General features: G+C 63.3%; 49 protein-coding genes, 2 tRNA genes and 1 pseudogene (2 of these 52 running past the window's edge). 20 read left to right on the top strand and 32 right to left on the bottom strand.

Annotated elements, in window-relative coordinates:
- Positions 1 to 28: the final stretch of a DUF1127 domain-containing protein gene (locus EN874_RS03535; RefSeq protein WP_168247385.1), read on the top strand. 173 nt of this gene lie to the left of the window's left edge; the window shows 28 of its 201 coding nt (coding positions 174–201); its start codon lies off the left edge, out of view; its stop codon occupies positions 26 to 28.
- 179 nt (positions 29 to 207) lie between these two features.
- Here EN874_RS03535 and EN874_RS03530 read toward each other — a convergent pair whose 3' ends face one another.
- From EN874_RS03530 to EN874_RS03495, 8 genes are all read right to left on the bottom strand, one after another.
- Positions 208 to 555: a VOC family protein gene (locus EN874_RS03530; RefSeq protein ID WP_127424074.1), complete on the bottom strand. Its 348-nt coding sequence runs from the start codon at positions 553 to 555 to the stop codon at positions 208 to 210.
- A gap of 58 nt (positions 556 to 613) precedes the next feature.
- The gene (locus tag EN874_RS03525; protein WP_127424073.1) at positions 614 to 1,432 is read right to left on the bottom strand and encodes an MBL fold metallo-hydrolase; all 819 of its coding nucleotides are present in this window, start codon (positions 1,430 to 1,432) and stop codon (positions 614 to 616) included.
- Between the two features lie 3 nt (positions 1,433 to 1,435).
- Positions 1,436 to 2,224 carry a TatD family hydrolase gene (locus tag EN874_RS03520; protein ID WP_127424072.1) on the bottom strand — a complete coding sequence of 263 codons (789 nt, stop codon included), beginning with the start codon at positions 2,222 to 2,224 and terminating at the stop codon, positions 1,436 to 1,438.
- On the bottom strand, positions 2,224 to 3,774 hold the full coding sequence (gene metG / locus EN874_RS03515; RefSeq protein ID WP_127424071.1) for a methionine--tRNA ligase: 1,551 nt from the start codon (positions 3,772 to 3,774) through the stop codon (positions 2,224 to 2,226). The genes EN874_RS03520 and metG overlap by 1 nt, the downstream gene beginning before the upstream one ends.
- 130 nt (positions 3,775 to 3,904) lie before the next feature.
- Positions 3,905 to 4,960 (bottom strand): DNA polymerase III subunit delta', encoded by a 1,056-nt coding sequence (locus tag EN874_RS03510; RefSeq protein ID WP_127424070.1) that lies wholly within the window; start codon positions 4,958 to 4,960, stop codon positions 3,905 to 3,907.
- A complete protein-coding gene (gene tmk, locus EN874_RS03505; protein ID WP_127424069.1) occupies positions 4,957 to 5,631 on the bottom strand; it encodes a dTMP kinase in 675 nt (224 codons plus the stop codon). The genes EN874_RS03510 and tmk overlap by 4 nt, the downstream gene beginning before the upstream one ends.
- Positions 5,632 to 5,703: 72 nt before the next feature.
- On the bottom strand, positions 5,704 to 6,882 hold the full coding sequence (locus tag EN874_RS03500) for a D-alanyl-D-alanine carboxypeptidase family protein (protein ID WP_127424068.1): 1,179 nt from the start codon (positions 6,880 to 6,882) through the stop codon (positions 5,704 to 5,706).
- An 82-nt stretch (positions 6,883 to 6,964) separates the two neighbouring features.
- The gene (locus EN874_RS03495; RefSeq protein WP_127424067.1) at positions 6,965 to 8,230 is read right to left on the bottom strand and encodes a septal ring lytic transglycosylase RlpA family protein; all 1,266 of its coding nucleotides are present in this window, start codon (positions 8,228 to 8,230) and stop codon (positions 6,965 to 6,967) included.
- A 788-nt stretch (positions 8,231 to 9,018) separates the two neighbouring features.
- Here EN874_RS03495 and EN874_RS03490 point away from each other — a divergent pair.
- A tRNA-Ser gene (locus EN874_RS03490) sits at positions 9,019 to 9,108 on the top strand.
- Positions 9,109 to 9,559: 451 nt separating this feature from the next.
- Here EN874_RS03490 and EN874_RS03485 read toward each other — a convergent pair.
- Positions 9,560 to 9,964: pseudogene (locus EN874_RS03485) on the bottom strand (ATP-dependent DNA ligase); the annotation flags it as partial.
- 127 nt (positions 9,965 to 10,091) lie between these two features.
- Here EN874_RS03485 and EN874_RS03480 point away from each other — a divergent pair.
- The 5 genes from EN874_RS03480 (at position 10,092) to rimO (ending at position 14,107) form a co-directional block, all read left to right on the top strand.
- Positions 10,092 to 10,301: a hypothetical protein gene (locus tag EN874_RS03480; protein WP_127424066.1), complete on the top strand. Its 210-nt coding sequence runs from the start codon at positions 10,092 to 10,094 to the stop codon at positions 10,299 to 10,301.
- Positions 10,302 to 10,313: 12 nt separating this feature from the next.
- Positions 10,314 to 10,541, top strand: coding sequence for a hypothetical protein (locus EN874_RS03475; RefSeq protein ID WP_127424065.1), 228 nt, complete (start codon positions 10,314 to 10,316; stop codon positions 10,539 to 10,541).
- An 857-nt stretch (positions 10,542 to 11,398) separates the two neighbouring features.
- The gene (locus tag EN874_RS03470) at positions 11,399 to 11,806 is read left to right on the top strand and encodes a DUF930 domain-containing protein (RefSeq protein WP_168247351.1); all 408 of its coding nucleotides are present in this window, start codon (positions 11,399 to 11,401) and stop codon (positions 11,804 to 11,806) included.
- Between the two features lie 191 nt (positions 11,807 to 11,997).
- Positions 11,998 to 12,654, top strand: a complete 657-nt coding sequence (locus EN874_RS03465; protein WP_127424064.1) for a TerC family protein — start codon at positions 11,998 to 12,000, stop codon at positions 12,652 to 12,654.
- 139 nt (positions 12,655 to 12,793) lie between these two features.
- Complete coding sequence (gene rimO / locus EN874_RS03460; protein WP_127424063.1) at positions 12,794 to 14,107, top strand: 30S ribosomal protein S12 methylthiotransferase RimO; 1,314 nt, start codon at positions 12,794 to 12,796, stop codon at positions 14,105 to 14,107.
- Positions 14,108 to 14,293: 186 nt separating this feature from the next.
- Here the strand turns inward: rimO and EN874_RS03455 are convergent, their stop codons facing one another.
- The 9 genes from EN874_RS03455 to EN874_RS03415 form a co-directional block, all read right to left on the bottom strand.
- A complete protein-coding gene (locus EN874_RS03455; RefSeq protein WP_127424062.1) occupies positions 14,294 to 14,731 on the bottom strand; it encodes a hypothetical protein in 438 nt (145 codons plus the stop codon).
- A gap of 289 nt (positions 14,732 to 15,020) precedes the next feature.
- Entirely contained in the window at positions 15,021 to 16,088 is a 1,068-nt protein-coding gene (locus EN874_RS03450; protein WP_127424061.1) for a BMP family ABC transporter substrate-binding protein, read from the bottom strand.
- A gap of 51 nt (positions 16,089 to 16,139) precedes the next feature.
- Positions 16,140 to 17,060, bottom strand: coding sequence for an ABC transporter permease (locus EN874_RS03445; protein WP_127424060.1), 921 nt, complete (start codon positions 17,058 to 17,060; stop codon positions 16,140 to 16,142).
- A complete protein-coding gene (locus tag EN874_RS03440; protein WP_127424059.1) occupies positions 17,060 to 18,172 on the bottom strand; it encodes an ABC transporter permease in 1,113 nt (370 codons plus the stop codon). Before EN874_RS03440 ends, EN874_RS03445 begins: the two co-directional genes overlap by 1 nt.
- Complete coding sequence (locus EN874_RS03435) at positions 18,169 to 19,746, bottom strand: ABC transporter ATP-binding protein (RefSeq protein ID WP_168247350.1); 1,578 nt, start codon at positions 19,744 to 19,746, stop codon at positions 18,169 to 18,171. Before EN874_RS03435 ends, EN874_RS03440 begins: the two co-directional genes overlap by 4 nt.
- A gap of 214 nt (positions 19,747 to 19,960) precedes the next feature.
- Entirely contained in the window at positions 19,961 to 20,938 is a 978-nt protein-coding gene (locus EN874_RS03430; RefSeq protein WP_127424057.1) for a quinone oxidoreductase, read from the bottom strand.
- Between the two features lie 102 nt (positions 20,939 to 21,040).
- Entirely contained in the window at positions 21,041 to 21,859 is an 819-nt protein-coding gene (gene pcsA, locus EN874_RS03425; RefSeq protein WP_127424056.1) for a phosphatidylcholine synthase, read from the bottom strand.
- Positions 21,856 to 22,470: a DUF1326 domain-containing protein gene (locus EN874_RS03420; protein WP_126089249.1), complete on the bottom strand. Its 615-nt coding sequence runs from the start codon at positions 22,468 to 22,470 to the stop codon at positions 21,856 to 21,858. The genes pcsA and EN874_RS03420 overlap by 4 nt, the downstream gene beginning before the upstream one ends.
- Positions 22,471 to 22,482: 12 nt before the next feature.
- Positions 22,483 to 23,373, bottom strand: coding sequence for a DUF2182 domain-containing protein (locus EN874_RS03415; RefSeq protein ID WP_127424055.1), 891 nt, complete (start codon positions 23,371 to 23,373; stop codon positions 22,483 to 22,485).
- Between the two features lie 98 nt (positions 23,374 to 23,471).
- Here EN874_RS03415 and EN874_RS03410 point away from each other — a divergent pair, with 98 nt between their 5' ends.
- The gene (locus EN874_RS03410; RefSeq protein WP_127424054.1) at positions 23,472 to 24,683 is read left to right on the top strand and encodes a UbiH/UbiF family hydroxylase; all 1,212 of its coding nucleotides are present in this window, start codon (positions 23,472 to 23,474) and stop codon (positions 24,681 to 24,683) included.
- A gap of 332 nt (positions 24,684 to 25,015) precedes the next feature.
- On the top strand, positions 25,016 to 25,339 hold the full coding sequence (gene hspQ, locus EN874_RS03405; protein WP_168247349.1) for a heat shock protein HspQ: 324 nt from the start codon (positions 25,016 to 25,018) through the stop codon (positions 25,337 to 25,339).
- A gap of 75 nt (positions 25,340 to 25,414) precedes the next feature.
- Here the strand turns inward: hspQ and EN874_RS03400 are convergent, their stop codons facing one another.
- Positions 25,415 to 26,044: an invasion associated locus B family protein gene (locus EN874_RS03400; protein ID WP_124997412.1), complete on the bottom strand. Its 630-nt coding sequence runs from the start codon at positions 26,042 to 26,044 to the stop codon at positions 25,415 to 25,417.
- 287 nt (positions 26,045 to 26,331) lie between these two features.
- Here EN874_RS03400 and EN874_RS03395 point away from each other — a divergent pair, with 287 nt between their 5' ends.
- Together EN874_RS03395 and EN874_RS03390 are read left to right on the top strand one after the other, a co-directional pair.
- Positions 26,332 to 28,152: an extracellular solute-binding protein gene (locus EN874_RS03395; RefSeq protein ID WP_127424053.1), complete on the top strand. Its 1,821-nt coding sequence runs from the start codon at positions 26,332 to 26,334 to the stop codon at positions 28,150 to 28,152.
- 39 nt (positions 28,153 to 28,191) lie between these two features.
- Positions 28,192 to 28,872 carry a DsbA family protein gene (locus tag EN874_RS03390; RefSeq protein ID WP_127424052.1) on the top strand — a complete coding sequence of 227 codons (681 nt, stop codon included), beginning with the start codon at positions 28,192 to 28,194 and terminating at the stop codon, positions 28,870 to 28,872.
- 2 nt (positions 28,873 to 28,874) lie between these two features.
- Here the strand turns inward: EN874_RS03390 and EN874_RS03385 are convergent, their stop codons facing one another.
- Complete coding sequence (locus EN874_RS03385; RefSeq protein WP_245513428.1) at positions 28,875 to 29,222, bottom strand: hypothetical protein; 348 nt, start codon at positions 29,220 to 29,222, stop codon at positions 28,875 to 28,877.
- A 765-nt stretch (positions 29,223 to 29,987) separates the two neighbouring features.
- On the opposite strand from EN874_RS03385, the gene EN874_RS03380 reads away from it, so the two are divergent.
- Positions 29,988 to 31,880 carry an ABC transporter ATP-binding protein/permease gene (locus EN874_RS03380; protein ID WP_168247348.1) on the top strand — a complete coding sequence of 631 codons (1,893 nt, stop codon included), beginning with the start codon at positions 29,988 to 29,990 and terminating at the stop codon, positions 31,878 to 31,880.
- A gap of 279 nt (positions 31,881 to 32,159) precedes the next feature.
- Complete coding sequence (gene mgtE / locus EN874_RS03375; RefSeq protein WP_127424050.1) at positions 32,160 to 33,524, top strand: magnesium transporter; 1,365 nt, start codon at positions 32,160 to 32,162, stop codon at positions 33,522 to 33,524.
- A 61-nt stretch (positions 33,525 to 33,585) separates the two neighbouring features.
- Here mgtE and gor read toward each other — a convergent pair whose 3' ends face one another.
- The 3 genes from gor to rpiA all read right to left on the bottom strand — a co-directional run bounded on the left by gor (position 33,586) and on the right by rpiA (position 36,412).
- Positions 33,586 to 34,974: a glutathione-disulfide reductase gene (gene gor / locus EN874_RS03370; RefSeq protein WP_127424049.1), complete on the bottom strand. Its 1,389-nt coding sequence runs from the start codon at positions 34,972 to 34,974 to the stop codon at positions 33,586 to 33,588.
- A 120-nt stretch (positions 34,975 to 35,094) separates the two neighbouring features.
- Positions 35,095 to 35,694: a DUF2059 domain-containing protein gene (locus EN874_RS03365; RefSeq protein WP_127424048.1), complete on the bottom strand. Its 600-nt coding sequence runs from the start codon at positions 35,692 to 35,694 to the stop codon at positions 35,095 to 35,097.
- Entirely contained in the window at positions 35,681 to 36,412 is a 732-nt protein-coding gene (gene rpiA, locus EN874_RS03360; protein ID WP_127424047.1) for a ribose-5-phosphate isomerase RpiA, read from the bottom strand. The genes EN874_RS03365 and rpiA overlap by 14 nt, the downstream gene beginning before the upstream one ends.
- A gap of 152 nt (positions 36,413 to 36,564) precedes the next feature.
- Here rpiA and EN874_RS03355 point away from each other — a divergent pair, with 152 nt between their 5' ends.
- Both EN874_RS03355 and EN874_RS03350 read left to right on the top strand, forming a co-directional pair.
- Entirely contained in the window at positions 36,565 to 37,245 is a 681-nt protein-coding gene (locus EN874_RS03355; RefSeq protein WP_126089240.1) for a phosphoglycolate phosphatase, read from the top strand.
- 126 nt (positions 37,246 to 37,371) lie between these two features.
- A tRNA-Val gene (locus tag EN874_RS03350) sits at positions 37,372 to 37,446 on the top strand.
- Positions 37,447 to 37,532: 86 nt separating this feature from the next.
- Here EN874_RS03350 and EN874_RS33570 read toward each other — a convergent pair.
- The 3 genes from EN874_RS33570 to EN874_RS03340 form a co-directional block, all read right to left on the bottom strand.
- Complete coding sequence (locus EN874_RS33570; RefSeq protein ID WP_168247347.1) at positions 37,533 to 37,703, bottom strand: hypothetical protein; 171 nt, start codon at positions 37,701 to 37,703, stop codon at positions 37,533 to 37,535.
- 140 nt (positions 37,704 to 37,843) lie between these two features.
- A complete protein-coding gene (locus EN874_RS03345; protein WP_127424046.1) occupies positions 37,844 to 39,295 on the bottom strand; it encodes an MBL fold metallo-hydrolase in 1,452 nt (483 codons plus the stop codon).
- Positions 39,296 to 39,353: 58 nt separating this feature from the next.
- Complete coding sequence (locus EN874_RS03340) at positions 39,354 to 43,013, bottom strand: S8 family serine peptidase (protein WP_127424045.1); 3,660 nt, start codon at positions 43,011 to 43,013, stop codon at positions 39,354 to 39,356.
- Positions 43,014 to 43,614: 601 nt separating this feature from the next.
- Between EN874_RS03340 and EN874_RS03335 the strand changes: the two genes are divergently transcribed.
- Positions 43,615 to 44,301 (top strand): Crp/Fnr family transcriptional regulator, encoded by a 687-nt coding sequence (locus EN874_RS03335; protein ID WP_127424044.1) that lies wholly within the window; start codon positions 43,615 to 43,617, stop codon positions 44,299 to 44,301.
- A gap of 16 nt (positions 44,302 to 44,317) precedes the next feature.
- Here EN874_RS03335 and EN874_RS03330 read toward each other — a convergent pair whose 3' ends face one another.
- Positions 44,318 to 48,658, bottom strand: a complete 4,341-nt coding sequence (locus tag EN874_RS03330) for a cytochrome P450 (protein ID WP_127424043.1) — start codon at positions 48,656 to 48,658, stop codon at positions 44,318 to 44,320.
- 120 nt (positions 48,659 to 48,778) lie between these two features.
- Positions 48,779 to 50,560: an adenylate/guanylate cyclase domain-containing protein gene (locus EN874_RS03325; protein ID WP_127424042.1), complete on the bottom strand. Its 1,782-nt coding sequence runs from the start codon at positions 50,558 to 50,560 to the stop codon at positions 48,779 to 48,781.
- A gap of 410 nt (positions 50,561 to 50,970) precedes the next feature.
- Between EN874_RS03325 and EN874_RS03320 the strand changes: the two genes are divergently transcribed.
- Together EN874_RS03320 and EN874_RS03315 are read left to right on the top strand one after the other, a co-directional pair.
- Positions 50,971 to 51,231 carry a PepSY domain-containing protein gene (locus tag EN874_RS03320; protein ID WP_126089234.1) on the top strand — a complete coding sequence of 87 codons (261 nt, stop codon included), beginning with the start codon at positions 50,971 to 50,973 and terminating at the stop codon, positions 51,229 to 51,231.
- 90 nt (positions 51,232 to 51,321) lie between these two features.
- Positions 51,322 to 51,807 (top strand): hypothetical protein, encoded by a 486-nt coding sequence (locus EN874_RS03315; RefSeq protein ID WP_127424041.1) that lies wholly within the window; start codon positions 51,322 to 51,324, stop codon positions 51,805 to 51,807.
- Between the two features lie 82 nt (positions 51,808 to 51,889).
- Here the strand turns inward: EN874_RS03315 and EN874_RS03310 are convergent, their stop codons facing one another.
- Positions 51,890 to 53,749 (bottom strand): murein L,D-transpeptidase, encoded by a 1,860-nt coding sequence (locus EN874_RS03310; protein ID WP_127424040.1) that lies wholly within the window; start codon positions 53,747 to 53,749, stop codon positions 51,890 to 51,892.
- Between the two features lie 302 nt (positions 53,750 to 54,051).
- Between EN874_RS03310 and EN874_RS03305 the strand changes: the two genes are divergently transcribed.
- A complete protein-coding gene (locus tag EN874_RS03305; RefSeq protein WP_127424039.1) occupies positions 54,052 to 54,453 on the top strand; it encodes a rhodanese-like domain-containing protein in 402 nt (133 codons plus the stop codon).
- Between the two features lie 56 nt (positions 54,454 to 54,509).
- Here the strand turns inward: EN874_RS03305 and EN874_RS03300 are convergent, their stop codons facing one another.
- Entirely contained in the window at positions 54,510 to 55,418 is a 909-nt protein-coding gene (locus EN874_RS03300; protein WP_127424038.1) for an alpha/beta hydrolase, read from the bottom strand.
- Positions 55,419 to 55,465: 47 nt separating this feature from the next.
- Here EN874_RS03300 and EN874_RS03295 point away from each other — a divergent pair, with 47 nt between their 5' ends.
- Positions 55,466 to 55,918, top strand: a complete 453-nt coding sequence (locus EN874_RS03295) for a MarR family transcriptional regulator (RefSeq protein WP_127424037.1) — start codon at positions 55,466 to 55,468, stop codon at positions 55,916 to 55,918.
- A 54-nt stretch (positions 55,919 to 55,972) separates the two neighbouring features.
- On the opposite strand, the gene EN874_RS03290 is transcribed toward EN874_RS03295, so the two are convergent.
- Entirely contained in the window at positions 55,973 to 56,584 is a 612-nt protein-coding gene (locus tag EN874_RS03290; protein WP_127424036.1) for a pyridoxamine 5'-phosphate oxidase family protein, read from the bottom strand.
- 95 nt (positions 56,585 to 56,679) lie between these two features.
- Positions 56,680 to 56,789 carry the 3' portion of a DUF971 domain-containing protein gene (locus tag EN874_RS03285; protein WP_059188601.1) on the bottom strand. It continues 244 nt past the right edge of the window, so the window shows 110 of its 354 coding nt (coding positions 245–354); its start codon lies beyond the right edge, outside the window; its stop codon occupies positions 56,680 to 56,682.

Raw genomic sequence — 56,789 nt, 5'->3', positions numbered from 1 at the left:
CGCCAAGCTGCCTTTCTGGCAACGCTGAGCGGCCGCTATCCGTGGTTCGAGCGAAGAGGTGCCCAACTTGCGGCTCGAGCTCTCCGTCCGGGGCGATATTCCAGCTTTGCAGAAGTCGCATAAGATAGATTATGGAACTGCAAGAGCGAGGCGAAGTACCGGAAATCAGGGTTTCTGGCCGGCAACGGCGATGCGAAGCATGGCTGATCAGTTGTTCCGGGCGCGCTCACGAACGAAGATCTGGCGCTTTTCAGGATCAATCACGATGATGCGGCGCACGCCCGGCCCAGAACCGATATCTCGCCAGACGGGGACCTTGGCCGCAAGTAGCCTCGCTCGAATGTCTTCGAGATCGGCGACGTCAACGCCGAGCATTGTGCCCGGTGAGACGGCATCATCGCCGGGATAGATCTCGAGAACCATTCCTTCGTTGATGGCAGCCAGGTGCTTCGGTCCGGAGCCATGCTGTTCCTGGACGAACTCGAATCCAAGCAGACGGTAGACGTCAGCCGTACGTTCGATGTCGCGGGCAAAGAACATCACGAAGCTGATCATCTAGGCGTGGCGGCAATGATCGCCATCAGTTTACCGCAGATGTTGGGAATTTGCCCCATCATTCTGATTCAACAGGGATTTCGATCGCCATCCCATCATAGGCCGGCACCACGTGATCCGGCGTCTCGACCATCACGGCGGCATAGTCCAGCGGCACGTGCATATGCGTCAGCACGGCGTTTTTCGGCGCGAGGTTCTCGATCCAGCCCAGGGCCTCGCCGAGCGACAGATGGCTGGGATGGGTGTTGTACTGCAGCGCGTCGATGACCAGTGTGTCCAGGCCGCGCAACCGCTCCGCCGTAGCGGCCGGAAAGTCGCTGACATCGGGGCAATAGGCGAGCCCGCCGATGCGGAATCCGAGCGAGACGATGTCGCCATGGATCTGCGGCAGCGGCTCAAGGGTGAGGGGCCCCCCCTCTCCTTCGACCACCACCGGTCTGGCATGGTCGATCAGATGCGGCCTGACGATCGGCGGATAGGAACTGCCGGGCGGCGTTTCGAAGCAATAGCCGAACGCCAGGCGCAGCCGCTGCATGGTCGGCTCGTCGGCATGGATGTCGATGCGGTGGCGCTGTTCGTGCACATAGCCGCGCAGGTCGTCGATACCGTGGATGTGGTCGGCATGCGGATGCGTGTAGACGACCGCATCGATGCGTTTGACCGCGGCAAGCAACATCTGCTCGCGGAAATCCGGCCCGGTGTCGATGACGACTGTGGTGCGACCGCCGTTGGCGGCGATCCGCTCGACAAGGGCCGCCGTGCGCATACGGCGGTTCTTGGGATTGGCCGGATCGCAATTGCCCCAGTCGCCGGTGATGCGCGGTGTCCCCGGCGACGAGCCGCAGCCGAGAAGGGTGAGGCGCAGCCGGTCGCTCATGTCTCAGCCTGCCGCCGGTCGCGGCATCTTGGTGAACAGCCGGAAGACGTTGTCGCTGGTGATGTCGGCGATCTCCGCCTCGCTGACGCCGATCGTTTCGGCCAGCACCCTTGCCGTGTTCACGACATAGGCTGGCTCGTTGCGCTTGCCGCGAAACGGGATCGGCGCAAGGTAAGGCGCGTCGGTCTCGACCAGCAATCGATCGCGTGGGATATCGGCGGCGATGGCGCGCAGTTCGGTCGAGTTCTTGAAGGTCAGGATGCCGGAGAAAGAGACATAGCCGCCCAGCGCCACGCCAACTTCGGCCAGCCGGCGCCCGGACGAAAAGCAGTGCAAAATAAAGGGGAAGGCGCCCTTCCCTGTCTCTTCCTCGAGGATCGCCGCCATGTCGTCGTCGGCGTCGCGCGAATGGATGACCAGCGGCAGGCCGGTCTGGCGCGCCGCGGCGATGTGGGTGCGGAAGCCTTGCGCCTGCGCCTCGCGAGGCGCGCGGTCGTAGAAATAGTCGAGCCCGACTTCGCCGATCGCCACAACCTTGGGATGGCCGGAAAGCCGCACCAACTCGTCGACGGTCACGTCGAGCTCTTCCGCCGCATTGTGCGGATGGGTGCCGACCGAACAATAGACCTCATTGAAAGTTTCAGCGATTTCAATGATTTGCTGAAAGCGCCTCACACGCGTCGAGATCGTCACCATGCGGCCGATTCCGGCGGCCAGGGCGCGGGCGACTATTGCCCCCCGCTCCTCGGCGAAGTCCGGAAAGTCGAGATGGCAGTGGCTGTCGACAAGCATCAGGCTTTTGCATCCTGCTCGACATAACGCGGAAACACGCCCTCAGGCACCGGCAAGGCGGTGCCGGGCACGAGCGCATGTTCCGCGTGGACGTGCTCCAAATTGCGCTTGTCCGCAGGCACGGCCAAAAGGTCGAGCAGCTTCGCGGCCGACCCCGGAATGAAGGGCTGGCTGAGCACCGTGACCCGCCGCACGACCTCTGCCGTCGTCCACAGCACCGTTTCCATGCGCTCGGGATCGGTCTTGCGCAGCGCCCACGGCTCCTGGGAGGCGAAGTAGCGGTCGGCTTCGGCCACCACGCCAAAGATCGCCGCCAGCGCCAGATGGATGCCCTGCTCCGCCATAGTCTTGCGCGCGACGACAAGCGCCTCCACCGCCTGATCGAGGATCACCCGGTCGGCTTCGGCCAGTTCGCCGCGCTTCGGCACCGCGCCGCCGCAGTTCTTGGCGATCATCGACAGCGAGCGCTGCGCAAGATTGCCGAGGCCGTTGGCGAGATCGGCGTTGGTCCGGTTGACGATCGCTTCATGGCTGTAGTTGCCGTCCTGGCCGAAAGGGACCTCGCGCAGGAAGAAATAGCGCACCTGGTCGACGCCGTAATGCTCGACCATGGTGAACGGGTCGATGACGTTGCCGACCGACTTCGACATCTTCTCGCCGCGGTTGAACAGGAATCCGTGGCCGAAGACGCGCTTGGGCAGCGGGATCCGCGCCGACATCAGGAAGGCAGGCCAGTAGATGGCGTGGAAGCGCACAATGTCCTTGCCGATGATGTGCGCATCGGCTGGCCAGAAACGCCATTTCTCAGCGCTTTCATCGGGATAGCCGACACCGGTGATGTAATTGGTCAAGGCGTCGACCCATACATACATCACATGCTTCTCGTCGCCCGGCACCGGCACGCCCCAGTCGAAGGTGGTGCGCGAGATCGACAGGTCCTTCAGCCCGGACTTGACGAACCTCATCACCTCGTTGCGGCGCTCGGCTGGGCCGACGAAATCCGGCTGGCTTTCGTAAAGCGCGATAAGCTTGTCCTGATAGGCCGAAAGCCGGAAGAAATAGCTCTCTTCCTCGACCCACTCGACCGGCGTTCCCTGCGGTCCGTAGCGGATATCGTCGGCCCGGACCTCGGTCTCCTCCTCGCCGTAATAGGCTTCGTCGCGCACCGAATACCAGCCCGCATAGCCGCCCCTGTAGATGTCGCCATTGGCGGCCATCGCCTTCCAGATCGCCTGCGAGGACGCGTAGTGCCGCTCCTCCGTGGTGCGGATGAAATCGTCGTTGGACGCGTTGAGCGCGCTCGCCATGCGCTGGAACTCGGCCGCGTTGCGATCGGCAAGCTCGCGCGGCGAAATGCCTTCCTTGCGCGCCGTCTGCAGCATCTTGATGCCGTGCTCGTCGGTGCCGGTCAGGAAATAGACGTCCTTCCCGTCGAGCCGCTGGAAGCGGGCGAGCGCATCGGTGGCGATCAGCTCGTAGGCATGGCCGATATGCGGCCTGCCGTTCGGGTATGAGATCGCGGTCGTGATGTAGAATGTGTCGCGTGACATGAATGAACCGTCATGAATGTCTGAATGTGAGTTGTGGCGGTGGATAAACTATCGGCATGGCGATTGCCATCCCGCTGCATGCCGCCCAGTGGCCCCGGTTTTGGGCCAACGGCATGCACCAGAGAAGCCGTCACATTCGCATCGCAGAATTCAGGCGGTCGATCATGGTCAGGGCGTGCTGCTTCTTGTCGAGATTGTAGGTCTCGGCCTCAGATATCGTGTTCAGCGCCTCGTGCCAAGCCTCGGACAGTGTTTTGGCCCTGGCGAGATCACCGGCTAAAGCCGCCTCACTGGCCGCCGCCGACAGAAGATCGAGCGCGCGGCGGTTGAAGATATCGAACTGGATCGCCTGGTCGCGTCCGGCGACCGCCTCGGCAAGGCGGTGCGCGCCGGCAATGTCGGGCTTCTGCGCCGCCACCAGGGTATCGAGCGCGCCGGCGATTTCCAGCCCGCCATATTGGGTAAGCAGGATCGCGTTGCGGGCGCTGCCCCCTGCCCGCTCGGCCAGTGCCGCGCGCGCCGCTGGATCCCCTGGCGGCGGCGGCTCGATGCCTTCCAGGACCTCCATCAGTTCGTCCGGCGCAAGAGGCGTCAGCCGCACCATCTGGCAACGAGAGCGGATGGTCGGCAACAGGCTGCCTGGCGCGTGCACGATGAGGATGAACAGGGTGCGCGCCGGCGGCTCCTCGAGATTCTTGAGCAAGGCATTGGCGGCATTGGTGTTCATGTCGTCGGCCGGATCGACGATGACGACACGGTAGCTGCCGTCGTGCGAGGTCATCGACAGGAAGCGGCTGACCTTGCGGATCTCGTCGACGGTGAGCACCGTCTTGAAGCTCTTGGTCTTGTCGTTGGCCGGACGCGTCAGATGCAGCACCGAAGGATGCGCGCCGGTGGCGATCTGCCGAAACAGCGACGATGCCGGATCGGGAATTGCGAGCGCTTCGGGCGCGGCAGCAAAATCCGGATGTTTGAGGAGGTGATGCGCCAGGTGGAAGGCAAGCGTCGCCTTGCCGATGCCGTGCGGACCGGCCAGGATCAGCGCATGTGGCAGCTTGCCGGCCCGATAGGCTGCGGTGAGCATGCCGGCCGCCTGCGCATGGCCGATAAGCACCGGTGTCTCCGCCGGTTCGGGGACGCCGTCCAGCGTGTCGTGCTGTTCGGGGGCGATGCGTTCGAAGATCATGCCGACGCCGTCTGCTTCCTTTGCGTCGGCACCCGCTTTTCCAGCACCGTAAACACCGCAGCGGTGACGACGTTTTCCACCGTCTCGGGATCGGCCGACGCATCGATGACGATGCAGCGATCCGGCTCCGCTTCGGCAATCGCCAGGAAAGCCTCGCGCCGGCGCTGGTGGATGGCTAAAGTCTCCTTCTCGAAGCGGTCGGCGCTGTCGCCGGCGCTGCGGCGCGCCGCGGCGCGTTTCAGGCCTTCGGCCGGATCGATATCGAAGATCAGCGTCATGTCGGGAACCATGCCGTTGATGGCGACCGCCTCCAGCGCCTCCATGAAATCGGGATCGAGCCCGCCGGTGACGCCCTGATAGACGCGCGAGGAATCGATGAAGCGATCGCAGAGCACGATCGTGCCGCGTTCGACCGCCGGCCTGATCACCTGCTCGACATGATCGGAGCGCGCGGCGGCGAAGAGGATCGCCTCCATCTTCGGGCCGAAGGGCTCGGCAGCGCCGGACAGAAGCACATGCCTCACCGCCTCGGCGCCCGGCGAGCCGCCCGGCTCGCGCGTCACCAGAACCTCGTACCTCTTGGCGCGCATGCGTCGCGCCAGCCGCTCGATCTGCGTCGACTTGCCGGCTCCTTCGCCGCCTTCGAAGGTGATGAAAAATCCGCTCGCCAATCGAGAATGCCTTCGCCCGTGCTGGCCGCTGTCATAGCTCCCGTCCGACAAAAGGTCCACGAGCCGGCCCGATCACAAATGCTTCTGACGCAGCCAGCCGACAGCCAGTTCCTTGGCGGCGTCCAGCGCACGCTGCGGCAGCGTGCCGACTTTCACCGGTTCGGCGGCAAAAAGCGGCGTTCGCTGGCTGAGCGTGTCGCCTATCCAAACGCGCAGCTCCCCGACCGGTTGCCCCTCCTCCACCGGCGCCGCCACCGGGCCGTCATAGACGATCCTGGCGGTCAGCTTGTCGCGGTTGGCTATCGGCAGAAAGATGTCCACCGGCCCCTTGGCTTTCAAGGCCACGCCGGATTTGGCGCCGCCAAAAACCTGTGCTTCGCCGACAACCTCGTCCTTGGCGAAGATCTCCGTCTTCTGGAAGGAGCGCGAGCCCCAGTCGAGCAGCTTGCGCGCCTCCTCGGAGCGTTCCCGGTCGCTCGCCAGCCCGCTCAAGGCCGCGATCACGCGGATACCGTTGTGGCTGACCGTGCCGACAATGCCGAAGCCTGCGGACTCGCTCGCCCCGGCCACGAAGCCGTCGGCATCGATGCCCATGGCCAAGAGCGGATTGCGGTTCCTCTGGGAGATCTTGTTCCAGGTGAAATCCGGCTGGCCGTAATAGTGGAAGAATTCCGGATAGTCGCGCCAGATGTGGAGCGCCAGCATCGTGAGTTCCCGCGCCGTCGTCTGCTGGCCATCTGCCGGCAGCCCGGTCGAATTGACGAAGGTCGATTTCGAGAGGCCGATCTCGCGGGCGCGCTCCGTCATCTGCGCGGCGAAATTCGCCTCCGACCCCGCCATGCCTTCGGCGAGCACTATGCAGCCGTCATTGGCGGCCTGCACGGTCACGCCCTGGATCAGATCCTCGACGCGGACCGCCGATTTGAGCTTGGCGAACATGGTCGAGGTTCCGGACGGGGCGCCGCCGGTGCGCCAGGCGTTTTCGCTGACCACGAAAGTATCGTCGAGCGTGATCCGCTTCGATTTGACGGCGTTGAACACCACCTCCATCGTCATCAGCTTGGCCATGGAGGCCGGCGGAAACGGTTTGTCGGCATCCTTGGCAAACAGCACCGTGCCGGTATCGGCGTCGATCATGAAGGCCTGGGCCGCCTTGGTCTCGAAAAGCTGCGCACGCGCCGGGACGATGCAAAGCAGAACCAGCACCAATCCCAGGAATCCGGCGAAAGGCGGAAAAATGCGGAACTGCATGAAGTGTCGACCCATTAGCCGGACTGGCCCGGCCAAGCTATCAGGGTTCGTTCCGCCGGATCAACGGCGCTCGCGAAATTGATCAGTTTCGCACAACCAATGCGTCCGGCGCCCCGTGCGACCAGGCCGCCTGCAGCATATCGTCGATGCTGCCATGGCCGTCCGGATAGACGTTGACCGCGTACCAATCATTGCCGTCGAGCTCGGTGCGCTGGATTTCGGTCCTGCCGAACTGCTCGAGAGCCGCTGCCACGCGCTTTGCTTCGGCGGCATCGTCGAAGGATCCGGCGGCGACATAATCCGAAGCCGGCGCCTGCCCTTGCGGATTGGATTTCTTCCACGATTGCAAGATGTCGGCCGGCGACATGCCGCTGCCGTCGAGGGCGGCAAAGACGTCGGCGCGATTGACGCGCTCATCCGCGTAGGACAGCGAGGCCATCGCGAAAGGCGAGTTCGGCGGCAGCCGGTACTCCGGCCGCTCCGGCACGATCGGCCCGAAATCGGGCAGCACGACGTCGCTCGGGCCCGGCGCCTGCGCCGACATCGCCGGTTGCACCGCCGGCTGCTCCGACAGGCCAGGCTGCGCGGCGAAGGCGCCTCCCGAATTGGTAAGCTGTCCAGGGAACGGCACGGCGGGCGGAGGCGCGTCCGTCTGAACGCTGGGCGACGGGCCGTTCATGGCCACCATCACGCCGGTCGGCAGGCCGTCGGACGGATCCGGGCGCCTGCTGCCGGGACGATAGGAGGCCATCAGATACTGGTCGTCATTGCCGTCGAGCGGCGCCCGGCCGACATATTCGACCTTCACCTTGGCGGTGCCGACCTTGCCATAGTCGAGCATCTGCGCGGCGCGCTCCGAGACGTCGATGATGCGGCCTTCATGGTATGGGCCGCGGTCGTTGACGCGCACGATGATCGAGGTGCCGGTATCGAGGTTGGTGACACGGGCATAGCTCGGCAGCGGCATGGTCGGATGCGCTGCCGTGAGCTGGGCCGTGTCATAGACTTCGCCATTGGCGGTGAGTCGGCCGTGGAAGGCATCGCCGTACCAGGACGCCAGTCCTACCTTGGCATACTTCTTGTCTTCCTTGGGATAGTACCACTTGCCGCGGACCTGGTAGGGCTTGCCGAGCTGGTCGCGACCGCCGCCGCGCCGCATGAAGGCAACGCGCGGGCTCGCCTTCACGCCATATTCGGACTCGGCGAAATACTCCTTGGAGCGCGGACGCTTGTCGACCATCGACTTCGGCTGCGGCGTGGAGGTGCAGGCGGCAAGCAGCACCGCAGAAAGGGCGCACAGCGCGAAGGCAGGAGCGCGACGAAGACGCGGGCGCGCCGAGGTCTGCATGATTTCGATTGTCCCCTACAGTCTCGCCGCCACCAGTCGGAGCCAAAGCGCCCGCGAATGCCAGCAACACCTTGATCCCCAATCCCTTTGTGCACAGGAATTGCTTATCACGATGTTAATCGATTATGGCCGGAACCGGGCGAGATTATGGCGAGACTGCCAAGAACGGCGAGCCTTCCCAGGAAAGGCGAGCCTTGAATAGATGAGCGCCGGATGGAGGGGCAGCTTTTTGGAGGGGGACTTCCATTTTCCAACCGGCGCTCACAGCGCCGGAGCTCCCTGCGCCAACCAAGAGTCTAGCATGGGCATCCTCAAGGGGTTTCTAGACCGAACGGATGACTCGCTTCATCTATTTTGGCTATCGCTTGAGGATCTTGGCCGCGAGAGTTTCGCGGCCGGCTGGCCTTCGCGTGGGTAAGAAAACGCCCACCACGTTTTCCGTAGCGGGCGCCAGTTCGGGAGGAATTGAGACGCCTGCGGTCAGGTGCGTCCCCTTTGCCCGTCGATGACGGTACGCCTCGCCTGGCCGGATAATAAGCGCGCGCCGGTTGCAGCGCCGCATATTCAAGCCGCGTGACTTTTCCGCCACAGACAAAGGGCCCCCGGCCGGCTGAGCAGCCGGGCATGCGCATCTTATGCCTGACAGCGGGAAGGCATCGCCGCGGTGGTTGACGCGGCCCCGATCACCGCACTAGAGGAGAAGCGCGAACCGGTCGGACACGCCTCCGGCGCCAATTTGGCGTCGATCGACCGATAGCGATGATCCTAAGTGGTTGAAATGCCACGATGGAGGGATGGCCGAGCGGTTTAAGGCACCGGTCTTGAAAACCGGCGTGGGCGCAAGTTCACCGTGGGTTCGAATCCCACTCCCTCCGCCAAAAATATATACGAATCAATCAGTTAGGTGCCAGTTCGTAGGCTTGCCATAACGGTTGCCAGCCCGCCTGAAAAAACAAAAAAAGGCCCGGAAGCCGAAGCTGGCAGCCCGCGTGGCGGGGATTGCCATCGCCCGAATCGGAAGCGCCCGCTACGTTGCCGCAGCGAGCGCTCCGCTGCCCCCTCGCCGTCAGGACGGTACGCCTCGCTGAGATCGATAATAAGCGCGCCCTAGTTGAAGCCCCGCATATTAAAGCCGCGTGACTTTTCTGCCACTAGGCGGACAACGGCGCCTTGAAGACATCGCTCCAGGTCGAGAAAGCAGCATCCACCTGCTTTTCCGCCGCCCGAAACTCCTCGTCGCGCTCCAACTGCTCCGCAGCATCAGCGAGAGTTTGGTATTCGCATTCTGCTTGCCCATAGGCGGCGATCAGGCGAGCGATCTCCTGTTCGCACGTAGCGTCCGTTGTCGGCCATCAGCACCATGGCCGCCTTGCCGGTCTCACGCTTCACGCGATGATGTCCATTTCCTTCTCGACGGAGCACTTCTTGCGCCAGTTCATCGTCGAGCCGCTGCGGTTGGCCGCTGTCCAGCCGTTTCGAGACGATGCCTTCCACGCCGGCTTCGCATGCCAGATGGTAGACGGCATCGCCTGTGCCCGGCAGAGCCTCGCTGAACTGGATATGGCCTCCGGCGGGCGTCAATGCCTGCAGGATCTCGCGCCGGTCCTTCAGCGGCATGTCGCGCAAATCGTGGCCGTTGAGGTGCAGGAGATCGAACGCGACGAGGTAAAGGTCTTGCCGGCGCCTGGTAATCGCAGAAGGCAGCGCGGGGAAATCGGAGAGGCCCGCCTCGTTGGCCGGTCCGGTTGGCTTGGGATGGGTCGCCTTCATGCCCGCCCCTGTGCGCCTGCGCCGCAGGAACAAAAGCTGTCAGCGCCGGTTGATTTCTCGAAGGGACGGCAAACCGAAAGGGTGCCGAACAATGGTCGAACTGATCGTTCTGGAAATGGCGGCGGCGAGGCAACGCGCGAAGCGGGCGGAGCTCTCCCTGAAGGAAGCGAAGGCAATGCTTGGTGAGAATCGCGGGCTTGCGATCAGCCTGGCGCTTTGCAGCCGGATCCGAGCCGGGCAAGCGCGTGCGAAAGCAGCCCGGCGCCGGTTGTTGAAGTTGGTGCCACCAAGCATGCATTAAGGAGCTGGCGGCATGTTGTTTGAACCGCTCAACTCGGACGGCGAAAAGCGAAGTGCGCAGTACCACGCTGCACGGTTGGCGATGCTGCATGACCGGGTTGTGAAGCGCATGGATAGGGTTGATCATCTGGCCGACAAGGTCGAGCACGCCGCAGCCGTTTTGGTGGAGGCAACGCATGAGCCCGCCAACGTCGACATGTCGTGCCGGCCGCTGCCGAAATTCCAACCGGACGCAGTCTGATGGTCGGGTTAATCGATATATTCCTCCCCACCCGTTAAAGTTTAATGCGGGCGCGTCGGCGGTTGTGGTAGAAACGCACTGCTGGAGTAGGTCTCTCGGGAGGAGTCCTTGAGTATAGCATCGAAGATCGCCAAAATGTCGGCGGCGCTGCTCGCCAGGCGTGTGGCCACCGCTCAATCCACCACAGCTATTGTCAAGCCGATCCGAACGTCGCTCGCCGACGTTCCTCTCAGGCGCCAAACACTTCCGTACAAGCCGAGACCGCCTATCCGTCCCTGCAGCAACATGTAGCCGGGCACTCTCTTACAGGCTCGGTCTGCCGGCACATTGCTGCATTAGCAATTGCTGAAACCCGCAAGGTTGGCGCCAGCCAGCCGTGCTAATGGCAGCGATCATCCACCTTGGAGCGCAGCCATGACCTCTCCCATTGGAAATCAGCACAATGCTGGCGCCGTGCAGCGTAATCTCAGACCTTAGTCACCATCCGAAGAAACTTTTCCCGGCAAGAGCGCCGAAAGCGTTGGCCATCTTGCCAAGGCCTCCGTTTTGGAGACGGGAGACACCGAGCCGAATGCGCAAGGGCGAGCGGCTTCCCGGATCGCTCGAATGGACGTAACGGTGCTTCCCACGACCGGTTCCGGCGATGGCCAGGCGCCGGAAGGAACCGGTGAAACGACGGCAACGGATCATGACCCTGCTCTCGGGTAGCACCGGGCCAAAGCGGCATCTTCCAGTCGGCATTTTACGACGTTCTCAGCAGCAGCCGGGCCTTGCTGACGAAGAAACAAGGACGAGCGTTGCCGAAGCCGGCAGCAATCTCACAAGCGCGTGCGTTTGGTTGATTTCTCAGACAAAACATGCTGCTTGTCGCGCCCATGAAAAAGCTCTGCCTGATGGTCCTCGCCTCTCTGGCGCTGGCCTGGCCGGCCAAGGCGATGGACAACGCACTTCGCGCCGGCCTGCTGAAACTCGATCCGCAGACTCGTCTCGAGCAGCGTTGCGACGCCGAGGTGCTCGACCGGATCAGCCACGACGATCACAAATTCAAGGCCGACCGCGTGGTGGCCTATGCCTTCGCCACGCCGCAGATGAGCGCCGACGCGATCAGGAGCCCCGGCGCCGCTTTTCGCAGCAAGGGTCAGTGGTACCGGCTGAAGTTCAAGTGCCAGACGGCGCCCGACCACATGCAGGTGCTGCAATTCCGCTACAAGATCGGCGACGAGATCCCGGAAACCGACTGGGCAAAATACAATCTCTATGATTGACCGGTCGGCCACGATCGGCCGGACCCGAACCAAGCCTTCCCGGCTGCAGAATCCATATGAATTCCGGTGGAACAAGGCGATGCGCAAGCGCTTGCTCCCGCTGGTTCTCTTGACGCGCGGGAGCCATACACGTTAGGGCGTCGGGATATTCGACGACCGGCACTCGGCGAACAGCAAAGGGCTTCCAGACGATGGATATTTTCAGCGCCGCAAGCCTGAGCGCCCTTCTTCAGGTCATCGCGATCGATCTGGTGCTTGCGGGCGACAATGCCATCGTCATCGGGCTGGCGGCCGCCGGCCTGCCCTCTGAGCAGCGCAAGAAGGCGATCCTGATCGGCGTATTGGCGGCCACGGTGCTGCGCATCCTGTTCGCGGCGGTCACGGTCAAGCTGCTGGCCATTGTCGGTCTGTTGCTCGCCGGCGGCATCCTGTTGTTGTGGGTATGCTGGAAGATGTATCGCGAGCTGCGAACCTCGCCCGCCGACGAGCAGGAAGCGACGGAGGCGCTGGCCAATTCCGATCTCGACAGCGACAAGTCGATCGCCAAGGCCCCGCGCAAGACACTTGGCCAGGCGGCGCTGCAGATCGTTATCGCGGACGTGTCGATGTCGCTGGACAACGTGCTGGCCGTCGCCGGCGCGGCGCGGGATCATTTCTGGGTGCTGATCATCGGGCTCGTGCTTTCGATCGGCTTGATGGGCCTTGCCGCGAGCTTCATTGCCCGGCTGCTGCACCGTTACCGCTGGATCGCCTATGTCGGCCTGCTGATCATCCTCTATGTCGCGCTCGACATGGTCTACCGCGGCGCGATGGAAGTCTGGCCGCACGTCAACAACGCAGTGAGCTGACACCGCCTCTGGCGCAGGCTTCGGACGGCCGGTGAGCAGGCCCTTCGCATTGCGTTTTGCCGCACCACGGGCCAGCCCATACCAATGCCGCAATTAGTGTGATATTGCGCCGCCGATCCCGAAAAGCCTGGAAAACCTTATGTCTGCCCCTCGTGTCAGCTTCGTCAGCCTTGGATGCCCGAAGGCGCTCGTCGATTCCGAGCGCATCATCACGCGGCTGCGCGCCGAAGGTTACGAGATCGCCCGCAAGCATGACGGGGCGGATCTTGTCGTCGTCAACACCTGCGGTTTCCTCGATTCCGCGCGCGACGAGTCGCTCAACGCGATCGGCTCCGCCCTTTCGGAAAACGGCCGCGTCATCGTCACCGGCTGCCTCGGCGCCGAGCCGGAGGTCATCCGCGAGAAGCACCCCAATGTACTGGCGATCACCGGTCCGCAGGCCTATGAGAGCGTGATGGCGGCCGTGCATGAGGCCGCGCCCCCGAGCCATGATCCCTATGTCGATCTCCTGCCGCCGCAAGGCGTGAAGCTCACGCCGCGCCATTACGCCTATCTGAAGATTTCCGAAGGCTGCAACAACCGCTGCACCTTCTGCATCATCCCGGCGCTGCGCGGCGACCTCGTCTCGCGGCCGGCGGCCGATGTGCTGCGCGAGGCCGAAAAGCTCGCCAGGGCCGGCGTCAAGGAGATCCTCGTCATCTCGCAGGACACCAGCGCCTACGGCATCGACATCAAATACCAGACGAGCCTGTTCGGCGATCGCGAAGTGCGGGCAAAATTCCTCGACCTCGCCGAGGAGCTTGGCAAGCTCGGCATCTGGATCCGCATGCATTATGTGTACCCCTACCCGCATGTCGCCGACGTCATCCCGCTGATGGCGGAGGGAAAAATTCTTCCCTATCTCGACATCCCCTTCCAACATGCCTCGCCGCAGGTGCTGAAGAACATGCGCCGCCCCGCCCATGGCGAAAAGACGCTGGAGCGCATCCGCGGCTGGCGCGAGGTCTGCCCGGATCTCGCCATCCGTTCGACCTTCATTGTCGGTTTTCCGGGCGAAACCGAAGACGATTTCCAGATGTTGCTCGACTGGCTGGACGAGGCAAAGATCGACCGCGCCGGCTGCTTCAAATACGAACCGGTCAACGGCGCGCGCTCCAACGATCTCGGCCTCGAGCAAGTGCCCCAGGAGATAACGGAAGCGCGCTGGCACCGCTTCATGCAGCGCCAGCAGAAGATCTCGGCAACGCAGCTGTCCAGGAAGGTCGGCAAGCGCCTGCCGGTGCTGATCGACGAAGCGCACGGCACCTCGGCCAAGGGCCGCACCAGATATGACGCGCCGGAGATCGACGGCTCCGTGCACATCCAGTCGCGGCGCCCGCTGCGTGCCGGCGAGATCGTCACGGTCAAGATCGACCGCGCCGACGCCTATGACCTCTACGGCTCGGCGGTCTGATGGCCGCGCGAGAGTAGGCATCCCCCCATGAAAAAGGGCGCCTTCTGGCGCCCTTGGACTAATGCGTTTCACCGTTTCACGGAGACGGCGAAACGCCCTATCTCCTTGTTTTTACGCAATTCCGGACGAAAAACCGGTCACACTTTTCATGGAATTGCTCTATCGGCTCTCGGCTTCAGCAGCTCGTCAGAGCCTCGTCGCCTCGATCGCTGCCAGGGAACGGTCGATCACTTGATCGAGAGTCTTATCGAGGCGCGTGCCCGTTGCGATCGCCGACAGCCGAGCGGCAAATCCCAGATGGTAGTCGACGAACCACTCGGGGCGCGGCTCCGGCTCCGGCGGAAATGGGCCCCACCACGGCGGAAGCTTCGGTATCTTCGGCCGCGTGGGGCACCAGTCGTCAAGGTCGCTCAACACCGCCTTCATATCGAGACCGCCTCGCTCGGCCACCCAAGCGGAGCGGACAAACTCGTCGGCAACCGCGGCGCCAAGTTCATGCGGCGGCAGCGGCTGTGGATTGAGGGCGACGCGCGCAAGCCCGCCCTGCGGTCCGTGCGGAATGACATCGTAAATGGCCGGAATGCGCTTCCCGATGATTGCCAAAAGCTTTTTATTCAATTGCATAAGACCTCCTTCTGCAGGCGCTTGTCACGCCCGCTGCTTTCGTTCGATCTGCCCGAGCAACATGGAAGTAGAGGTCGTTGACGTATGTGAAAATTATCACGAACCGGCCGCAGATATTGTGCCAGGAGCATGAAGATATGGAATTCTGCAAAAATGAAGTGAGGCAGGCGTCAAATACTTGGCGCCCATGATCTCTCGCCAACCGAGCAAAGCGGGACGCGCTCCTGGCCGAGTCAAAAAGTCGAAGGGCGCCGCAAGGCGCCCTCCGTGTTCGAAACTTCGTCGCAGCTTACTGCGGCAGCTTGTCGTCGATGCCTTTGACGTAGAAGTTCATGCCGAGGAGCGTGCCGTCGTCGGCAACCTCGCCGTCCTTCAGCCAGGGCGAGCCGTCCTGCTTGGACACCGGGCCGGTGAAGGGGTTCCAGCCGTCGGCGATCTTCTTCGTGGTCGCCTCGGCCATGGCCTTGACGTCGTCGGGCATGTTGGTGAAGGGCGCGAGCTTCACCGCGCCGTCCTTGATGCCAAGCCAGACATTGTCCGGCTTCCAGGTGCCGTCGAGCGCCGCCTGAACGCGGCTGATATAGTACGGGCCCCATTCGTCCGTCAGCGAGGTCAAGGCCGCATTCGGCGCGAACTTGATCATGTCGGACGATTGGCCGAAGCCGTGCAGCTTGCGCTCCTCGGCGACCTGCAGCGCGGCGGTCGAGTCGGTGTGCTGGACGATGATGTCGGCGCCCTGGTCGAACAGCGCCTTGGCGGCATCGGCTTCCTTGCCCGGGTCGAACCAGGAGTTCACCCACACGATCTTGACCTTGAAGTCGGGATTGACCGACTGCGCGCCGAGGATGAAGGAGTTGATGCCCATCACCACTTCGGGGATCGGGAAGGAGACTATGTAGCCGGCAAGGCCCTTCTTCGATTCCTTGGCCGCGATCTGGCCGAGCACATAGCGCCCTTCATAGAAACGCGCGTTGTAGATGCCGAGATTGTCGCCGGTCTTGTAGCCGGTGGCATGCTCGAACATCACCTTGGGAAACTTCTTGGCGACCTTCACCTCGGCATCCATGAAGCCGAAGGAGGTGCCGAAGATGATCTTGCACTTCTCGCGCGCCAGGCGCTCGAAGGCGCGGTCGGCGTCGGGGCCTTCGGAGACGTTCTCGAGATAAGCGGTCTCAACCTTGTCGCCGAGCGCCTTTTCCACCTCGAGGCGGCCCTGGTCGTGCTGGTAGGAATAGCCGAAATCCCCGATCGGGCCGGTATAGACCCAGCAGGCCTTCAGCTTGCCTGCCGCCTCGGCGGTCGCCACCAGCGACAGGGCCGCAGCCGTGGTCATAAGGGCAATAAGCAGTTTTTTCATCGTGTTACCTCTCTGAATTAAGCCTTGGAGCTTCCCGTCTTTTTGTTGTCGTCAACGATCCGGAACGAACGGCTGCCCCAACGAAGCCGGCGTGTTCATCATCGTCAGACGCTTGTTGCGCGAGATTAGAACGAGAACCACGATGGTTGCCAGATAGGGCAGCGAAGAAAGAAACTGCGAAGGCACAGGAATGCCAAAAGCCTGTGCATGAAGCTGGCCGATCCACACCGCGCCGAAGATGTAGGCGCCGGCGAGCACCCGCCACGGGCGCCAGGACGCGAACACCACAAGCGCTAGCGCGATCCAGCCGCGGCCCGCGCTCATGTTCTCGACCCATTGCGGCGTGTAGACCAGCGACAGATGCCCTCCGGCAAGACCGGCGCAGGCGCCGCCGAAGATCACCGCAAGGTAGCGGTAGCGGATGACCTTGATGCCCAGCGCATGCGCCGAAGAGTGGCTGTCGCCGATCGAGCGCAGCGTCAGGCCGGTGCGCGTCCTGAACAGGAACCACATCACCGCGGCGGTGAGCGCGATCGAGATGTAGAACAGGGGATCCTGGCCGAAGATCAGCCTGCCGACGACCGGGATCGAGGTCAACCCAGGGATGTCGAGGTTGGGCAGCCTGACGCCCGGCTGGCCGACGAAGCTGGTGCCGATCATGCCGGAGAGGCCGAGGCCGAGCAGCGTCAGCGACAGGCCGGTGGCCACCTGGTTGGTGGCCAAGGACAGCGTCATGACGGCGAAGAGCAGCGAAAACAGCGCACCGACGATGATCGCCGCAAGCAGGCCGATCCAGGGCGAACCGGTGAGATAGCCGGCGCCGAAGCCGCCGACCGCGCCCATGATCATCATGCCCTCGACGCCGAGGTTGAGCACGCCGGAGCGCTCGACCACGAGCTCGCCGATCGCCGCGATCAAGAGCGGCGTCGCCGCCGTCGCGATGGTCAAAAGGATGTTGACGGTGATGTCCATCAGCGTGCCTCCTCCAGCTTGGGCGCCGCCTCGAGTTTCGGCGCGGCAAAGCCGATCAGACGAATGCGGTAATGGATGAGCGTGTCGCAGCCGAGCACGAAGAACAAAAGCATGCCCTGGAACACGCGCGCCACCTTGTCGGAGATGCCGAGCGCGCTCTGCACCGCCTCGCCGCCGAGATAGGTCAGCGCCAGCACCAGGCCCGCGGCGACGATGCCCAGCGGATTGAGCCGGCCGAGGAAGGCGACGATGATGGCGGTGAAGCCGTAGCCGGGCGAGATCACCGGCTGTAGCTGGCCGATGGCGCCGGACACCTCCGAGATGCCGGCAAGGCCGGCCAATGCGCCGGACAGCAGGAAGGTGAAGAACACCATCTTGTTGAAGCCGAAGCCGGCGAAGCGCCCTGCCCTCGGGCTCGAGCCCAGCACGCGAACCTCGAAACCCTTCAACATGCGGCTCATCATCAGCCAGATCGCTATCGCCGCGACCAGCGCGAAGACGAAGCCCCAATTGGCGCGGCCGGCATCCGGCATCAGCTCCGGCAGGACGGCCGAGTCGCCGAACTGGATGGTCTGCGGGAAACCATGGCCCTGCGGGTCGCGCCATGGGCCGCGCACCAGCCAGTCGAGGAAGAGCTGCGCGACGTAGACCAGCATCAGGCTGGTGAGGATCTCGTTGGTGCTGAAACGGGTCTTCAGCAGCGCCGGAATCGCTGCATAGAGCGCGCCGCCGACCATGCCGAGCGACAGCATCAGCGGCAGCACCAGCGGGCCTTCGAACTCAGGGAACAGCACCGGGATGATCGAGCCGAAGATACCGCCCAGGATGAACTGCCCCTCGGCGCCGATGTTCCAGATGTTGGCCTTGTAGCAGACCGACAGGCCGACCGCGATCAGGATGAGCGGCGCCGCCTTGATGGCCAGCTCGTGCAGCTGCCAGACCTCGCTGACCGGCTGGATGAAATAGATGTTGAAGGCATCGAGCGGATTGACCCCGAGCAAGGCGAACATGATGCCGCCGGCAAGCATCGTCAGCGCGAAGGCGATGAAGGGCGAGAGCACCGAAAACAGCGCCGAGCGCTGCGGGCGTTTGACCAGTTCGAGGCGCATCATGCCGTCTCCATGGTGTGTTCGGCGTGGCCGGGCTCGGCCCCGCCCATCAACAGGCCGATCTTTTCGAAGGTGGCTTCGGCGATGGGCAGCGGCGCCGACAATTCGCCGTTGTGCATGACCGCGATCGCGTCCGACAGTTCGAACAATTCGTCGAGGTCCTGGCTGATGACGAGAACCGCCGAGCCGCTGCGGGCAAGTTCAATCAGCGCCTGGCGGATGTGGGCGGCGGCACCGGCATCGACACCCCAGGTCGGCTGGTTGACGACCATGACGCTCGGCTTGCGGTCGAGCTCGCGGCCGACGATGAATTTCTGCAGGTTGCCGCCGGAAAGCGCCGCCGCCTCAGGGTCCGGTGCGCTCTTGCGCACGTCCATCGCCGCAATGATGCGCTGGGCGGCGCTGTAGACGGAGGCGTTCTTGACCATGCCGCCGGAGCCGACGAAGGACTTGCCATCGGTGGCGTGGCGCGACAGCAAAAGGTTCTCCGAAAGCTTCATTCGGGGCGCCGCGCCATGGCCGAGCCGTTCCTCCGGCACGAAGGCGGCGCCCATCAGCCGACGGCCCGTGATCGAAAGCCCGCCGGCATCCTTGCCGCGGATGCGCACCGAACCGGAATCCTGCTGCAGCACCTCGCCGGAGACGGCTTCGAAGAACTCGCCCTGGCCGTTGCCGGCGACACCGGCGATGCCGATCACCTCACCGGCGCGCACGGAAAGATTGACGTTCCTGAGCGGGATGGCGAAGGGCGTCGCGGGCTTGCGGGTAAGGCCGCGGATTTCGAGCAGTGCCGGCGCGGTCTCGATGCCTTCGGCCGGCGCGCGCACCACCGCCTTGACCTCATTGCCGACCATCATGCGGGCGAGCGACGCGGCCGTCTCCTGCCGCGGATTGCAGTGGCCCACAACCTTGCCGTGGCGCAGCACGGTGGCGCGGTCGCAGATGCGTTTGACCTCTTCCAGCCGGTGCGAGATGTAGAGGATCGACTTGCCTTCCGCGCGCAGCCGCTCCAGCGTCTCGAACAGCTTGTCGGCTTCCTGCGGCGTCAGCACCGAGGTCGGCTCGTCGAGGATGATGAGTTGCGGCGTCTGCAACAGACAGCGGATGATCTCGATGCGCTGGCGCTCGCCGACGGAAAGATCGCCGACCAGCGATTCCGGATCGAGCGGCAGGCCGTAGCTGTAGGAGAGCGCCCGCGCCTTCGCGGCAATGGTGCTGATCGGCGAGCCGTCGTTCAGCGAAAGCGCGATGTTCTCGGCCGCTGTCAACGCTTCGAACAGCGAGAAATGCTGGAAGACCATGCCGATGCCGAGCTTCTTGGCGACACCGGGGCTGGTGATGCTGACAGCCTTGCCGTCCCAGAAGATCTCGCCCGAGTTCGGTTCCAGCGAGCCGAACAGCATCTTGACCAGCGTCGACTTGCCGGCGCCGTTCTCGCCAAGTAGCGCGTGGATCTCGCCCCTCGCGATGTTGAGATCGATATGATCGCACGCCGTCAGCGTGCCGAAGATCTTCGTAAGGCCACGAACCTCGAGCAGGTTCGCCCTGTCATGATTTGCACTCACAGTGCCTCCCATCCAGTCACCCGGATATGTTCTGTGTTCCCGCTGGTATCGTATGCGCGGCCGGCTTTGGTCGGAAAGCGCCACCCGACTTGAAAGAGCTTCAAGAATTCCAGCGGAAACTCAAGGGGTAAGATACACCTATTGGGAGCTTGCGAAAAACCGGCGGGCCTTTCGGGCAAACCGTGCACTGATCCATGGCATGGCGCAGAAGAACGAGGCAGCCGGCTCAGGGAATGAGGACGGTCGTGCCGGTCGTCTTGCGGCCTTCAAGATCGGATTGCGCCTTTGCCGCGTCCTTGAGCGCATAGCGCTGGTTGATCTTGATCTCGACGGCGCCGCTCAGCACCACGTCGAAGAGCGCCCCGGCCGACGCCACCAGATCCTCGCGCTTGGCGTTGTAGACGAAGATCGTCGGCCGGGTTGCGTAGAGCGAGCCTTTCTGGGCCAGAAGCGACATCGAGAAAGGCGGGATCGGCCCGGACGATTGGCCGAAGCTGACGAACATGCCGAGCGGCCTCAGGCAATCGAGCGAGGCGGGAAAGGTGTCGTTGCCGACGGAATCATAGACGACGTCGCATTTCCGGCCGCCGGTGAAGGCGGCGACGCCAGCGACGAAATCCTGCTCCTTGTAATTGATGACATGGTCGAAACCATGCGCCTTGGCGAGTTCGATCTTGTCAGCGGAGCTCGCCGTGCCGATCACGGTCGCGCCGAGATGCTTTGCCCATTGGCCGAGGATGAGACCGACACCGCCGGCGGCGGCGTGGTAGAGGATCGTGTCGCCTGCCTTCACATGATAAGTGCGGCGCAGCAGATATTCCGCCGTCATGCCCTTCAGCATCATCGCCGCCGCCTGCTCGTCGCTGATGCCGTCAGGCACCTTCACCACGCGGTCGGCGGCAATCACACGTTCCTCGGAATAGGCGCCGACATTGACGGCGTAGGCGATGCGGTCGCCGGGCTTCAGCCAGTCGACTTCGGCGCCGACGGCCAGCACCATGCCGGCCGCCTCGCCGCCCGGGATAAGCGGGAACCCGCCGGGTGGCGGATAGAGACCCGAGCGGTGATAGACGTCGATGAAGTTGAGACCGATCGCAGTGTGCCTGATCAGGATCTGCCCGGCGCTCGGCTGGCCGGGATCGGCATCTTCATAGGCCAGGACTTCGGGGCCGCCATGGGCGTGAATGCGGATTGCCTTGGACATCGCTCAACTCTCTCGGGAAAGGGCAGAAGCAGGATCTGGAGCATGATCCTGAAAGGTGAGAACCGGATTTCGGAAAAGATCATGCACCAACAAAAAGTTAGGTCAGGATTTCTTGCCGCCAAGATTGGGAAACATCTGCATGATACCCCCGATGCAGGCGAGATAGAGGCCAGTGACCGTGATACCGGCCTTGGTGAAGATGCTGACCTGCTCGCTCAGAACTCCGATCTTGTCGTAAAAGGCGGCAAGTGCCGCCTGCGCCAGCGCAAGCGCGCCGAAGGCGCACCACAAAAGCGTCATGCCGAGATTGATCGGCCTGAGCCGGACCACGCGCACGGGATGGATGAAGTTGATAGGTACGAAGGTAAGGACGCCGGCGACCACCACCACGGCGAACGAAACCCACTGCCCCGGCTCGATGACAAAGAGCGTGAACACCACCATGTTCCAGACGACCGGGAACCCCTTGAAGAAGTTCTCCTTCGTCTTCATGCCGGTGTCGGCATAATAGATCGCGCTCGACACCACGATGATGGCCGCCGACAGGAACGACAGCCGCTCGCCCATCAAACCGCGCTGGTAGAGCGCGAAGGCCGGGATGAGCACATAGGTCACATAGTCGATGATGTTGTCGAGCAATTCGCCAGACCATGTCGGCAGGATTTCCTTGACCTCCAGTTTTCGCGCGATCGGGCCGTCGATGCCGTCGACGAAAAGCGCCAGCCCCAGCCACCAGAACATCGCCGTCCAGCGCTCCTCGCTGGCCGCGACCAGGGACAGGAAGGCGAGGAACGAACCGGACGCGGTGAGCAGGTGCACCGAAAAGGCGCGCGCCTGCGGCCATGTCACTTTCTTCTTCGGCCGCGGAATTCGCTCGGCGATTTTCTTGGCCGCTTTCCGGGCCGCTGTGTTCTTGCTCACGGGCCCCGCCAATCCAGCTTGCAGATCTCGGCCGAGCGGCCGGCGAAATTCCAGTTGCGGCCGAAGGCGCGCATCTTGCTCTTGTCCGACTTCGCCACGATGATTTCCGGCGCGATCCAGTATTCGGAATTGGTGATCACCGTATCCTTCTCGCGGTCCTTGCCGGGTATCGGCGTCACCGCGCCGTCGATGATCTTCGGTATCTGGAAGACGCGCGTCCTGTCACGCGTCTCATAGCTTATCGGCACCTGCTCGACGCCGAGGAATTTGCCGACCAGGATCGACAGCAGCGACGTCGTGCCGCCGGCCTTGCCGGTGAAGATCTTGGTCAGCGCCTTCACCGCATAGACCGAAGCGCGCTTGTCGATGAACAGGCCGGCGGTCCAGTTGCCGCGGCTCATATAGCCAGGGATTTCCATGATCAGCCCGAGATTGAGACCGGAGAGGTCGACCTCGCCGAAATGGCCGGCGTCGATGCGGAATCCGGCCCAGGTCTGGCAATAACCCTCGGTCGGCGGGTGGCTGCCGAGCGACAGAACGCAGGGGCAGAAAACCGTGCAATTGCAGGAGAGCACCAGCTCTCCCTTCATCGCCCAGCTTTGATCCGTCATCGAATTCTCCCCTTACGCCGAAACTAATAGCAGGGCGCCGGCCCACACAAGCAGTATCGCACCGGCAACCCGGCTGGCCACCCTGCCGGCGGTCTGTTTTTCGATCAGGGTGAACAGGCCGATCAGCGCCATCCAGAAGACATTCATCGCGCCGACGGCGAACATCACCAGCATCAGCGCCCAGCAGCAGCCGAGGCACCAGACGCCCTGGTCCATCCCCAGGCGAAGGATGCGCCCCGGTTTCGCGCTCCAGTTGGCGAACAGGATCGAGAACGGGTTCCGGCATTTCTTCAGGCACGCCTGCTTCAAGCCGCTGAATTGATAGAGACCGGCCATCGTAAGCGCGGCTGCCCCGGCAAGCCCGACGACCGGATCGAGCACCTGCCCCGACGCAAAGCCATGAACCCCGAGCGTCAGCGCGGCGAACGCTACAGACGCACCCAGCCAGGTCGCGAGATATCCCGCCACCAAAACAAGAGGGTGGACAACGGGCTCGCCCTTGATCCGGGCGGTGTCCGCAATCTCGCAATAAGTGCGGATCATCGGCACCGCCGAAGGCAGCATCGCCGCCACCGCCATCAGGAACCACATCAGCACGAACGCCCACATCTGCGCGCCTGCCGAGCCCGCAAGCGGAGCCGGCGCAAGGCACAAGGCGAAAAGGCGATCGAAAAAATCCGGCAGCGGCAGTCGCGGCAGATCCTTCAGCAGCGCGTCGCCAGGGGTGCCGCCGGCGAGGCGGCTTTCGGCGCCGCGGATGGCCATGGCGGCAAGGATGAACCAGGCCAGCACGATGCCTGCGCCGATGATGAGCGTCACGGCAAGGCGCGGGCTCCGCGCGAGCCCCGCCGCGACGCGGCCGGCGCGGTCGAGATTGCTGAAATCGTGCTCCTGGCCGGTCATGGCAATCGAATGGGCCGAATCGCCGCGTTGATCAAGCCCGCCGATCTGCCCTATATCGCATAGAGGCCGATGGCCGCCCCATCAACGTGGAAGCCTGCGTGCAGCAGAACGACAAAGCCCGCATATTGGTTGCCGGCAGCGGTCCGGCCGGCCTGATCGCGGCGCTCGGCTTCGCCGAGGCGGGTTTTGCCGTGACGCTGGCAGGTCCTGAGGTCACGACTAGCGACGGCCGCACCACTGCCCTCATGAATCCTTCGCTGAAAGTCCTCGAGCGGCTCGGCGTGCTGGATGGGCTCAGGCCGCATTCGGCGCCGTTGAAGGTGATGCGCATTGTCGATGCGACGCGCCGGCTGATCCGCAGCCCGACCGTCACCTTCCGCGCCAGCGAGATCGGCGAGGAGCAGTTCGGCCTCAATCTGCCGAACAATATCCTGATCCGGGCGTTGGCCAAGGCCGTTGCCGCGCACGCCGGCATCGAGTGGCGAAAGTCGATGGTCGAGACGTGGCGGCTCGAGGCCGACCAGGCGCACGCCATACTGGCTGACGGCAGCGAGGCCTCCGCGTCGCTGGCTGTCGCCGCCGACGGACGCCTGTCGCTGGCGCGCGAAGCCGCCGGCATCAAGGCCTCCGCGCGGCCCTACCCTCAGTCGGCGCTCGTTCTCAATTTCAGCCATCGCAGCGAGCACGGCTTCATCTCGACCGAATTCCACACCGAGACCGGGCCGTTCACCCAGGTGCCGCTGCCGGGCAAGCGCTCCAGCCTGGTCTGGGTGGTAAAGCCGGAGACGGCAAAGGAACTCGCAGCACTCGACGATGCCACCTTATCCGTCAGGGTCGAGGAGCAGATGCAATCGATACTCGGCCGCGTTTCGGTCGAGCCCGGCCGCCAGGTCTATCCGCTGTCCGCCGCCTCGCCCGGCCGTTTCGCACAAAACCGTGTGGCGCTCGTCGGCGAAGCCGCCCATGTCTTCCCGCCGATCGGCGCGCAGGGCCTCAACCTTGGTATCAGGGACATCGACGATCTGATTGGAATCGCCAGCGAAAACCGCGACGACCCGGGCTCAAGGCTGTGCCTCGCAGCCTATGACACAAGGCGCCGTCCCGATATCCTGGCGCGCAGCAGTGCGGTGAACCTGCTCAACATGTCGCTGCTGTCCGACATGTTGCCGGCGCAACTGGCGCGCAGCGCCGGCCTCAACGTGCTGGGCAGCTTCGCGCCGCTGCGCGCCTTCTTCATGCGAGAAGGCCTGCGGCCCGGCAGCGGTTTTCGGGCGCTCGCCGGTGGCTTCAGGAAACAGGCCGCGCGCTAAGGCGACAAATGTGGACTTCGCGCTTTCCGGTCGCGAAACCATTGCATTCGCCGGTCCGTAGTTTGGCCATAAGGCGGCGTTGCGGCATTTGAATTGGGGCAACGTCTGCGCCAATGGTACCAAGTCGAAAGTCGGGGTCGATTTTTGGCTGCGTGACGTGTAAATTCAAGACCTTAGGCGCCGTGCGCGCAAGCCGCTGACGGCGCCTCGGGTCGAGTGCATGACCGCGAAAATCGGAATCGATTTTCAAAAAGGATCATGTGCAAAAGCAAAGCGCTACAGCGTCCTTTGCGCGTCAAAAAGGACGCGCGGCGCTGTAGATGGTGAGTGCGATGAAAACGGCCAAATTCGCGATCGGACAAGTGGTTCGCCACCGGCTGTTTCCCTTCCGTGGCGTGATCTTCGACGTCGATCCGCAATTCGCCAACACCGAGGAATGGTACGAAGCCATTCCCGCGGAAATGCGTCCGCGCAAGGACCAGCCTTTCTATCACCTCCTCGCCGAGAACTCCGAGACCGAGTACATCGCCTACGTGTCCGAGCAGAACCTGCTTGAGGACCGGTCGGGCGAGCCGGTGCGGCATCCGCAGATCGGCGAGATGTTCGACAAGCTGCCCGACGGGCGTTACGAGCCGAAGCGCCACTCGAAGCACTGAAAGGCTGAACAGCAGGCAACAAAAAAGCGGGGCGATTGCCCCGCTTCTTTCATGCTGGAGAAACCGCTCCGGCGATCAGTTGGCGGTCTTCGCCTTGTCCTGCTCTTCCTTGAGCTTCTTGGCGAAGTCCTGATTGTTCTTGGCGACGAAGTCCTGCAGCTTCTTCTGCCGGTCCTCGATGTCCGACTGCTGCAGCGGCGGGCCGTCATAGGCGCCGCTGAAGCCGGTCAGCGCAACCTTGATCGGGTTCGGCTGGTTCTGGAAATTGACCGAGGTGAGCGTGATCTGCTGGCCCTTCTTGAAGGACGCGACAAGCTGGTCGGTCAGCGGCACTTCGGCCACGCAGCGATCCGGGAAGCAGATAACATAGTCGAGCTTCTGCGCCTTGCCGGCATCGATCTGCAGGCCGATGCCCGGAGGAACGAGGCGACCGGTCGGCACCGTGACCTGGAACACCTTGCGGTTCACCTTGCCCTTCAGCTCGATCAGGCTGACGCCGGTGACGAGCTGGCCATTGCCGGCGGTGACGATGTTCTGCACGTTGCAGATGTCAACGTCTTCCTGCTTGGTGCAGGCCTTGAACCAACCCTGCGGAATCTGCGGCTGCTGCTGTGCCGAAGCGGTGAAAAGCCCGGCGCCCAGGACGCCGACCACGCCTGCGGCCAGCACCGAAAGGCGATACGCGTTGCTCGTCATATGGTGCACTTTCCTCTCAAATGATCCCGGGGACCGGCTTCTTGCTGCCGTGTGGTCCCGCTACCTGTTGCCCAAATGAGGCAACAGCATGACTTCGGAGCGCGTGTTACACTGCCAGCGACGCCGAATCCAGCCCGGTTTCCGGGATTTCTTCCGGGTTTCTCCTCGCTGAACGAAGCTCGATTTGCGATGCACCGGCTGAACCCGGTTTCCACCGGCGCGCGCCGATTCAATCGGGGGGCGAAATGCTCTAGGGTGCGTGTCGAATCACCAAGCTGCCCGGCAAGGAGACGGTCATGGACCGCGTTCTCGTTCGGCTGATCGCCGCGACCTCGTTTCTGGCCCTCTCGCTGCTTCCGGCTTTGTCGGAACCGAGGCACGGCATCGCCATGCAGGGCGAACCGGCGCTGCCTGCGGACTATCAGCATTTCGACTACGTCAATCCAGATGCGCCGAAGGGCGGCAACGTCACCTATTGCGTCGTCGGCAGTTTCGACAATCTCAATCCTTTCATCCTGAAGAGCTTGCGCACCACCGCGCGCGGCATGATCGACACGGTCTACGGCAACCTCGTCTTCGAGCCGCTGATGCAGCGCAATTACAACGAGCCGTTCAGCCTCTATGGCCTGCTCGCCGACAGCGCCGACATGGATCCGGAACGCAAGAGCATCGAGTTTCATCTCAATCCGAATGCCAAATGGTCGGATGGCCAGCCGGTGACGCCGGAGGACGTGCTGTTCACCTACGATGTCTTCACCGACAGGGGCCGCCCTCCCTACAGCGACCGCATGAGCATGATCGCCAAGCTGGAGAAGACCGGCGACCACAGCGTGAAATTCACCTTCAACGACAAGGCCAATCGCGAATTTCCGCTGATCATCGCGCTGACGCCGATCATCCCCGAGCACGCCTTCGACAAGGACACTTTCGACAAGACCACGTTGAAGCCGCTGATCGGCAGCGGCCCCTACACGGTAGACAAGGTGCAGCCCGGCCAGCGCATCGTCTTCAAGCGCAATCCCGATTACTGGGGCAAGGACATCCCCTCGAAGCGCGGCTTCGACAATTTCGACCGGATCACCATCGAGTATTTCCTCAACGCCAACGCCAAGACGGAAGCCTTCAAGAAAGGCATCTGCGCCCTCGACGACGAGACCGATCCGGTCAAGCGCGACCGCGATATCGACTTCCCGGCCTTCCGCAAGGGCGATGTGAAGCAGGAATATTTCGACACGGGCATTCCGCCCGTGGTGACGGGATTCCTGTTCAACACCAGGCTGCCGAAGTTTTCCAATCCGCTCGTGCGGCGCGCGCTCGGCATGCTCTACGACTTCGAGTGGGCGAACAAGAACCTGTTCGCCGGCAAGTTCAACCGCACCATGAGCTTCTGGCAGAACTCCGATCTCTCCGCGCTCGGCCATCCTGCCGACGATCGCGAGAAGGCGCTGCTTGCCCCCTACCCCGGCCGCGTGCCGCTCGAGGTGATGGACGGCACCTGGCGGCCGCCGGTCACCGACGGGTCCGGCCAGGACCGCAAGGTGTTGCGAGCAGCCTTCGAGCTCCTGAAAGGCGCCGGCTATCGCGTGGAGGACGGCAGAATGCTCGATCCTCAAGGCAATCCCTTCGGCTTCGAAATCCTGACTTCGTCGCAGGACGAGGAGCGGCTTGCAGCCCTTTATCAGCGCACGCTGGAGAAGATCGGCATCGACGTCACCATCCGCGGCCTCGACGGAGATCAGATCCAGTCGCGCAAGCAGCGGTTCGACTTCGAGGTCCTCATCGGCACGAGCGGCTTCAACAATTCGCTGTCGCCCGGCAGCGAGCAGGTCGGGCGTTGGGGATCTGTCGCGGCCAAGCAGGAGGGTTCATTCAACCTGGCGGGCGTGGCCGATCCCGCGATCGACGCGGCGATCAACGCGATGCTGAATGCCCGCGCCAAGGAAGACTATGTCGCCGCAGTGCGCGTTCTCGATCGGCTGCTCATCTCCGGCAACTACATCGTGCCGATGCAATACAATACGCAGCAGTGGCTCGCTTACTGGAGCTATCTGGAACATCCGCAAAAGACCCCCATATTTGGCTATCAGCTGCCGACATGGTGGCGAAAGCCCAACTGACGAAACCCCACCCTGACACGGATCAACCAGGAGACGAGCATGAGTGCCGAGAACTCCATCACTGTCGATGTGGTGTCCGATGTGGTCTGCCCCTGGTGCTTCATCGGCCAGAAGCGGCTGGACACGGCGATCGCAGCTGCCGGCGATATCGACGTGCATGTGCGCTGGCGGCCGTTTCAGCTCGATCCGACCATTCCGCAAGGCGGCATGGATCGCCGCGAATACATGCTGGGCAAATTCGGCAGCGAGGAGCGCATCCGCCAGATCCATGCGCGCATCGAACCGCTCGGCGAAGCGGAAGGCATCCATTTCGCCTTCGGTGCCATCAAGGTCGCGCCCAACACGCTGGACGCGCACCGCGTCATCCGCTGGGCGGGCGCCGCCGGCGAGGACGTGCAGAACCGGCTGGTGCGACGGCTCTTCCAGCTGAATTTCGAGGAAGGCGCCAATCTCGGCGACCATGCCGTGTTGGTCGAGGCGGCCGGCGAGGCCGGCATGGACGCTTCGGTGGTCGAGACGCTGCTGCCGACCGACGCCGATGTCGAGGCCGTGCGCAACGAGATCGCCACCGCCTCGCGCATGGGCATCACCGGCGTGCCCTGCTTCCTGCTCGAAGGCAAATACGCCGTGATGGGCGCGCAGGACGCGGACACGCTTGCCGACGCCATCCGCCAGGTCGCCCAGGCCAAGGCGCGCGGTGAGCTCGAAATCGCGGGTTAAGACTATTTCACCGTCACCTTCGCCTTGCTGACGAAGAAGCCGTGGCCGCTGCTACTCGTGCAGGTCAATCCTTTCTTCGACGACAGGCAAGTGAATGACCCCTTGCTCCAGCTGTTGCCGTAGCCGAGCTTGGTCACATCGCCGCAGCAGCCCTGCTCGCCGGGGTTCTTGATAAGCGTCGCCGGCCCTTTCGGCCCCAGGATCACCGTCACGTAGCTCGGCTCGACACGGGAACAGGAAAGCTCCGGTCCGCCGTCCTGCGGCTGGTAGGTGCTGGTGCCGTCCTGCGGCTGGTAGGTGCTGGTGCCGCCCTTCGGCGTGTAGATGCAGCCGATATTGCCGGATGGCATGTTGAATTCGATCTGGCCTTCGGCGTGTAGATGCAGCCGATATTGCCGGATGGCATGTTGAATTCGATCTGGCCTTCCGCGTCGGCTGGAATGGTCTGGTTGCCGGCATGTGCCTGCGGCAGCCAGGAGAACACCGCGAGCATCGCGGCCGAAAATATCCGTATAGACATCGTTGATCCCCCTCGATGCGAAGCCGCGCAGATTCGACCTCTGGGGGACAAAATTGTCAACGCCGGCCCATCGCCCTGGTCGGGAATGTCCGCTTAAGCGGCACCGCGGCAATCGACAAACACGATTCGCCACCAAAGCTATTTCCGGAAATTTCGCAGCGCTGGAAGAGGTGATTCAGGGTGCCCGAACGAGACTGGGAGCGGCCGCTTTTGGGTCCGTGCATTCCCATCCGGTCGCTAAAACGGCGGACCGGCATGTCATTTCCGTTCACAAACCCGTGTTTTTACTTTCCCCAAGGGAAAGCCGCACCGGACTGCGGGTCCCTGCCCCAACCAGCTGAAATAAAAATAGAATCCGCGCCACGAGCACCCGACCGGCGAGGCGGTTCTGTTGCCCTCGCGCCACGCCGGGTAACCGTGTTCACATTCGAGGGCAGAAAATTAATGGAAAATGATCAATTGGTGTTACCATGTGTAACAAAACAAGAAAGGTTTGGGCGGGATCGTGATTCGGGTCGGCAGACCGCGACGTACAGTACCGGAGCAAACATTCGGCGAGGCAGCAAAGTCCTCGCCCCTGACGCCGGTATCGTCGATGCGTACTTTCTGGGGGCTGATGCGGGCCTACTGGTTCTCCGACCGCTGGAAGGAAGCCTGGACCCTCACCCTCGTCATCGCGCTGCTGACAGCGCTCTCCAGCAAGGCCGGCGTGTGGTTTGCCATGGCATCGGGCGAACTGGTCAATTCGATCGCCTTCTTCCACGATGCCGCCAACACCAATCCGTTGCAGTCGCTCCTGACTGATGCCGGCATATTGGTGCTGCTGGTCGTGCTCAAGGACGCCGGCTTCACCGGCGTGCGCAACCTCGTTTCGACGACGTTGCACCGCAAATGGCGCGGCTGGCTGAACAGCCAGTTCAACCGGGCGCTGCTCGACGGCAACCATACCCATTTCCATGCCCAGCATGGCTCGGTGGCCGGCGGCATCGTCGCCCCTGACAACATCGACCAGCGCATCCAGGAATCGATCAAGGACATGACCGGCGGCGCGATCGGTCTCGCCATGGGCGTTCTGGGTGTGGCGACCTCGCTCTATTTCGTCGGCGAAAACCTCATCGGAGCCTCGGTGGAGGTCAAAGGGCTGGAGTTTCTTGGCAGCTATGGCAGCGCAGTACTGGCCTTCCTGGCGGTCGCCACCTATGTGCCGCTCAATACCTGGATCGCGGTCAAACTCGGCGGGCTGCTTGAACGTCTGAACATACGCATGCAGCAGGCCGAGGGCAGCTATCGCGGCGAATTGACCACCTTCCTGCGCCGCAGCTTCCACGTCGCCGCTTCGCATGGCGAGGATGTGCAGAAGTCGATGCACGACAAGCTTTATGTCGACATCGACAAGACCTGGGGAAGGCTGAACGTCGTCAACACAAGCTACACTTCATTCGAGCTGATCTATAACTTCATCGGCGCCCGTATCGTCGCCTATGGACCCGGTCTCGTGCCGTTCATCCACAACGGCTTCGACCTCAAAGGTTACATCACCGGCTCCGAAATGGTCGCCCAGCTGATCAGCCAGTGTTCGTGGTTTATCCATGTCATGCCGGCGATCGCGACGCTCCGGGCCAACAGCCAGCGCGTGACCGAGCTCGCCAACGCCATCGAGAACGTCCAGCAGCCGCAGGAATTCTATCGCCAGACCGGTCGCTCGGACTTCAGCTACGCCGCGCAAAATCCTGTCTTCGGCCTGACCATCCAGAAGCTCGAGCTGGCGCATCAGGGCGAGGACGCGACGCCCTTCCTCAGCGCCGCCAACCTGCGCTTCCGTCGCGGCGAATGGACATTTCTCAAAGGCGAGTCCGGCTGCGGCAAGACCTCGCTGATCAAGGCGATCAACGGCCTGTGGCCCTATGGCCGCGGCACAATCGTCTTCCCGGAAGGAGTGACGAGCTTCTACGCCGCCCAGGAGGTCAAGCTGCAGCAGGTGTCGCTGAAGCAATTGGTCTGCCTGCCGGGCTCGGAGAACGATCACGCCGACATGCAGGTGGCGGCGGCGCTCCACAAAGCCGGCCTCGGCGAATTCATCGGGCATCTGACCGATGAGAGCCGCGAGGGCAAGATTTGGGATCAGGTCCTGTCCGGCGGCCAGAAGCAGAAGCTGGTGGTCGCCCGCATCATCCTGCAGCAGCCCGGACTATTGTTCCTCGACGAGGCGACCGGCGCGCTCGATCCCGACGGCAAGATCGCCTTCCACGAAGCGATCAAGGCCAGTTGTCCCGACGTGACGGTAATCAGCGTGATGCACGAGGCCGTGCCGCCGCGGTCGCTCTCCGGCGAAGAATTCTACCACAGCGTCGTGGCGATCGCCGACGGCGTCGCGATCAAGAAGCCGCTGGCCCCCGCCCTGCCGCGCGAGCTTACCACCATCCTGGCCCAGCCGCCGCGGCCGGCCGAGGATAAGTGGCTGCGCTTCCGGCGGCTGAAGCAGAAATAGCAGTCATACCAAGCCTTTGATCGGCCGCCACGATGTCGCGATGGCGGCCCTCGATCACAGTCTCGCGAGCCGGCGTCTCTTCGCTCATTTTCCGCACTCTCCGCGATTGACTCGGCAAAACGCGCTCCTATGTTGCGCCCGCTCGCAGAATTCAGTCTCGAAACCGCGAGCAGAAAGGTCAACCCGCCATGCCTGGCGACAGTCACAGTCGAACGCAACCGCCGTCCGCCTTGACGTGACCTGACGGCTCACGTCCTGCCGGATGGCAAGGAGTGAGCCATGAACGAATTCGCACCCGTATTGGACGACGAAGCGGTCGCCGTCGCCCGTGTTCTTGCCAACGATCACGTCGCCGACGTCGTCGAAGCCCTCAACCACGAACCCCGTGAGACGGCGATCGAGCTGCTCTGCGCGGTGCCGTTCGAGCGGCTGGTCGAGATCTTCGACCAGCCGGAGCTCGAAAGCGCCCCGGAGCTCGCCGAAGCCCTGCCGCGCGCCAAGGCGAGCAAGCTTTTGACCGCCATGTCGGTCGACCGCGCCGCCGACATCCTGCGCGAGCTGGATGAGCCTGCGCGCTCGGAACTGCTTGGCGCGCTCGCTCCGCCGCTGCGCGCAACGCTGCTTTCCATTCTCGGCTATCCTGAAGAGAGCGCCGCCTCGATCATGACGACGGAGTTCGTCAGCGTGCCTTCGGACTGGAGCGTCGGCCGCACGCTCGACTACATCCGCAAGGTCGAGCGCACCCGCGAGACCGTCTATGCGATCTACATCACCGATCCGGAGACGCAGCTTCTGCTGCGGGCGACGGGCCTGCGCAGGCTGATTACCGGCGAGCCGGAGGACTCGATCCTGTCGGTGGCGCCGGACCGCGTGCCGGTGACGGTCACGCCGCTGACCGATCGCGAAACGCTGGCGCAGACGATCTCCAAATACGACCTGCTCGCCGTGCCGGTTGTGGATCACGGCAAGATCCTCGGCATCGTGACCATCGACGACATCATCGACACGATGGTCGAGGAAACGACCGAAGACGTGCATCGTTTCGGCGGCATGGAAGCGCTGGACGAGCCCTATATGAAGATGGGCTTCCTCGCCATGATCCAGAAGCGGGCCGGCTGGCTCTGCGCATTGTTCCTCAGCGAGATGCTGACGGCGAACGCCATGCAGAGCTATGAAGGCGAGTTGGAGAAGGCGATCGTGCTCACCCTCTTCATCCCGCTGATCATGAGCTCGGGCGGCAATTCCGGCTCGCAGGCGACCTCGCTGGTGATCCGCGCGCTGGCGCTGCGCGAGATCGGCCTTCGCGACTGGTGGCGTGTCGCCTTGCGCGAGCTGCCGACAGGTTTGGTGCTCGGCTCGATCCTCGGCATGGTCGGCATCTGCCGCATCGCGCTCTGGCAGTATTTCGGCTTCTACGACTATGGCCCGCACTGGGTGCTGATCGCGGCGACCGTGGGAGCGGCGCTGATCGGTATCGTCACCTTCGGCTCGCTGTCGGGTTCGATGCTGCCTTTCGCGCTGAAGCGCATCGGCTTCGACCCGGCCAGCGCCTCGGCGCCGTTCGTCGCCACGCTGGTCGACGTCACCGGGCTGGTCATCTACTTCTCGGTGGCGCTGGTGATCATGCGCGGCACCTTGCTTTAAAACCCTGTCCTCACCGTCGCCGGCCTTTGCCGGCGGCGGTTCCGCTCCCGCAACGCCGTGTTCAGACGCGCTCGCCGTTCTTCACGCGGTAGGTCGGCTTGTACATGGTGACGAGTTCCTCGGCCGCGGTCGGATGGACGGCCATGGTGCGGTCGAAATCGTCCTTGGTGAGCCCCGCCTTCAGCGGAATGCCGAGAAGCTGCGCCATCTCGCCGGCGTCGGGACCGAGAACATGGGCGCCGAGCACCTTTCTCGTAGCGCTGTCGACCACCAGCTTCATCAGCATCTTTTCGTCGCGGCCCGACAGCGTGTGCCGCATCGGACGGAAGGAAGCGCGATAGACCTCGATATCCGCGAAGCGCTTGACCGCTTCATCCTCTGACAGGCCGACCGTGCCGATTTCCGGCTGCGAGAACACGGCCGTCGGGATGGTGTCGTGGTCAGGTGATGTCGGATTGCCCTTGAAGGCGGTCTCGATGAAGCACATCGCTTCGTGAATCGCCACCGGCGTCAGCTGCACCCGATGGGTGACGTCGCCGATCGCCCAGATGTTGTCGATATTGGTGCGGGAATATTCATCGACGACGATCGCGCCCGTCTTGCCGAGTTCCACACCGACGCCCTCGAGCCCCATGTTCTCAGTATTCGGGATGCGGCCGATCGCCAGCATGACCTGGTCGACCGTCAGCGCCTGGCCGCTGGAAAGCAGCACATCCAGCCTGCCTTCCGGGTTCTTGCGCACCCATTCGGACACCGCGTGGCAGAGGATCCTGATCCCCTTCTTCTCCATCGTCTCGTGCAGCGAGCGCCGAAGGTCCATGTCGAAGCGGCTGAGGATCTCCTGGCCACGGTAGACAAGCGTGGTCTCCACGCCGAGCCCGTGAAAGATGTTGGCGAATTCGACAGCGATGTAGCCGCCGCCCTCGATCATGATCGCCTTCGGCAGCTCCTTGAGATCGAAGGCCTCATTGGAGAAGATGCAATATTCGTGGCCGGAAAGTGCCGGATGAGGGGCCGGCCTGCCGCCCGTGGCGATCAGGATCTGGTCCGCGGTGACGGTGCGGTCCTCGGCGACCAGATAGACGGCATGCTGGTCCACGAGCACCGCGCGCGAATGGAAAGTCTCGCCGCCCGCGCCATCCACATTCCTCTTGTAGATCGCCTCCAGCCTGGTGATCTCCTTGTCCTTGTTGGCAACCAGTGTCGGCCAGTCGAAGCTCGCCTCGGGCACCGTCCAGCCATAGCCGGCCGCGTCCGCAAAATGCTCGGGGAACTGCGAGGCATAGACATAGAGCTTCTTCGGCACGCAGCCGCGGATGACGCAGGTGCCGCCGTAGCGATATTCCTCGGCGATGGCGACGCGCTTGCCGAGCGAGGCAGCAACGCGGGCCGCCCTCACCCCGCCGGAGCCGCCGCCGATGACGAAAAGGTCATAATCGTAACCGGCCATCGGATGGACTCCTGCAAGATGAGAGGGACGCGTCAGAGGTAGGCTGCCAGGGGTCAAAAGAAAAGCCCGGGGAAACCCGGGCTTTGTGGTCCAGCGGCGCTGCGCCGCGCAGACTGGCGATCAATTCTGCGAATTATCCGCCGGTGCCGAGCCATCGGCCGGAGCGGAACCGTCGGCGGGCGCTGTGGCATCCTGCGCGGGCTTGGCCGGAGCAGCGGCCTTGGCGGCGGCGGCGAGAGTCTCGCCGACCTGCTGGGCGAGATCGCGGGCGACGCCGTTCTGCCAGATGTCGGCCGCCTTCACGAGGTCGCGCGTGACCGCCGGGCCGCTGTCGAGCAGCTTCTTGCCGGCATCGGAGTTGTAGAAGGTGGCGATATCGTTGAGGTCCTTCTCGGAGAACACCTTGGCATAGGCCAGCGCCGCCTCCTTCTCGAGATCGGCGCGCCGCGACGCGAGGCCGAGCGCCTTCTCGGTGACGGTCTTGCCGATCAGCTCCTGCATGTCGGGGTTCTTCTGGATCAGCTGGTTCTCGAGCGCGGCCGCGGCCTGCGGCAGGATGTTGTCGAACGGGTCCGTGGCATGAATAGCCGCGACTGCGGCCCGCGCGGCCTTGAGATGCGATTCGCTAATATCCTGCGAAAACGCCGGCGAGGACAGCGCAAGGACGGCTGAGGCCGCCAGAAGCGTCGAAAGGCGGCGAATCCGTTTATGCAACATCATGGTCGATAGAACTCCCTGGTTTTCGGGCGGCATGGACGGTTTGGATGCCGTCGCCGCCGGCGATGATGGCCGTTGACGCCAGCCCGATGAATAGACCGTGCTCGACAACGCCGGGAATGGCGAAGAGAGCATTCGAAAGCGCTCTTGTATCCGGAATGCGGCCAAAAGATGCATCGAGGATAAAGTGGCCGCCGTCTGTAACAAATGGCTGGCCCCCCGTCATCCTCAATGTCACCGGGCCGGCCAGGCCAAGGCTTGCCGCAGCCGCCCCGACCGCGATCTCGGTGGCGCGCAGGCCGAACCTGTTGACCTCGATCGGCAGCGGGAAACGGCCGAGGGTCTCGACCATCTTGGACCGGTCGGCAATGACGATCATGCGCTGGGAAGCCGCGGCGACGATCTTTTCGCGCAGGAGTGCGCCGCCGCCGCCCTTGATCAACGTCAGCGCCGGGTCGATCTCGTCGGCGCCGTCGATGGTGAGATCGAGCTCGGGCGTTTCTTCAAGCGTCGACAGCGGCACGCCAAGCTCGCGGCAGAGTGCCGCGGTGCGCTCGGATGTGGGCACGCCGATGACGGCAAGCCCGGTCGCGACTTTCTCGGCCAGCAGCCGGACGAACTCGTCGGCGGTGGTGCCCGTGCCGATGCCGAGCCGCATGCCGCTGCTGACATGGCCGAGCGCCGCACGCGCGGCCTCGACCTTCAACTGTCTTGCATCCATGCCGATGTTGTCCCGATTTCGCTGGTTTCGCGCGCCTCCTAGCATTTTTGCCTGCCCCGTCAAAGGCTCTGCCTGTGGACCGATAGAGGCTGCTTGCTTGACCGCCGCGCAGCTTGTATCGGCTGCGGCACTTCAATCGCTGCAGGACTGCCATGACTCGACCGATCATCGTGTTCGACCTCGACGGGACGCTCATCGACACCGCGCCGGACCTGCTCGACAGCCTCAATCACAGCCTAGCGGCCGGCGAACTTGCCGCGGTCGACGAAGCCGGCTTCAGGCGCTTCGTCGGCCATGGCGGCCGCGTCATGATCGAACGCGCGCATGCGGCGCAGAACAAGGCGCTGATGGCGGAAGAGCATGACCGGCTGCTGAAACTCTTCCTCGACCATTACACGATCAACATTCCGGGCAAGTCGAGCCCCTATCCCGGCGTCGTCGCGGCGCTCGACCGCTTCCAGGCCGCCGGCTACCTGATGGCGGTCTGCACCAACAAATACGAAGCGAATTCCGTGGCGCTGATCGGCGCGCTCGGCCTGGACAAATACTTCGCGGCGATCTGCGGCCAGGACACCTTCGCCTTCCGCAAGCCCGACCCACGCCATCTGACCGAGACGATCAGGCTGGCCGGCGGCGACCCGCACAGCGCCGTGATGGTCGGCGATTCGCAAACCGACATCGACACGGCGAAGGCCGCCGGCATCCCCGTGGTTGCCGTCGATTTCGGCTATACCGACCGCCATGTGCGCGAGTTCGAGCCGACGCTGGTGATCTCTCATTTCGATGCGCTGACGCCGGAACTGGCAGAGCGATTGATCGCGGCGGCGCGCTGAACTGCGGGCCGGATCGAGCCCGCGGGAAATCACAAACAAACCGCGGCAGATCGTCGGCACATCGCCTTGACTTAGCGCACCCGCCTCCCTTATATCGCGGCTCGCTTCGGCCTTCGGGCCACAGGCGGGCGATTAGCTCAGCGGGAGAGCACACCCTTCACACGGGTGGGGTCGCAGGTTCAATCCCTGCATCGCCCACCATCCAACCTTCTGAAGTTGGATGTTCTGGCCGCGACGAAATCCCTTGAAGATCTTTGCCAACAGGCGGGTGGCACCAGACGCGGTGCTCAGATCAGCCCTCTGCGCACGCTCAAATGCGTCACCGCAGTCACCAGGATGGCGCCGGTCATGAAATAGAGCGTGGCCAGGATGTTGCCGTGATGGAAATGAATCCCTGCGAACAGCAGGGCCATGACCACGGCAAGAAATGCGATGACGCGCGAGAATTCGTCGGGCATGGAGCGACCTTGTGCAATGTGTTGAATGGCCGCCCTCATTCAGCCCCTCGCTCCATAGAGCGGTTTTCGATTTTTCGCAATCGGCCCTGAAGCACGCGCCAAACAACGCGGTTTTTGGTGCGCAGCGAGGCCCGGCATTTCTAAACCAGATCCACCTCGACCCACAGCCCACCCGGCCCACGGGCAGGATCGCGCGGCGCGCTGCGCACCGCCAGGATCGAGCCCGATGGCGAAGCGAAGGCTGGCTTCCCATTCGCTTTCGCCAGCCAGGGATCGTCAGCGCGGATGACGCGACCGCTGGTCTTCGCCATGAGCGCGCTCAGGATCGGATCGTAAGGCATGGCGCCCCAATGAACGTTTTGAGCGTCGATCCTGCTGGTGGGAATGAAGGCCGAAAGATCGGTGCTGGTCATCAGCTCCAAGCCCTGTTTTTGCGGTGTGGCGTTCTGGCTGCCGTGATGGGCAACCTTCAGGTACACCGTGCGCGCCATCAAGTCCGCTGCCGTGACGGTCTTTTCAGCCACCTGGAATTTCAGATCCTTCCAGCTCAGCCAATTGCCGATCTGGGCGTCGCCGGGGAACAGGATGACGTGGCCGGTGTCAATGAATTCAAAGGCGAGCACCAGGCTGGTGTTGTTGACGCCACGATCGAGCTGCAGCGCGAGGTCGGCAGCAATTCCCATCCAGTCGGCGTCGATGCGGCGCCAGGACTGGTCGAGGCCCTCCGTGGGCGTGGCGTTGGCAACAGGCCCGGCGTAATGATCGCGGACAAAGGCGCCGATGTCGAACGCCCCGTCGTCTCCCTTGTAGCCGTTCAACGCCGCCGAAAGCTCGGTGCCGATATTGCGCTCGAATGGGCTGAGCTCGTCCACATAGGTTCCATCAGGGCTCTCGTTCACCGCAAGCCCGGCGGCGAGCGCGCGCGCGCTTGGCCCTCCTGAGGAGAGCGGATACATTTCGCCGGCCTTTTCCTCGAGCCGAAGCGCCGCCTTGTCGCGCGGCGGACCGAGCACGTAGATTTTGAGATTGGGCAAATCGGGAACCTGGGGCAGCGGTCCGCCCGGTTCGAAGTAGCAGGGCTGCCTGGTTGAAAGCCTGGCCGCCGCATCGCGCGCGGCGCGCACTCTTTCGCCGGCCGCGCCGAACTGGAAACTGAGGACGGACTGCAGACCGTAACGAACGGTTGCCACATGGGGAGTGAGCGCGCGCTCCGCGTCCAGCTTCCGGCTTGCGCTCTGCAATGCGGTCAGCGCGCTGGCCTTGAACTTGTCGATCTCGGCGGCTTCCGGATCGGCGCCGTTTTCGGTCCATGCCATCCAGACTTCCTTGATCCTGAAGCCTTTGAACAGATCGTTGGAGGTCAGGAAGCCCGATACGTGGTCCCAATGCTCGTGGGTGACGACGAGAACGTCGATCTCGCCCTTCGTCTCGGTTCTGATATCGGCGACAATGTCAGCGATCAGCTTCGAGCCGCCCTTGATGGACACATGGATACCGCAATCGATGAGGATGCGGAAAAGTGAACCGTCCGGCTTTGGCAGGGTCAGCAGATGGCAATCGCCGATGCCCTGGCAATAATGCCGCACAGTCATGGCGCGACCCGCCGCGGAGTTGGCGGCTGTCCCCGACGTTGTGCGACGCGCCGGCTTCCTAGGCATGGTCGTCGTCCCCCTCGCTGGCATGCAGCATGGCGAAAGGTTCTGAAACGCCCTTGCCGAAATAGAGCGCCCGCAGCGGCGACAAGTAGTTCGCGGTCGCTGTTTCGGCTTGGCGCTTTTGCCTTTCTCGGCTGCCGCTGTTCTTGATGATCGAATAACGGATCTCTTCCTGATCCTGGCGGGGATCGATGATGATCGTCGCGCCGCCGCGGAACCAGACAAAGTTTTCGCCAGGCTTCACGCCATCCAGCTTCGGCGTCCCGTCAAGACCAATCGGAACACGCTGCTGTATGACAGCGATGACCTCGGTGCGGAACGAGCCGTCCTGCTCGATCCGGCGGGTCGGCCGCACGCTGGGGATGTCGAAAGTCGTCTCGCCCTTGGCCACCCTGTGCTGCACGCCGCCGTTCTTGTTGTAGCGTGGCAGATCGGGCAGCAGCCCGAACTGTTTGTAATCGTCGGGATTTGCCGCAAAGGCGCGGTGCATCTCCCGCCACAGCGCGCGGCGGTTCTTTTCGTTGAGGGTAAAGATATCCGAGCGCTTGAGTTTCTGGTTCCAGCCAAGGTCTATCTTGGATATGGCGGCGCGCAGCCAGCTCGGCTTGGCTTCCTCCGGCGCGTTCCAGGCAAGCGTCTCTTCCGACACCGTGCGCACATCGCGCGGCAGAAGCTTGCGCTTGCGGAAGGATTCCATGAACGCCAGGCGATAGTGGAGCGGATCGTCGGGAAAGGCGTCGATATCGGCCGTGATCAGGGCCCGCAGATATTCGCCGAAGGTGATGTCGACGGCTGGGCAATAGTCGAGAGCGCGAATACACATTCTCAGCATCTGCTCGGCAATCTTGGCAACCTCGTCCGTGAGGCGTTCGACCAGGCTGGGATGCAGGCTGCCCGCCGGCAGCACGCCTGTTCCGCCGGTAGCCAGCTTTATCAGGTCGCTCGTGCGGCGGTCGACGATCGCCAGAAACGCCTGATAGACGGCAAAGACGAGGATCGAGCCCCGATCGTGCGGCTCGAAGGTCTTGGCATAGTCGAAGGGGTCTTTGACGTAATCGCGCAGCGGGCCAGAGCGGCCGCTGCCTTCACCGAACTGCGCCGCGATGCCGGACAGCAGCGTCTCGGCTGAAATCTTGCCCCCTCCTCTGGCGATCCCGAAACTGACCAGTTCCCTGAGGGTGAAGTGCTGAAACAGGGCGACGATGTCGGCGAAGGCCTCATGAAACGCCGGCACGTCCGGGTTGGAGGCTTCCTCGAAATGCCGGTGCAGCCCGTCGAGCAGCGCATGCGACATCTCATGGGCGATGATATCGCTCGACAGGCATGAGAAGACGGTCGTGCCCGGCGTGGTGACATCGCCGTCCTTGCTCTCGGCCGGGAAATAGCCGAACAGCAAAGCCTTCTTGTCTGGACTGTAGTAGGCGTTGCCGGCGCGCAGCGCATGAGGATAGATACGCAGCCGTGGCACCTCGAGCGCCTTCACCTCCATCCCGCGACTGCGGCCGTCGCCGCCGGCATAGTGCGGGGCCCAAAGCGCGCGACGCCCCAAGGCGCGCTCGAAATGGCCAATGGTGGTCATCGCGACGGCGTAGACCATCTGTTGGTGGAATTTCGGATTGCCTTCCGAAGGTGGCAATCCGTCCTGGGCGAGCAAGGTCTTGTCATTGAGATCGACAGGGTCATAGACCCGGTTGGACGCGGGATCGATGTCGACGACTTCCAGATACTCGCCTATTGGGCCGGGCAGCAACGCACGACCGCTTGAGGGATCATCGTCCCAAGGCACCGAAATGGTCGCCTGAAACACGGATACCGAATCGAGCTGCTTGGCGATGGAGGGATCCAGCGCGTAGATGCGCAACTGCCGGTTTGGCGGCGGCAGCGGATGCGGCGGCTTGCGCTTGATGGGCACCGCCGCCGCCTTTGGCGGCGTGGCCGCGGCTGCAGCTTTGGCACCAAGCCTCGCCAGGACGCCCTCGAGAAAGGTTCTGAGCGGCTTCGACGGATTGCCCTCGTCCAGCGCGGCTTCCAGATAGCGATTGCGCGCTGCAGCCGAGATCGCCTTCGGATCTGCGTCCGGGTCGGCGATCGCCAGGTCGACCGATGGATAGAGCTGCGCCATCTGGGTCAGTTCGAGCGCCAGCATCTTGCGTTGCTGAGGCGCCACCGGCGCCAGCGAATTGCTTCCTGTGATGAAATCGAGCCAGTCCCACGAATATTTTGCCGGCGGCAATTTCGTGAGCTTGTTCTCCGGTCGCGGCATGACGGCGAGCGCCGCATCCGCCCTTAGCACGCCCTGGCCGATCTTTTCGGCCGTCTCGGCCTTGCCCATCGCCGCGGTCGACTTCAGCGCCGCTGAAAACAGTGCGAAGCGCACGGCTTCGATGCGCATCCATGGCTGCGAATAGGTCTTCACGACGTCCCAGTGCTCGGCCAGCCAAAGCGCAGCGGCTGCCGCGATTTGCGGCGTTGCAGCCGACGTGCCGTTGCCATCCATGTCGACAACCTTGGCGCAGTCGATCTCCGCCCAGGGCACGTTCGGCGTGTAGGCGCCGAGCGCCGTTTTCATCTTCGACGGCGGCCCGTAATTGCCCTGCATGGTGCCGAGGTCGAGGCCGGAATAGGCGCGGCCGTCGCCCATCACGCCGCATGCGGCCAGCACGCGGTTATACCGAGCGGGATAGACGATGCTGCGCGGCGTGACGGTAACGTTGTTGCCGGCTGCGGTCACCATGACCAGGCCGTGGTCATAAGCGAGATTGACGGCATCCACCAGCGCTTGCGAGGTGAGGCCGCCCATGCTCATCGACAGCACCTGTGCACCCTGTTGGCGCGCATAGTCGATGCCTTGCACCATGGTACCAGTGGTCAGGCGCACCACCCAGTTGGCGATGCGCACCGGCAGGATCTTTGCCAGCGGAGATCCGCCGACGAAATCGGTGAAGCCCGGCCAATTCGGCGACGTGCCGTCGAGCTTGTTGCCGGCAAGCAGGCTGAGCGTGCCGGTGCCGTGGCCGCGGTTGCTGGTGAGCGTACCCGCGGGCGCATGATCGGTCGCATTGTTCGGCCCGGTGCCGTCGTCGACGAAATTACGCTGCTTCGTCGCGAGAAGTCCGACCGGCAAGGTGCAGTGGCCAGGATCGAAGCCGGTATCGAGATGAGCGATGGTGATGTTGGTCTGCTTGGCGCCTACTCTGGCGCGGGCGGCCGCGAATTGGCTGAAATTCGGCCCGGCGTTCCAGGCGACGCCGTCCCCGACAACCGCCTGGCCGCCGCGAGAGTCCTGATCGTCGAAGGTGCAGGCAGGGCTGGCGCTCGCCGCCATGCCACGGTCGCCGCTGCCGTTCTTGTAGGCCCATGGCTGATCGATATCGGGCTCAACCGCCAGCACTTCAGCGCCAGCCGCTGCGAGACCTCCGCCGCGGGACACGAATTTATGAGCATCGTCCCAGGGATTGTCCGAGCTTGTCGCCGTGGTGGAAACACGTAGCCAGGTCGCTCCACGCCCCTCCGCAGCGCCGAGGTTTGCTCCGTAGTCAGGCGGCAGAGTCAGGATCGGTTCGGCCTGGATGCCCCCGATGCCCAGCGACCGGCCTTGCGCCGCAAGCCCGGCGCCATCGCCGCGAACCTTGACCAGGAGCCCCTTTGCCGCCATCGCACCCCCTCCCCGCAAATGGAATCATGGCGTCGGCTGTCAATTCCAGTCAAGCCAAGTTTTCAAACCATGATTCGATCGATCTATTTGCCAACTAGGCAATCATGTCGGTTGTGTTTCGGCATCATCTTCTTGTTGCCTGAAACATACATTCGCCAAATGACAATCGCGCCGGCCGACAAGCGCTTCTGTGATCGCCTTCACATACGCCGGGCGCACTTCACGCACAGATATCGCACCGGGTGGCACTGGCTTCTGCTTCAAATGCACGGGCTCGTATGGCTTCCGGACCTGGAAATGGGTCGGTCCTCGGCAGGGAATTTCGATCACCTAGCCATTTTCAGATTTGCTGTTCGCGCGCGTCGGTCACCTCCCGCCACGCGCGCGGACGGCGTTTCGCAGATCGGTTCGCGTCCGCCAGCGCGCTCCGATTCCCGTTGCAAGGGAAGTTGCCGGCTAAATTCCATGCCGGCAGCGCACGTCTGGCGCTCGATCTCCAAGGCCGTCGTGTGTTGCCGTAATCGCCACGAAAGGAGACCAGGCCTTGATCGAGCACGCACTTGTCATACAATTTCCGCTCAACGAGAGGCGGAATCGCACCATGTCCACAGCCGGCGCAGACGACAGGAGCAGCCTGCCGCGTCTGGCGCGGATCGATCCGCGTCAGTTCGATCTGCTATTCAGCGGCTGCAAGGTCGAACGCTATGCCGCCGGTCAGCACCTGTTCGTTCAGGAGGACACGTCCGACCGCATCTACGGCGTGATGAGCGGCACGGTGGAAATTTCGCTCTATTCACCGGGCGGACAGAAGCTGGTGGCCAACATCGAGCTGTCGCGCAGCCTCGTCGGCGAGATCGGCGCCTTGGACGGACGCCCGCGCACGGCGACCGCCATCTGCCTCACCGCATGCGAGCTGGTTTCGCTCAGCCGGACGCAACTCTTTGATCGTATTGAAAAAAATCCACCGCTGGCGCGCGCCATGATCGAACTCCTGTGCACGCGGCTGCGCTGGATCAGCGGAGAGCTCGGCGACCAGGCCTTCTTCGGCATCGAGGCCCGGCTGGCGAAGCGGCTGGTGTTCCTCAGCGGCGTCATGGCCGACTCCGCCGGCTGGGTTCCGATCTCGCAATCGGAGCTCGGCGAGTTCCTCGGCGCGACGCGTGAATCCGTCAACAAGACGCTCAACGACTGGCGCAACCGGCACATGATCGCCATCAAACGCGGCGGGCTGCGCATCACCAATGCCGCCGCGCTAAACCACATCGCCGATTCGCAGGACGACGACTGAACGCTATCGACCCGAATCAGAGCCGCGAAATCAGGTAGCGCAGCGCGGACCGGCTCGGCATGAAGAAGTAGCCGCCGCCCTTCGTGGTGACGAATTGCGGCATGTTCTCAAGCACCGTGACCTTTTCCCATGACGGGATCGAGAACCGGCCGTGGCTGCCTTCTTGCGTCCCGATCATCGGGTCCTTCTCGGCGACCAGCCCCTGGAACGAGGTGGACGAAACCCAGGTCTGCTGGATGAACTCGTACTGGCGCTCGATGTCGGCGTTGAGGCACATGAAGAGCAGACCTTTTTCGACCTTTCCGCCCCTATTCTTTTTCTCGTAGGTGCGACCGACGCGCAGAATGCGGTGGCGCTTGCCGATCTGAATCTGGGTCTCGCGATCCTCCCCCAGCGAATCGCGCGGGTTGGAGCGGCGTACATGGGAACCCAGAGGACAATGATGTCCTTGCGGATCCTCGGCACCGAGCGCGAAGTCATTGTCTATGGCACGGCCCGGGCGGTCAGGATTGCGCGCCAGCGAACTGCCGTTCTGCCAGCGGCCGAGCATCTTGGCGGCAACCCAGTCTTGCGTGATGGCCGGGTTTTTCGTCTCGCCCGCAGCGGTCGCGGCGGCCTTGACGCAATAAGCGTCGAAGCGATCGACATGCTGCTCGAATTGCCGCACGACGAGGAAGGAGCCGTTGCGGCCGAAGTCGCGCGGCGGCGGCGGCAGACCTGGAATTTGACGGCTGCGGCGCACCTGCGACAGGATTCCAGTCTGGTCCTGTGCGGCCGAGACGGAAGGAGAGGACGGATAAAAGCCGTGCTCGTCGCGGTAGCCGAACAGAAACTCGCCCGGCGCGACAAGATGCATCGGTGCGACACCTTTGTTGGCGCGTGACGTGCCCCGGATGACCGGCTGGGAAACGCCGTCGACAAAGCCGAAGTGCTCATAGGCGCGCTCGCGCTGCGGCTTGCCGTCATTTTTGGTGGCGTCTTTGGCGGCCTCGCCGTCCTTCTTGGCGGCACGGGAGGATGCGGGATCCTTCTTCGGCTCGCGATTGACGATGAGCGGCAGTTCGGCGACGATCGTCATTCCCGCGCCCGCCGTCTCTCGCTTCACCGCGGCTACATCCGTCTCCAGTGTTTCTTGCAGCCTGGCGTAGCACACGATGACCGCGTCTATACGCCTGTCGGGCGAACCCCATTCCCATTTTTCCGGACCATCGCCACCGGTATCATCGAGAATGCGGCTGCGCTCCGGGTTGCCCATGCCGTGCCGGAAGGCAATCGGGAAGGTATCGAGCGGATCGTCGTCGACATTGCCCTGCAGGCCGAGGTGTCTGAGCCCGCAAGGGCCGAAAGCCACGATCATGGCCCGATCGGCCGGTACGCCGTCGCCGAAGGTTGTCCGCTTGAGCACGAAATCCAGCCATGCCTTGCGGGCTCCCGACTGCAGGTTGTCCGGCACCTGGATCGCCAGCATATGGCCTATGGCAAGCGCGCCCAATGGGCCGAAGACGATGGTCTGGATCTCCCCGGTTTCCAGTTGCTGTTCGAGAGGCGTCGGGAAGGCGGAATTGAAGTTGGCCAGCAGCGAGGTGGTCTTTTCGACCGTGGTTTTCTCGGCCGCCGGCCGCTGCAGCGAACCGAACAGGCTCAGCCAGTCGCGGGCCTCGTTGCCGATGGCCGATGCAATGCCACGCCGTATCCGGGAGTTGATGCGGATACGCCCAGTGTTGAGGTCGGGATAGGCCGAGTACCAGAACAGCGTCGGCACCTGCTGGCGCCGCGCCCAGCGCTTGAAGCGGTCGCCGTCGCGCGCGCCGTCGAGAAACAGCCAGCGCGTGCGCGGATAGCCCTTGGTGTTGCTCCAGACGCCTGTCAAGCCAGCCGCCGCCTTGGCTATGAAGTCCTCGAGATAGCTTTCCCAGCTGCCGCCGTAGTTGGAGAAGAACATCAGCTTGTCGGTGCCGGGCAGCAATATCCAACGGGCGAAATGGATGGTGTTGATGGTGTTGAGGAAGCCTGGCCTGAAAGCTTTCTGCGCCCCTATCGAGATCAGGTAAAAGGAAAGCCTGAGCGCCAGGCGTCTCAAGGCGCCGGCCTTCATCGTCGAAATCGCGGTCAGATTGTTTTGCGCCGCATGGTCCTCCTTGGCGAGGATCTCTTTCAGGGAAGATATGTCGATCGATGTGGTCTCCGGCCGATCCTTGTCCTCCAGGTATCGCAGCGCCCAGAAGCAGAGCGCAAGCAGGAGCGCGGCGGATGCCAGTATTCCAAGCGCGCTCAGCAACAGCGAGATGCCGGCGATGAAGATGCTGCGCAGGTCGAACCCGACTGGATTTTCGAACACTTGCGCATAAGTCAGCCAAGCGCAGCCGAGCCAGAGCGCGATAACGCCTGCAAACACCGGCGGCGCAAGGAACGTCGCGCCAAATGCCCGACGCCAGCTGCCTGGCGGTTTCTCGAGCAGACTTTCGGCCGGTTCGAATGCCCAGGGGAATGTTTCCAGCAACCGCAGACGCTGGCGCGCCTCGGCAAGCACCGCGGGAGCATCGCCTATGCCACTGCGCGGTCGCTCGACGACGCCCCGCACAGCTTCGAACAGCTCCTGTTCAGCCTTGATGCGCCGGACCGAATGCCCCGGAGTTCCGGCAAAGACCAGCCCTGCCGCGCTGCCGAAAGAGGGCGATATTGCGATGTGATGCTTCTTTAGGAATCCCTCCAGCGAGCCGCCGTCCCGCAACCCGCACGCCTCCCTGAAGATCGGCCGCAGCTGGTGGCCAATGGCTTGCGTGATGGCGCCAATGACGTCATCGGTGCTGCCGTCGCCGGAGATTTCGAATACGAGCGCCCCGGTCTCCAAGCTCGATTTCTCGTCCTTGCCGGTGGCGGCGACTGCCAGGCTGGCGAAATGAATCGTGCCGACCCCGTTGAGCGCGTCCTTGAGTTCGTCGATGGCTGGATTGCCGAGCGCCTCGACCTTGTAGCGCACGGCGTCCAGCGGCACGGCGCGGTTGATCGGGCAGACCACCGTCACCATCGACTGGTCGACCGTGCGACAAAGCGGCGAGCGCTCGAAATCGACCTTGAGGTTCGCCGGATAGGCGCCGACAAAGCCTAATTTGCCGGCCCTGCCCCGGACGCGATTGAGCTTTGGCTTGCTGAACAGCGCGCGAACGCATTCGCCGATCTGAATGCGCGCGATCTCGGCGCCGATGCAAAGATGAATGCCGTGGCCGAAAACCATATAGTCGCGATACGGCCGCGAGGTGTCGAACTCGTTTGGCCGCTGCACGATTTCCGGATCGAACATGGCTGACAGCGTCGCCGGCATCACGACCGTCCCGGCCTTGACTAGTCGCTCACGGCGCGTGCCCTGGCCGATCACCGCGTCGCGCCTGGTGTAGCGCCAGGGCCCGATCCATATCGGCTTGAAGCGCATGGCTTCGAGCACCGCCCGGTCGAGCTTGTCGATGCTGTTCTCCGCAAGCGCCGCATCGACCGCCTGCCGCGCGTCGGCGCGCGACAGGATCACGTCCAGGCAATTGCCTCCGGCAAGCACGTTGGTCGGTACGAAGCCGGCGATCATGCCGAGCATGATGGAACGGATGTCGGGCAGCGACAGACGCTTCTGATCGAGTTGGGCGACAAGCCGCGCCAGCGGCCGGTCGTCTCTCTCCTGCCGGTTCCTGATCGCGGCGATCGACCGATCGATGACCTTGATCAGGCGGTCGCCGCCGACCACCGCGAGCTGGCGCGTCGTGGCATTGGCCATCGGATCGGAAAAGAACAGTGCGCTGAGCGCGATCGACCAGTCGGCGAATTCGGTCTCGTCGTCGATCTCGAGGCCGAAATAATCGCGGCAGATGCGCACCGGCACGATCTTCATCAATCCGGCAACGGCATCGAAACCGGGGCTGGCACGGGTCATGATGTCATGCGAATGGCGCTCGGCGATCGGCCTCACGGCGGCTTCGACTTCCGACGGCGGAAAGGCGCTGAGCACGGCCGACTTCATCTGCCGGTAGGCGGCGCTGTCCTGCATGCCGAGAATGAAGTTCGATCCCCTCGCCAGCTCGGTCATCTCCGACCCGTAAGGCGTCTCGAACTCGTCGCCGCGCTCCAGTATGTCGCGGACATCCACTCCCTTGGTGACGAGGAGAAATCTGCGGCCTATGGCGAGGTTCGGGTGGAAGCGCCGCAGCAAGGTCAGTCCCCAGAGGGGATGATCCCGAAGAAAGAATTCGACGATGCGCGACAACACTCCCTTCGTGCGCAGCCTGCCGAGGTCGAATGGCGGCATTGCCGACACCGGACCCTGTTTTTTCTGGGCCTCGCATATGCCCTTGAAGTACTTCCACCTGATCATGCGCGTTCGAGCCCCCCGGCTGTCAACGTCACTGCGATGCCGGCCATCCCTTGGCCTAGGTTTGCTTCGTCCCGGCGTATGTGAATTTTTTCACAATCGTCTGTCCTTCGGCGCTGGCGGTCACGCGATCGACTTGGCTAGATCGAAATTGGCGATCAGGAAGTTGTTCTTCGCAGCGTCGACGAACGGTATCCAGCGAATCCTCTGCTCGGAAAAATCCGGATGCCTGGTCGCGAAAATGGCGAGCTCCCGCTCGGCCTCGTCGTGGCGGCCGCTCCGCATCAAGGCGCCGATTTTGAGGAACCTGGCGTAGAAGTAGCCCGGCGAAAGGTTGAGCGAACGTGAGGCTATGGCAATGGCCGCCGGCCAGTCCTCGACGAAGCAGTATGCGGCGGCCAGTTCCCCGAGATTGTGGAAGCGGTAGAGGTCGAACGGGCTCAGCCGCTCGGTATCCTGGAAAAACGGGATCGCGCCTTCGGCGTCGCCGAGCAGCAGGCGCGCGCTGCCCATCGCCGAGCGGGCGAAGGCAAAGCTCGGATTGATGTGGATCGCTTCGATGAGATGCTCTGCGGCCGACGCCGGCAGGCCGCGCATGATGTCGGCCGCGCCGAGATAGGCGTGCGGGCGTGCGTCGAGGCTGTCCATCAGAAGCGCCTTGCGCGCGAAGGTCTCGACCTTGTCCAGGTCGTCGCTGTCGCCAAAGCGGAGCCATGCCCGCCAGAAGTACCACCATGCCAGCTCGTTCAGCACGGCGCTGGAATTCGGATCTTCCTGAAAGGCTTTGTCGAAGAATTCAAGTGCGATCTCGGTGTCTTTGCGCGTGCGCCTGTTCATGTGCCAGCGGCCCCGCCGCACCAGTTGCCAGGTCTCGAGGCTTTCCCACGGCACCTGGAAGGTCCGCACCTGCTCGGCCCGGTCGACCTCCTTGTCGAGTATCGAGACGATCTCGCTGCCTATCTGGTCGCGCAGGCTGAAGATGTCGACCAGGTCGCGGTCGAAGCGCTGCGACCAGACGAGGCGCCCGTTCGACGTATCGGTGAGCGAGGCGTTGAGGCGGATCTGCCCGCCCAAACCCGTCAGCGTGCCGCTGACGATGTAGCGCGCGCCAAGCGCGTTGCCGATGAGCCTGGTTCCAAGGCCGTCGTCGCGGAACTGGAAGCTGGAGCCCTTGGCGATCACCGAAAGCCAGCGGGTATTGGACAAGCCGTAGATGATGTCTTCCGCAACGCCATCGGCCATGTAGCCGATATCGGGCTCGCTGCCGTTGCCCTGAAACGGCAGCACCGCGATTGCCGGCGGTCCCTTGGGGACGGGTTTGTAAGGGCCGGACGCGGAGGGGAAGGCAGCCAGGGGAGCAGCCATTGTCGCCCCGTTGCCGCCGCGCCCGGCTATCAGGACGCGCACCGGCAGGGCGATGTTCTTGAGCATGAACTCGCCGAGGTCGGTGAAAACTGCCGCCGTCTTGTCCTTCACGTGGTGCCAGGTCGTCTCCGAAATGGCGAGGCCGTCATGCGGAGCGAATTCCTGGAGACGGGCGGCGATGTTGACGTCGTCGCCATAGAGACGGCCCTCGCGGACGATGACGTCGCCGGTGTTGATCCCGGCGCGGAACGGCATGCGCATCTCCTCGGCGGACGAGGAGTTGAGCGCCATGATCCGGTCCTGGAAGTCGAACGCCGCGCGCAAGGCTTCGATCGGATTGCCGAATTCGGCCATGATGCTGTCGCCGGCAACACCGAACGTGCGGCCGCCAAAGGCGGCGCAGCTGTCGGTGATGATATCGCGCCGCTCCTCGAACGCCGCGACGGCGCGTTCGTCGTCGATGCCCATCAGCCGCGAAAAGCCTACGGCGTCGATAGAAATGATTGTCGCAAGCTGACGGGTATAGTTCCGTTCAGCCATGGTCGAGCCCCCGGTCCCTGTTTTCGGTCCAGAACAGGCGACTTCCGCTCTCAAAACACTTCGCCGTTTGCCGACGGAAAGGTTCCCCGGCAGGCTCGGCGCGCCGTTGCCACCCTGTTGGTTCGAACTCTAACAGGGTCTGGCAAAAAGCTCTACCACGAACAGCTAATGGAACGCGGTTTCGGCCCAACCCATAGTTAGCCCTTCGTTACCTGAAGCCCCATGTCGCGGAAACCTCTTTACCTGTTGGAATCTCGAAGTTTTATTTATTTCAGCTTTCGCGAATGAAGGCGGCGCCGACGGGTCGCGGACCAGCCGTGGAGCAAGGCGTTGCCTGACCGTGGCGGAACCAACCGGCGGGGATTCGAGTTTTCAGCGCGTTCATGCCAACACGAGATTGAGGGGCAGTCATGCGCGCTGTAGTTGTTTTGGCAAGTGGCATTGCGTTCTTCGTTATCGGCGGATCGGCTTTCGCGGCCGACGGGCAGGCGATGCCGCCGCAAAATGCCAAGAAGCTCTCGGAAATCGTCGCCCAGGTCGAGAAGCGGAACGACTTCCAATATGTGAAGGAGGTCGACTGGAGCAGCGACGGCTATACCGTCACCTATTACACGACCGACCGGGCCAAGGTCGAAATCACCTATGACCCGGTGACCGGCGAACCGAAGTAGGCATCCCAGCAGATTGCAAGCCGTGTCGGAACTTGCGTCGACGCGCGTTTGATGGCTGACTGCGCGCCATGATTGCGGGCACGGGGGTGCATGGCAATGGTTGGCTACGTCCTGAAGCGCATCCTGATGGTGCTCGCCGGCTATCTGGTCGCAGTGCTCGTCGGGTTGATCGCGCTGGTCGTGATCTACGTGGCGCTGAGCGCCCTGCCCAACGCTCCAACCTATTTCGACCTGATGCAGTTCACGCCCGTCGCGGTGCTGGTCGTGCCGCCTCTCGGCATGTTCGTCTATTTCCTGACGATCGTGGTCACCAGCATCCAGACATTGGTCTTTGCCCTGATCGCCGAGTTCTTCTCGCTGCGGAGCTTCTGGCTGCACATGCTGTTCGGCGGCGCGGCCGCGGCTGCCGGCTTCATGCTGCTCTGGCCGGATGCGCCGGACGATCCGGAACGCTGGGCCGACCTCAGTATCATTGCCGCGGCCGGGCTGGTGGCTGGTTTCGTCTATTGGCTGATTGCCGGACGCGACGCCGGTTTCAGGCGTCCGCTCGTCGAACGCTTAAGGCATGTCGCTTGAAAAAAGAGTCACACGATCTGCTTTAAGTTGATTTCAAGCATGTCTTGTCCCGAAACCGGGTCCCGCTTTCGGGAGGCATGCTTTAGCTTGACGGCGCGCGCACCGCTTCGGTCGCATCCAGCGCCTGCATCAGCTTCGAATCGCGATCGTAGACGTCGTCGAAATATTCGACCTTGCCGGACATGTCGGGCCAAGCGGTGAAATAGGCGACATAGACCGGGATGACGCGCGTGACATTTTCGGTCGAATGGCCGTGCTTCAGCTTCTCGGCGACATAGTCGACCGAGGTGCCGAGCACTGCGGCCGCCATGCCGCGCGGATCCTGCAGGCGGATGCAGCCGTGGCTCAGCGCGCGCATGTCGCGCTCGAAGAAAGACTTCTGCGGCGTGTCGTGCATGTAGATGGCGTGCTTGTTGGGGAAGAGGATCTTCAGCTCTCCGAGCGCGTTGGCCTCGCTTGGCTGCTGACGCACGCTGAAGGGAACTTTGGAGCCATAGGCACCCCAGTCGACCGCGGCCGACGGGATTTGATTGCCTCGCGAATCCGTCACCTCGTAGCCGGCGCGATCGAGATAGCCCGGATCGCTGCGAAGCCGCGGCAGCATCTCGTTGACGATGATCGACTGCGGCACGCCCCAGTAGGGATGATAATCGACCTGCTTGATCTGGTTGTAGAAAAAGGCGGTCTGGTTGGTGACCTTGCCGATGACCACGCGGGTCTTCAGCTTCTCCTCGCCATTGTCGATGTAGCTCGCGGTGAAGGCCGGCTGGTTGATGAATACGCGCGGGCTGCCAAGGTCGGAGGGAAGCCAGCGCAGCTCTTCGAGCGCGACCCGGACCTTCTCGATCTTGTCGGCCTTGGAGGTTCCGGCAAGCGAGGCGACCGTGCGCGGGCCGATGACGCCGTCGCCCTTCATCCCGGCCCGCTTCTGCACCGCCTTGATCACCGGCACTAGTTCGGGGTCGTAAACCTCGCTCTTGCCAAGCCTGGCAAGGACCTCGCCGTAGTCGCTGCCCATCTCGTCATCGAGATTGCGGGCAATCAGCGTCAAAAGCTTGGGTAGCTCGGGGCTGCTTTCGCCGGGCTTGAGCAGCAGCTTCGGATCGACGACGATCTCGTTCTCCTCGCTCGCCTCAAGCGATTCCAGTTCGACGCGCAGCGCCTGGTATTCCGGGTTCTGCGGGTGCCGCGATTCGAGGTAGGTCCGCACCTCCTGCGTGTGCGCCAGCGTCTTCAGCACGCCCTCGAGATCGAGCGGCTTGGCCGGGAAATCGTAATAGCCGGTCATGCGATTCGGGTCGACGCGGCCGCTCTGGGCGTCATGGGCATAGCGCAGCACGCGCGCCGACAGCGCCATCTCGAAGCGGACCAGTTCCTTGGTCCGCTCTTCCGGTGTCGCGGCAGTCGCGGTCGCCGGAACATCGACGGAATAGTCGGCCGGCGTCAGGCCGTAGCTCGCCGCCTCGCCAAGCACCCGGACGGCATCCTGAGCCCGAGTGTTGGGTGCATCCCCCGTCACCCAGATGAAATCAGGATTGGCCGAATAGTAGGCGATGAGCGCCTTGGCGATGTCCGGTTCGGCAAACAGTTCATAGTCGCTCAGGCCTGCCAGCGCGTCGCGAAACGCGCTTCCGGTCACGGACGGCACAAAGGCTGCGTCCTGCGCGGTCGCGGGCGGCGGAGCCGGCAGCAGCGACTTAAAGTCGACACGCGCGAGCTTGTCGGCCCTGTAGGTGTTGTAGGTCGGGCTGCTGATCCTGACGCTGGGCTGCATCCTTCGCGGCTTCGGCGGCGGCGGAAAATCTCCTGGGGGATTATGCCGGATGCCGCCGCCGAACAGCATGTCGAACAGCCCCTGGGCGCTGGCCTGCGGCATGCCGATAGCAAGCGTTGCAGCGATCGCGACTGGCAGCACGGCTTGTCTTTTTCCGAGGAATTTCATGAATCACCCGCTCCGGTTGTCACCGGTTCCGTTCCGCGCCGCTAAAACGATCTCACCCACCGGATGGCGGATGTAAGGCGCAACTATACTGATTCATACCGATTTCGTTAAGCTTCCATAAATTTCGACGGGTCTGTTGCAGAACGGTTTCACATCATCGTGACGGCCGCTGCGCCCCCCGCCCGGTACCCGCCATGCTTGCGTTGCTGCGCCACACCGTGGCGGAACTGGCGATGGCGTGACAAGCAGCGAGGATTGTGCTCGAAATCTGGATGGCCCATGCGAGGCCCGGAGGATATGCAGTGAAGAAGGGATATCGCGAACTTCTCGATGAGGCGAATGCCGAGATCGAGGTAGTGTCGCCTGAGGAAGCGGCCGGGCTGCTGGAGGACGATGGCACGATCTTCGTCGATCTGCGCGATCCTCGCGAGGTCGAGCGCGACGGCAAGATCCCAGGCGCCAAGCATGTCACGCGCGGCATGCTCGAATTCTGGATCGACCCCGAAAGCCCCTACCACAAGCCGTTCTTCGCCTCGGGCAAGACCTTCGTCTTCTTCTGCGCCGGCGGCTGGCGTTCGGCGCTGGCAACCAAGACGGCGCAGGACATGGGCCTCACGCCGGTCAAGCACATCCTTGGCGGCTACACCGCCTGGAAGGCCGCCGGCCTGCCGGTCGAGCCGGGTCAGAAGAAGAAACTCGACTGACCGGTTTTTCGCGGTTCCGGACGGAGGATCGCAGCAGGCTTGCCCTGCAACTTTTTTCAATGCAGCGCCGACTGGCGTTCCCCCGTGACGAAGCCCACGGCGCGCGCCACGACATCCTTGTCGGCGAGGATGCGGCGATGGCCAAGCCCGTCGGCCCAATGCAGGCTGACATGTTCGCCGGCGCCCGCATAGCGCCTGGCATGATCGGCATGGACTTCGCGATCGTCCGGCGCATGGATGATCAGCGTCGGCACCGGCACCTCGGCAAGCTGGCGGTCGCCGGTGAATTCGCTGAGCGGCCGCCCCGAGAGGTGTTTGACCCGATCCGCCATGGCGACCCGGGAACGCGGCCCGACATTGAGCATGCGGCTGAAGTCATCGAAGATCGCGGGCATGGAACTGGGCGCGGCGATCAGCACCAGTTTTTGCGCCGCCAATGGCGGCATGCCTTTCACGGAGGCAGCGACGGCGTTAGCGGCGATAGCGCCGCCAAAGGAATGGCCGACAGCAGCAACAAACGGGCCGAACCACTCGCCGGCGACCCGTGCCGCGTCGACCGCGGTGACCATGTTGAGATGCCGGCCGAGCGAATGGCCATGCCCTGGCAGGTCGAGCGAGACGACCTTGTAGCCGGCGCCGCGAAATCCCTCGATCATCGTGCGCATGTATTCGGTGCGCGAGCGCCAGCCATGGATGACGAGCACTGTGCCGCAAGAGCCCCTGCCCGGCTCGGGCCGGAACTCATGCACCGCAACGCAATCCGTCCTGGTTTTCAAACGGTGATGCCGCGCCTCGGCCATGAAACCGGCGGCGCGCTCGACGGCGCGGCGCTCGCCATCGCTCAAGGCCTTGACGTTTGGCGTGCGGCAGAACAATTCGAACGCGGCGCGGCCGCTGAGACGCGGCGCGACATGCTCGGCCGCGCCGAACACGCCCCGGATGACCTTCAATCCAAATGATGCCATAGTGGCGGTCCATCCATTCGTTCAAGCATGAACATAATAGTTCAAACATGAACATTAAGCAAGAGCTGCCCTGGGACAATCCGCACTTTCGCAACTGGGTTGCAGTGGCGCGCGCATGCCATGTGCTGGAGCGCACGCTCGCGGTAAAGCTCGCGCCGCTCGACTTGAAGCCGGCGCAACTCGACGTGCTGATGAATCTCTACCGCCACCCCGGCATGTCGCAGCACGACCTCGCCCGCAAGCTGCTTGTCGGCCGCTCCAACATCACCATGCTGTTGCCGCAGTTGGAAAGTCGCGGCCTGCTGCGCCGCGAAGGCGACGAGAAGGACAAGCGCGTGCTGCGGCTGAACCTCACCCAAGCCGGCGAGGCGCTGCTGATGCGGGCACTGAAGGTGCACATGGCGCTGATCGAGAAGGCGATGAGCCAGTCGACGGCGGAACAGTGCGACATGATCGGCGAGCAGATGCGCAAGATCGCCGATGTGCTCAAGGAAGCCTGACCGACCCCTGTCCAGGCGTGTTGAGATTTCAGGCCTCGCCCGAAATCAACACGTCTACCACATCGTCTTTTTCGCCCGCTCAGGCCATTGCCGATCGTAGGTCTCGCCGTCGATATTCTTGCGGCTGGTGATCTCGAGGATCTGGCCGGGCGTCGGCAGCGACTTCGGATCGACGTGCTTCGCCGGGTTCCAGAGCTCCGAGCGCACGATGGCGCGGGCGCACTGGAAATAGACCGTGTCGACGGCGACGACCGTGACCGACCGCGCCGGCTTGCCTTCGACCGTGAAGGAGGCGCAAAGCTCGGCATCGGTGGTGATGTGAGCACGGCCGTTGACACGCAGCGTCGTGCCGGAGCCGGGCACCAGGAACAGCAGCCCGACGCGGGGATCGCGAATGATGTTCTTCAGCGAATCGGCGCGGTTGTTGCCGCGCCTGTCGGGCATCATCAGCGTCTTTTCATCGACGAGGCGCACGAAGCCGGCGAGATCGCCGCGCGGCGAGCAGTCCAGCCCTTCCGGTCCGCTGGTCGCGAGCGCCACGAAGGGCGAGGCCTCGATGAAGGCGGCATATTCGGGAATCACATGGTCGAGTTCCTTGACGATCGAGGCCTCGCCGGGCAGCCCGTAAAGGGCCTCGAGCTGTTCGACCGAATTGATGAGCGACATCTTTTTTCGCCTCCTGACCTTTTGCCGGCGCTACGCCACGTCCATGACGCCTGACGACAGCCGGTCACCCGAAATTCGATTTCCACCCCGCCGGGCTAGCGATCCCGGCTGAGACCCTTCTCGGCAAGCTCGGCGAGATAGGCGTTCCAGCGTTCCTCCTTCTCGTGGCCGAGCGTATGAAGATAGTTCCAGGTGAAAATGCCGG

The sequence above is a fragment of the Mesorhizobium sp. M1D.F.Ca.ET.231.01.1.1 genome, assembly GCF_003999155.2.
GTDB lineage: Bacteria > Pseudomonadota > Alphaproteobacteria > Rhizobiales > Rhizobiaceae > Mesorhizobium.
Note: the sequence above shows the minus strand (reverse complement) of the source record. Positions and strands in the feature narration are given on the sequence as shown.

What these genes read in the sequence shown, in the direction of transcription:
- EN874_RS03530 (WP_127424074.1), bottom strand. Translation starts at nt 555, where the DNA reads ATGATCAGCTTCGTGATGTTCTTTGCCCGCGACATCGAACGTACGGCT.
- EN874_RS03525 (WP_127424073.1), bottom strand. Translation starts at nt 1,432, where the DNA reads ATGAGCGACCGGCTGCGCCTCACCCTTCTCGGCTGCGGCTCGTCGCCG.
- EN874_RS03520 (WP_127424072.1), bottom strand. Translation starts at nt 2,224, where the DNA reads ATGCTTGTCGACAGCCACTGCCATCTCGACTTTCCGGACTTCGCCGAG.
- metG (WP_127424071.1), bottom strand. Translation starts at nt 3,774, where the DNA reads ATGTCACGCGACACATTCTACATCACGACCGCGATCTCATACCCGAAC.
- EN874_RS03510 (WP_127424070.1), bottom strand. Translation starts at nt 4,960, where the DNA reads ATGATCTTCGAACGCATCGCCCCCGAACAGCACGACACGCTGGACGGC.
- EN874_RS03500 (WP_127424068.1), bottom strand. Translation starts at nt 6,882, where the DNA reads ATGCAGTTCCGCATTTTTCCGCCTTTCGCCGGATTCCTGGGATTGGTG.
- EN874_RS03495 (WP_127424067.1), bottom strand. Translation starts at nt 8,230, where the DNA reads ATGCAGACCTCGGCGCGCCCGCGTCTTCGTCGCGCTCCTGCCTTCGCG.
- EN874_RS03480 (WP_127424066.1), top strand. Translation starts at nt 10,092, where the DNA reads ATGGTCGAACTGATCGTTCTGGAAATGGCGGCGGCGAGGCAACGCGCG.
- EN874_RS03475 (WP_127424065.1), top strand. Translation starts at nt 10,314, where the DNA reads ATGTTGTTTGAACCGCTCAACTCGGACGGCGAAAAGCGAAGTGCGCAG.
- EN874_RS03470 (WP_168247351.1), top strand. Translation starts at nt 11,399, where the DNA reads ATGCTGCTTGTCGCGCCCATGAAAAAGCTCTGCCTGATGGTCCTCGCC.
- EN874_RS03465 (WP_127424064.1), top strand. Translation starts at nt 11,998, where the DNA reads ATGGATATTTTCAGCGCCGCAAGCCTGAGCGCCCTTCTTCAGGTCATC.
- rimO (WP_127424063.1), top strand. Translation starts at nt 12,794, where the DNA reads ATGTCTGCCCCTCGTGTCAGCTTCGTCAGCCTTGGATGCCCGAAGGCG.
- EN874_RS03455 (WP_127424062.1), bottom strand. Translation starts at nt 14,731, where the DNA reads ATGCAATTGAATAAAAAGCTTTTGGCAATCATCGGGAAGCGCATTCCG.
- EN874_RS03450 (WP_127424061.1), bottom strand. Translation starts at nt 16,088, where the DNA reads ATGAAAAAACTGCTTATTGCCCTTATGACCACGGCTGCGGCCCTGTCG.
- EN874_RS03445 (WP_127424060.1), bottom strand. Translation starts at nt 17,060, where the DNA reads ATGGACATCACCGTCAACATCCTTTTGACCATCGCGACGGCGGCGACG.
- EN874_RS03440 (WP_127424059.1), bottom strand. Translation starts at nt 18,172, where the DNA reads ATGATGCGCCTCGAACTGGTCAAACGCCCGCAGCGCTCGGCGCTGTTT.
- EN874_RS03435 (WP_168247350.1), bottom strand. Translation starts at nt 19,746, where the DNA reads ATGGGAGGCACTGTGAGTGCAAATCATGACAGGGCGAACCTGCTCGAG.
- EN874_RS03430 (WP_127424057.1), bottom strand. Translation starts at nt 20,938, where the DNA reads ATGTCCAAGGCAATCCGCATTCACGCCCATGGCGGCCCCGAAGTCCTG.
- EN874_RS03420 (WP_126089249.1), bottom strand. Translation starts at nt 22,470, where the DNA reads ATGACGGATCAAAGCTGGGCGATGAAGGGAGAGCTGGTGCTCTCCTGC.
- EN874_RS03415 (WP_127424055.1), bottom strand. Translation starts at nt 23,373, where the DNA reads ATGACCGGCCAGGAGCACGATTTCAGCAATCTCGACCGCGCCGGCCGC.
- hspQ (WP_168247349.1), top strand. Translation starts at nt 25,016, where the DNA reads ATGAAAACGGCCAAATTCGCGATCGGACAAGTGGTTCGCCACCGGCTG.
- EN874_RS03395 (WP_127424053.1), top strand. Translation starts at nt 26,332, where the DNA reads ATGGACCGCGTTCTCGTTCGGCTGATCGCCGCGACCTCGTTTCTGGCC.
- EN874_RS03390 (WP_127424052.1), top strand. Translation starts at nt 28,192, where the DNA reads ATGAGTGCCGAGAACTCCATCACTGTCGATGTGGTGTCCGATGTGGTC.
- EN874_RS03385 (WP_245513428.1), bottom strand. Translation starts at nt 29,222, where the DNA reads ATGCCATCCGGCAATATCGGCTGCATCTACACGCCGAAGGGCGGCACC.
- EN874_RS03380 (WP_168247348.1), top strand. Translation starts at nt 29,988, where the DNA reads ATGCGTACTTTCTGGGGGCTGATGCGGGCCTACTGGTTCTCCGACCGC.
- mgtE (WP_127424050.1), top strand. Translation starts at nt 32,160, where the DNA reads ATGAACGAATTCGCACCCGTATTGGACGACGAAGCGGTCGCCGTCGCC.
- gor (WP_127424049.1), bottom strand. Translation starts at nt 34,974, where the DNA reads ATGGCCGGTTACGATTATGACCTTTTCGTCATCGGCGGCGGCTCCGGC.
- EN874_RS03365 (WP_127424048.1), bottom strand. Translation starts at nt 35,694, where the DNA reads ATGATGTTGCATAAACGGATTCGCCGCCTTTCGACGCTTCTGGCGGCC.
- rpiA (WP_127424047.1), bottom strand. Translation starts at nt 36,412, where the DNA reads ATGGATGCAAGACAGTTGAAGGTCGAGGCCGCGCGTGCGGCGCTCGGC.
- EN874_RS03355 (WP_126089240.1), top strand. Translation starts at nt 36,565, where the DNA reads ATGACTCGACCGATCATCGTGTTCGACCTCGACGGGACGCTCATCGAC.
- EN874_RS33570 (WP_168247347.1), bottom strand. Translation starts at nt 37,703, where the DNA reads ATGCCCGACGAATTCTCGCGCGTCATCGCATTTCTTGCCGTGGTCATG.
- EN874_RS03345 (WP_127424046.1), bottom strand. Translation starts at nt 39,295, where the DNA reads ATGACTGTGCGGCATTATTGCCAGGGCATCGGCGATTGCCATCTGCTG.
- EN874_RS03340 (WP_127424045.1), bottom strand. Translation starts at nt 43,013, where the DNA reads ATGGCGGCAAAGGGGCTCCTGGTCAAGGTTCGCGGCGATGGCGCCGGG.
- EN874_RS03335 (WP_127424044.1), top strand. Translation starts at nt 43,615, where the DNA reads ATGTCCACAGCCGGCGCAGACGACAGGAGCAGCCTGCCGCGTCTGGCG.
- EN874_RS03330 (WP_127424043.1), bottom strand. Translation starts at nt 48,658, where the DNA reads ATGATCAGGTGGAAGTACTTCAAGGGCATATGCGAGGCCCAGAAAAAA.
- EN874_RS03325 (WP_127424042.1), bottom strand. Translation starts at nt 50,560, where the DNA reads ATGGCTGAACGGAACTATACCCGTCAGCTTGCGACAATCATTTCTATC.
- EN874_RS03320 (WP_126089234.1), top strand. Translation starts at nt 50,971, where the DNA reads ATGCGCGCTGTAGTTGTTTTGGCAAGTGGCATTGCGTTCTTCGTTATC.
- EN874_RS03315 (WP_127424041.1), top strand. Translation starts at nt 51,322, where the DNA reads ATGGCAATGGTTGGCTACGTCCTGAAGCGCATCCTGATGGTGCTCGCC.
- EN874_RS03310 (WP_127424040.1), bottom strand. Translation starts at nt 53,749, where the DNA reads ATGAAATTCCTCGGAAAAAGACAAGCCGTGCTGCCAGTCGCGATCGCT.
- EN874_RS03300 (WP_127424038.1), bottom strand. Translation starts at nt 55,418, where the DNA reads ATGGCATCATTTGGATTGAAGGTCATCCGGGGCGTGTTCGGCGCGGCC.
- EN874_RS03295 (WP_127424037.1), top strand. Translation starts at nt 55,466, where the DNA reads ATGAACATTAAGCAAGAGCTGCCCTGGGACAATCCGCACTTTCGCAAC.
- EN874_RS03290 (WP_127424036.1), bottom strand. Translation starts at nt 56,584, where the DNA reads ATGTCGCTCATCAATTCGGTCGAACAGCTCGAGGCCCTTTACGGGCTG.